54 protein-coding genes and 1 pseudogene (2 of these 55 running past the window's edge) are annotated in these 54948 nt (G+C 71.9%); 24 read left to right on the top strand and 31 right to left on the bottom strand.

Annotation, left to right across the window (positions count from 1 at the left end; all coding sequences use genetic code 11):
- Both ACIQZO_RS08465 and ACIQZO_RS08460 read right to left on the bottom strand, forming a co-directional pair.
- Window positions 1-998 carry the 5' portion of an Ig-like domain-containing protein gene (locus ACIQZO_RS08465; protein ID WP_403621973.1) on the bottom strand. Its footprint begins 274 nt before the window's first position, so only the first 998 of its 1272 coding nucleotides appear in the window; its start codon is at window positions 996-998; its stop codon lies off the left edge, out of view.
- Window positions 999-1131: 133 nt separating this feature from the next.
- Window positions 1132-1473: a hypothetical protein gene (locus ACIQZO_RS08460; RefSeq protein WP_403621970.1), complete on the bottom strand. Its 342-nt coding sequence runs from the start codon at window positions 1471-1473 to the stop codon at window positions 1132-1134.
- A gap of 107 nt (window positions 1474-1580) precedes the next feature.
- Between ACIQZO_RS08460 and ACIQZO_RS08455 the strand changes: the two genes are divergently transcribed.
- Window positions 1581-1934 carry a hypothetical protein gene (locus ACIQZO_RS08455; RefSeq protein WP_403621967.1) on the top strand — a complete coding sequence of 118 codons (354 nt, stop codon included), beginning with the start codon at window positions 1581-1583 and terminating at the stop codon, window positions 1932-1934.
- 73 nt (window positions 1935-2007) lie between these two features.
- On the opposite strand, the gene hutH is transcribed toward ACIQZO_RS08455, so the two are convergent.
- The 5 genes from hutH to ACIQZO_RS08430 form a co-directional block, all read right to left on the bottom strand.
- On the bottom strand, window positions 2008-3549 hold the full coding sequence (gene hutH, locus ACIQZO_RS08450; RefSeq protein ID WP_403622158.1) for a histidine ammonia-lyase: 1542 nt from the start codon (window positions 3547-3549) through the stop codon (window positions 2008-2010).
- Window positions 3550-3656: 107 nt separating this feature from the next.
- Entirely contained in the window at window positions 3657-4772 is a 1116-nt protein-coding gene (locus ACIQZO_RS08445; RefSeq protein WP_403621964.1) for a diguanylate cyclase domain-containing protein, read from the bottom strand.
- A gap of 151 nt (window positions 4773-4923) precedes the next feature.
- Window positions 4924-5745, bottom strand: coding sequence for an enoyl-CoA hydratase/isomerase family protein (locus ACIQZO_RS08440; RefSeq protein WP_403621961.1), 822 nt, complete (start codon window positions 5743-5745; stop codon window positions 4924-4926).
- A 24-nt stretch (window positions 5746-5769) separates the two neighbouring features.
- A complete protein-coding gene (locus ACIQZO_RS08435; RefSeq protein ID WP_403621959.1) occupies window positions 5770-6939 on the bottom strand; it encodes an adenylate/guanylate cyclase domain-containing protein in 1170 nt (389 codons plus the stop codon).
- 217 nt (window positions 6940-7156) lie between these two features.
- Window positions 7157-8023, bottom strand: a complete 867-nt coding sequence (locus ACIQZO_RS08430) for a biotin--[acetyl-CoA-carboxylase] ligase (protein ID WP_403621956.1) — start codon at window positions 8021-8023, stop codon at window positions 7157-7159.
- Window positions 8024-8154: 131 nt separating this feature from the next.
- On the opposite strand from ACIQZO_RS08430, the gene ACIQZO_RS08425 reads away from it, so the two are divergent.
- The 4 genes from ACIQZO_RS08425 to ACIQZO_RS08410 all read left to right on the top strand — a co-directional run bounded on the left by ACIQZO_RS08425 (window position 8155) and on the right by ACIQZO_RS08410 (window position 10879).
- Window positions 8155-9750, top strand: a complete 1596-nt coding sequence (locus ACIQZO_RS08425; RefSeq protein ID WP_403621953.1) for an acyl-CoA carboxylase subunit beta — start codon at window positions 8155-8157, stop codon at window positions 9748-9750.
- A 21-nt stretch (window positions 9751-9771) separates the two neighbouring features.
- Window positions 9772-9978: an acyl-CoA carboxylase epsilon subunit gene (locus ACIQZO_RS08420; RefSeq protein ID WP_403622155.1), complete on the top strand. Its 207-nt coding sequence runs from the start codon at window positions 9772-9774 to the stop codon at window positions 9976-9978.
- Between the two features lie 80 nt (window positions 9979-10058).
- Window positions 10059-10193 (top strand): morphogenic membrane protein MmpB, encoded by a 135-nt coding sequence (mmpB, locus tag ACIQZO_RS08415; protein ID WP_327415968.1) that lies wholly within the window; start codon window positions 10059-10061, stop codon window positions 10191-10193.
- A gap of 56 nt (window positions 10194-10249) precedes the next feature.
- Complete coding sequence (locus ACIQZO_RS08410) at window positions 10250-10879, top strand: Maf family protein (protein ID WP_403621951.1); 630 nt, start codon at window positions 10250-10252, stop codon at window positions 10877-10879.
- Here the strand turns inward: ACIQZO_RS08410 and ACIQZO_RS08405 are convergent.
- Both ACIQZO_RS08405 and ACIQZO_RS08400 read right to left on the bottom strand, forming a co-directional pair.
- The gene (locus ACIQZO_RS08405) at window positions 10860-11339 is read right to left on the bottom strand and encodes a hypothetical protein (protein ID WP_403621948.1); all 480 of its coding nucleotides are present in this window, start codon (window positions 11337-11339) and stop codon (window positions 10860-10862) included. The genes ACIQZO_RS08410 and ACIQZO_RS08405 overlap by 20 nt on opposite strands.
- A gap of 49 nt (window positions 11340-11388) precedes the next feature.
- Window positions 11389-12720 carry an MFS transporter gene (locus ACIQZO_RS08400; RefSeq protein WP_403621945.1) on the bottom strand — a complete coding sequence of 444 codons (1332 nt, stop codon included), beginning with the start codon at window positions 12718-12720 and terminating at the stop codon, window positions 11389-11391.
- A gap of 694 nt (window positions 12721-13414) precedes the next feature.
- On the opposite strand from ACIQZO_RS08400, the gene ACIQZO_RS08395 reads away from it, so the two are divergent.
- Window positions 13415-15178: an acetyl/propionyl/methylcrotonyl-CoA carboxylase subunit alpha gene (locus tag ACIQZO_RS08395; RefSeq protein WP_403621943.1), complete on the top strand. Its 1764-nt coding sequence runs from the start codon at window positions 13415-13417 to the stop codon at window positions 15176-15178.
- A gap of 127 nt (window positions 15179-15305) precedes the next feature.
- On the opposite strand, the gene ACIQZO_RS08390 is transcribed toward ACIQZO_RS08395, so the two are convergent.
- Both ACIQZO_RS08390 and ACIQZO_RS08385 read right to left on the bottom strand, forming a co-directional pair.
- Window positions 15306-16256: a DeoR/GlpR family DNA-binding transcription regulator gene (locus ACIQZO_RS08390; protein WP_403621941.1), complete on the bottom strand. Its 951-nt coding sequence runs from the start codon at window positions 16254-16256 to the stop codon at window positions 15306-15308.
- A 175-nt stretch (window positions 16257-16431) separates the two neighbouring features.
- Entirely contained in the window at window positions 16432-17871 is a 1440-nt protein-coding gene (locus ACIQZO_RS08385) for an NAD(P)H-quinone dehydrogenase (RefSeq protein WP_403621939.1), read from the bottom strand.
- Between the two features lie 173 nt (window positions 17872-18044).
- Between ACIQZO_RS08385 and ACIQZO_RS08380 the strand changes: the two genes are divergently transcribed.
- From ACIQZO_RS08380 to ACIQZO_RS08370, 3 genes are all read left to right on the top strand, one after another.
- Window positions 18045-18482, top strand: coding sequence for a gamma-glutamylcyclotransferase (locus ACIQZO_RS08380; RefSeq protein ID WP_030387598.1), 438 nt, complete (start codon window positions 18045-18047; stop codon window positions 18480-18482).
- 226 nt (window positions 18483-18708) lie between these two features.
- Window positions 18709-19515, top strand: coding sequence for a purine-nucleoside phosphorylase (locus ACIQZO_RS08375; protein WP_403621937.1), 807 nt, complete (start codon window positions 18709-18711; stop codon window positions 19513-19515).
- A 28-nt stretch (window positions 19516-19543) separates the two neighbouring features.
- Window positions 19544-21202, top strand: a complete 1659-nt coding sequence (locus tag ACIQZO_RS08370) for a phospho-sugar mutase (protein ID WP_403621934.1) — start codon at window positions 19544-19546, stop codon at window positions 21200-21202.
- Window positions 21203-21439: 237 nt separating this feature from the next.
- Here ACIQZO_RS08370 and ACIQZO_RS08365 read toward each other — a convergent pair whose 3' ends face one another.
- Genes ACIQZO_RS08365 through afsQ1 form a run of 3 tightly spaced genes read right to left on the bottom strand, consistent with a single transcriptional unit; the run spans window position 21440 to window position 24223 of the window.
- On the bottom strand, window positions 21440-22078 hold the full coding sequence (locus tag ACIQZO_RS08365; protein ID WP_403621932.1) for a hypothetical protein: 639 nt from the start codon (window positions 22076-22078) through the stop codon (window positions 21440-21442).
- The gene (locus tag ACIQZO_RS08360; protein WP_403622152.1) at window positions 22062-23492 is read right to left on the bottom strand and encodes an ATP-binding protein; all 1431 of its coding nucleotides are present in this window, start codon (window positions 23490-23492) and stop codon (window positions 22062-22064) included. Before ACIQZO_RS08360 ends, ACIQZO_RS08365 begins: the two co-directional genes overlap by 17 nt.
- A gap of 53 nt (window positions 23493-23545) precedes the next feature.
- The gene (afsQ1, locus tag ACIQZO_RS08355) at window positions 23546-24223 is read right to left on the bottom strand and encodes a two-component system response regulator AfsQ1 (RefSeq protein ID WP_063754818.1); all 678 of its coding nucleotides are present in this window, start codon (window positions 24221-24223) and stop codon (window positions 23546-23548) included.
- A gap of 189 nt (window positions 24224-24412) precedes the next feature.
- On the opposite strand from afsQ1, the gene ACIQZO_RS08350 reads away from it, so the two are divergent.
- Entirely contained in the window at window positions 24413-25111 is a 699-nt protein-coding gene (locus tag ACIQZO_RS08350) for a SigE family RNA polymerase sigma factor (RefSeq protein ID WP_403621927.1), read from the top strand.
- Window positions 25112-25265: 154 nt separating this feature from the next.
- On the opposite strand, the gene ACIQZO_RS08345 is transcribed toward ACIQZO_RS08350, so the two are convergent.
- The 4 genes from ACIQZO_RS08345 to ACIQZO_RS08330 are packed head-to-tail and all read right to left on the bottom strand — an operon-like array spanning window position 25266 to window position 30669.
- Entirely contained in the window at window positions 25266-26336 is a 1071-nt protein-coding gene (locus ACIQZO_RS08345; RefSeq protein WP_403621924.1) for a C40 family peptidase, read from the bottom strand.
- Between the two features lie 41 nt (window positions 26337-26377).
- Window positions 26378-26860 (bottom strand): poly-gamma-glutamate biosynthesis protein PgsC/CapC, encoded by a 483-nt coding sequence (locus ACIQZO_RS08340; RefSeq protein ID WP_403621921.1) that lies wholly within the window; start codon window positions 26858-26860, stop codon window positions 26378-26380.
- Entirely contained in the window at window positions 26857-28440 is a 1584-nt protein-coding gene (gene pgsB / locus ACIQZO_RS08335; protein ID WP_403621919.1) for a poly-gamma-glutamate synthase PgsB, read from the bottom strand. The genes ACIQZO_RS08340 and pgsB overlap by 4 nt, the downstream gene beginning before the upstream one ends.
- Before the next feature lie 6 nt (window positions 28441-28446).
- Complete coding sequence (locus tag ACIQZO_RS08330) at window positions 28447-30669, bottom strand: HAMP domain-containing protein (RefSeq protein WP_403622149.1); 2223 nt, start codon at window positions 30667-30669, stop codon at window positions 28447-28449.
- 346 nt (window positions 30670-31015) lie between these two features.
- Between ACIQZO_RS08330 and ACIQZO_RS08325 the strand changes: the two genes are divergently transcribed.
- Window positions 31016-31900, top strand: coding sequence for a hypothetical protein (locus ACIQZO_RS08325; RefSeq protein ID WP_403621916.1), 885 nt, complete (start codon window positions 31016-31018; stop codon window positions 31898-31900).
- A gap of 14 nt (window positions 31901-31914) precedes the next feature.
- Here the strand turns inward: ACIQZO_RS08325 and ACIQZO_RS08320 are convergent, their stop codons facing one another.
- Complete coding sequence (locus ACIQZO_RS08320; RefSeq protein ID WP_403621913.1) at window positions 31915-32616, bottom strand: uridine kinase; 702 nt, start codon at window positions 32614-32616, stop codon at window positions 31915-31917.
- Between the two features lie 51 nt (window positions 32617-32667).
- On the opposite strand from ACIQZO_RS08320, the gene ACIQZO_RS08315 reads away from it, so the two are divergent.
- Window positions 32668-33018, top strand: a complete 351-nt coding sequence (locus tag ACIQZO_RS08315; protein WP_403621909.1) for a hypothetical protein — start codon at window positions 32668-32670, stop codon at window positions 33016-33018.
- Window positions 33019-33105: 87 nt separating this feature from the next.
- On the opposite strand, the gene ACIQZO_RS08310 is transcribed toward ACIQZO_RS08315, so the two are convergent.
- Genes ACIQZO_RS08310 through deoC form a run of 3 tightly spaced genes read right to left on the bottom strand, consistent with a single transcriptional unit; the run spans window position 33106 to window position 36402 of the window.
- Window positions 33106-34005, bottom strand: a complete 900-nt coding sequence (locus tag ACIQZO_RS08310; RefSeq protein ID WP_403621906.1) for an aldehyde dehydrogenase family protein — start codon at window positions 34003-34005, stop codon at window positions 33106-33108.
- Window positions 33998-35434, bottom strand: coding sequence for an aldehyde dehydrogenase family protein (locus ACIQZO_RS08305; RefSeq protein ID WP_403621903.1), 1437 nt, complete (start codon window positions 35432-35434; stop codon window positions 33998-34000). The genes ACIQZO_RS08310 and ACIQZO_RS08305 overlap by 8 nt, the downstream gene beginning before the upstream one ends.
- Window positions 35435-35439: 5 nt before the next feature.
- Window positions 35440-36402 carry a deoxyribose-phosphate aldolase gene (deoC, locus tag ACIQZO_RS08300; protein WP_403622146.1) on the bottom strand — a complete coding sequence of 321 codons (963 nt, stop codon included), beginning with the start codon at window positions 36400-36402 and terminating at the stop codon, window positions 35440-35442.
- Window positions 36403-36645: 243 nt separating this feature from the next.
- On the opposite strand from deoC, the gene ACIQZO_RS08295 reads away from it, so the two are divergent.
- From ACIQZO_RS08295 to ACIQZO_RS08275, 5 genes and pseudogenes are all read left to right on the top strand, one after another.
- Window positions 36646-36912 carry a hypothetical protein gene (locus ACIQZO_RS08295; RefSeq protein ID WP_403621900.1) on the top strand — a complete coding sequence of 89 codons (267 nt, stop codon included), beginning with the start codon at window positions 36646-36648 and terminating at the stop codon, window positions 36910-36912.
- A 148-nt stretch (window positions 36913-37060) separates the two neighbouring features.
- Window positions 37061-37490 (top strand): annotated as a pseudogene (locus ACIQZO_RS08290) (sortase domain-bontaining protein).
- Window positions 37491-37515: 25 nt separating this feature from the next.
- On the top strand, window positions 37516-38166 hold the full coding sequence (locus ACIQZO_RS08285; protein WP_403621897.1) for a PH domain-containing protein: 651 nt from the start codon (window positions 37516-37518) through the stop codon (window positions 38164-38166).
- A 97-nt stretch (window positions 38167-38263) separates the two neighbouring features.
- Complete coding sequence (locus tag ACIQZO_RS08280; RefSeq protein WP_403621894.1) at window positions 38264-38836, top strand: VanZ family protein; 573 nt, start codon at window positions 38264-38266, stop codon at window positions 38834-38836.
- Between the two features lie 38 nt (window positions 38837-38874).
- Window positions 38875-39078, top strand: a complete 204-nt coding sequence (locus ACIQZO_RS08275) for a PspC domain-containing protein (protein WP_403621891.1) — start codon at window positions 38875-38877, stop codon at window positions 39076-39078.
- A 70-nt stretch (window positions 39079-39148) separates the two neighbouring features.
- Here the strand turns inward: ACIQZO_RS08275 and ACIQZO_RS08270 are convergent, their stop codons facing one another.
- From ACIQZO_RS08270 to ACIQZO_RS08260, 3 genes are all read right to left on the bottom strand, one after another.
- Entirely contained in the window at window positions 39149-39940 is a 792-nt protein-coding gene (locus tag ACIQZO_RS08270; protein WP_403621889.1) for a hypothetical protein, read from the bottom strand.
- Window positions 39941-40058: 118 nt separating this feature from the next.
- Window positions 40059-40313, bottom strand: a complete 255-nt coding sequence (locus ACIQZO_RS08265) for a hypothetical protein (protein WP_403621886.1) — start codon at window positions 40311-40313, stop codon at window positions 40059-40061.
- 139 nt (window positions 40314-40452) lie between these two features.
- Window positions 40453-41601: an adenosine deaminase gene (locus ACIQZO_RS08260; RefSeq protein ID WP_403621880.1), complete on the bottom strand. Its 1149-nt coding sequence runs from the start codon at window positions 41599-41601 to the stop codon at window positions 40453-40455.
- Window positions 41602-41715: 114 nt separating this feature from the next.
- Between ACIQZO_RS08260 and ACIQZO_RS08255 the strand changes: the two genes are divergently transcribed.
- From ACIQZO_RS08255 to ACIQZO_RS08240, 4 genes are all read left to right on the top strand, one after another.
- On the top strand, window positions 41716-42456 hold the full coding sequence (locus ACIQZO_RS08255) for an alpha/beta hydrolase (protein ID WP_403621877.1): 741 nt from the start codon (window positions 41716-41718) through the stop codon (window positions 42454-42456).
- Between the two features lie 71 nt (window positions 42457-42527).
- Entirely contained in the window at window positions 42528-42899 is a 372-nt protein-coding gene (locus ACIQZO_RS08250; RefSeq protein WP_403621874.1) for a cupin domain-containing protein, read from the top strand.
- A 345-nt stretch (window positions 42900-43244) separates the two neighbouring features.
- Entirely contained in the window at window positions 43245-44270 is a 1026-nt protein-coding gene (locus tag ACIQZO_RS08245) for a LuxR C-terminal-related transcriptional regulator (protein ID WP_403621871.1), read from the top strand.
- A 237-nt stretch (window positions 44271-44507) separates the two neighbouring features.
- Entirely contained in the window at window positions 44508-46181 is a 1674-nt protein-coding gene (locus tag ACIQZO_RS08240; RefSeq protein WP_403621868.1) for a BCCT family transporter, read from the top strand.
- A 30-nt stretch (window positions 46182-46211) separates the two neighbouring features.
- Here ACIQZO_RS08240 and ACIQZO_RS08235 read toward each other — a convergent pair whose 3' ends face one another.
- Window positions 46212-47189 carry a LysR family transcriptional regulator gene (locus ACIQZO_RS08235; RefSeq protein WP_403622143.1) on the bottom strand — a complete coding sequence of 326 codons (978 nt, stop codon included), beginning with the start codon at window positions 47187-47189 and terminating at the stop codon, window positions 46212-46214.
- Window positions 47190-47251: 62 nt separating this feature from the next.
- Between ACIQZO_RS08235 and ACIQZO_RS08230 the strand changes: the two genes are divergently transcribed.
- Together ACIQZO_RS08230 and ACIQZO_RS08225 are read left to right on the top strand one after the other, a co-directional pair.
- Entirely contained in the window at window positions 47252-48535 is a 1284-nt protein-coding gene (locus tag ACIQZO_RS08230; RefSeq protein ID WP_403621865.1) for an MFS transporter, read from the top strand.
- A 90-nt stretch (window positions 48536-48625) separates the two neighbouring features.
- On the top strand, window positions 48626-49348 hold the full coding sequence (locus tag ACIQZO_RS08225) for a L,D-transpeptidase family protein (RefSeq protein WP_403621862.1): 723 nt from the start codon (window positions 48626-48628) through the stop codon (window positions 49346-49348).
- Here the strand turns inward: ACIQZO_RS08225 and ACIQZO_RS08220 are convergent.
- Entirely contained in the window at window positions 49345-50742 is a 1398-nt protein-coding gene (locus tag ACIQZO_RS08220) for an MFS transporter (RefSeq protein ID WP_403621859.1), read from the bottom strand. The genes ACIQZO_RS08225 and ACIQZO_RS08220 overlap by 4 nt on opposite strands.
- 151 nt (window positions 50743-50893) lie before the next feature.
- On the opposite strand from ACIQZO_RS08220, the gene ACIQZO_RS08215 reads away from it, so the two are divergent.
- Window positions 50894-51895, top strand: a complete 1002-nt coding sequence (locus ACIQZO_RS08215) for a sigma-70 family RNA polymerase sigma factor (RefSeq protein ID WP_403621856.1) — start codon at window positions 50894-50896, stop codon at window positions 51893-51895.
- On the opposite strand, the gene ACIQZO_RS08210 is transcribed toward ACIQZO_RS08215, so the two are convergent.
- The 4 genes from ACIQZO_RS08210 to ACIQZO_RS08195 all read right to left on the bottom strand — a co-directional run.
- The gene (locus ACIQZO_RS08210) at window positions 51791-52126 is read right to left on the bottom strand and encodes an STAS domain-containing protein (RefSeq protein ID WP_403621853.1); all 336 of its coding nucleotides are present in this window, start codon (window positions 52124-52126) and stop codon (window positions 51791-51793) included. The genes ACIQZO_RS08215 and ACIQZO_RS08210 overlap by 105 nt on opposite strands.
- Before the next feature lie 232 nt (window positions 52127-52358).
- Window positions 52359-53636 (bottom strand): thymidine phosphorylase, encoded by a 1278-nt coding sequence (locus tag ACIQZO_RS08205; RefSeq protein WP_403621850.1) that lies wholly within the window; start codon window positions 53634-53636, stop codon window positions 52359-52361.
- Window positions 53637-53740: 104 nt separating this feature from the next.
- The gene (locus tag ACIQZO_RS08200; RefSeq protein WP_403621847.1) at window positions 53741-54139 is read right to left on the bottom strand and encodes a cytidine deaminase; all 399 of its coding nucleotides are present in this window, start codon (window positions 54137-54139) and stop codon (window positions 53741-53743) included.
- Window positions 54136-54948: the 3' portion of an ABC transporter permease gene (locus ACIQZO_RS08195; RefSeq protein ID WP_403621844.1), read on the bottom strand. It continues 450 nt past the right edge of the window; the window shows 813 of its 1263 coding nt (coding positions 451-1263); its start codon lies beyond the right edge, outside the window — the gene reads right to left on this strand; it ends in the stop codon at window positions 54136-54138. The genes ACIQZO_RS08200 and ACIQZO_RS08195 overlap by 4 nt, the downstream gene beginning before the upstream one ends.

The raw sequence follows: 54948 nt of genomic DNA, 5'->3' as shown, positions 1-54948 counted from the left end.
ATGGCGTGCGGGACATCCTTGATGTCGTACTCGCCCTTGCCCTCGCTGTTCTTGAAGCCCACGGTCGAGCCGTCCATCCGGGTCTCCTTGAACTTCTCGGAGATCACCATCTCGCCGTTGTAGGTCGGGTTCTCCGGGGAGCCGGCCGAGATCGGGATGGTCTTGATGACCGCGCCGTCACGCGTGACCGTCATCTTCTTGGTCTTCGCGTCGACCGTGGAGACCTGGCTGCGGCCGACCTTGAAGGTGACGGTCTTGTTCTGGACGCCCTGGACGCCGGGAGCGCCCTGGACGCCCTCCAGCGCCAGCTTCATCGTGACGGTGGAGTTCGCCTTCCAGTACTCCTCCGGGCGGAAGTCCAGGCGCTGTGCGCTGAACCAGTGGCCGACGACTTCCTGGCCGCTGCTGGAGGTGACCGTGATCCCCGCCTGGACGGCCTTCTGGTCCTTGATCGCCTTGTTGAAGGTGATCGAGACCGGCATGCCCACGCCGACCGTCTGGCCCTCGTCCGGTATGAACGAGCCGACGAAGCTGTTCTCCGGGGAGACGGTGGTGAAGGAGGCGTTCTCGTGCGCCTCCTTGCCGTCCGCGTCCTTGGCGGTCGCCGCCAGGGCGTACTTCATGGAGCGCTTCAGCGCGGCGTCGGGCTTCCAGCTCTTGCCGTCGGCGGCGATCTTGCCGGGTACGGCCGTGCCCTCGCTGGTCTTGAGCTCGACCAGGGTCAGCGTGCCGTCGGCCACGGCGACGTTGGCCGCGTCGTTGAGGCCGACGTTGGTGGCGCCGTCCTTCGGCGCGATGGTTATTTTGGCCTTGGAAGCGTCCTTGGCCGCCGCCGCGTCGACGTCCGCCTGGGCACTGGCGGAATCGCCCTTGCCCTTCGGCTTGTCGTCGTCGCCGCCACCGCACGCCGAGAGCACCAGTACCCCACCGAGAACGGCGGATATGGCCACCAGGGACCTTCTCCGCCGCTTACTGTCCGTCCTCACACGCCACTCCATCGTTGCCGGATACCCCGGACGCTGCCGTCCCGGGATTGGCCCGGCAGGGGGACGAACCCCCTGCCTGGTCCTGACAACGCGTTAACGGCGCCGGCCGGTTCCACATTCCATTCGGATGTGGGCCACCACACGGTCAGGCGTTGTCGGTTTCTTCGTCGAAGTCCCCATCTTCCTCGTCCATGTCCCACTCCATCGACTCGGGGTCGTATTCGACGGGCTCGCTGCTCCAGGAGGCCTGCGCGAGCTCCACCCCGGGGATATCCGCGACCAGGTCAGTGGGGTCGATGAGGTAGGCGAGGGCTTCCGACTCATCCTCCCGGACCGCGGACTCGGCGTGGCCGCGCTCCTCGTCCGGCATGAACTCGTCGGCCTTGATGTGGGCCAGCGCGGCTCCGGTGAGTGCCTGGACGTCCGGCACCTCCAGTACCAAATCAACCCGAAGCCGTACGTATCGTGATGTCTCAGAAGAGTTCATACGACGGAGAGTAAGCCCGGGGAAGCCCCGGCTTTCCCACGACCCGCCCCTTTCCGTAGCATCACCGCACACGGCCAATTCGCTGCTGCCACAAGGGGGATCGCACCGTGTCCGCACGCCGACCGCTGCTCACCGCTCTCGGAGCGACCACCCTCCTCGGCGCCCTGTGGTTCGTCCCCTCGGCGGGCGCCACTTCCCCGGGTGCCGAAGAGACCCGTTCCACCGCGCCCACCGGCGCGAACACCCCGGGAACGACCGCCGACGCCTCCGATTCCACCGATTCCGCCGACGTCCGCGGGACGGTCACCGGGACGTCCGCCCGGCCCGCCGCGCAGCCCCAGTCGCTGCTCGCCGACACCGGGTCCATCGACACCACCCCCTACCTGCTGGGCGGCACCCTCTTCCTCGGGGTCGGGGCCGCCGCCGTGGCCTTCTCCGTCCGCCGCTCGCACTCCCCGTAGTCCCGCACGTACGGAGGGCCGCCCCGGGCTCGGATCCCGGGGCGGCCCTCCGTACGGCGTGCGCGGCCCGCCGTCAGGCGAGCGGACCCGTCACCGGCTCCACCGCGGCGACGAGGCCGCCGCTGCGGACGAACGCGTCGGCCGCGGCCAGGTCGGGGGCGAGGAAACGATCCGGCCCGGGACCCTGCACGCCGGCCGCACGGGCGGCCGCGATCGCGGCCTGGCTGGCCGGGGCCGGCGTCAGCCCGTGGCGCAGCTCGATGGCGCGGGTGGCCGCGTACATCTCGATCGCGATGATCCGCGTCAGGTTGTCGACGGCGGTACGGAGCTTGCGCGCGGCCGACCAGCCCATCGAGACGTGGTCCTCCTGCATGGCGGAGGAGGGGATCGAGTCGGCCGAGGCGGGCACCGCGAGCCGCTTCATCTCGCTGACCAGGGCGGCCTGCGTGTACTGGGCGATCATCAGACCGGAGTCCACGCCGGCGTCGTCCGCGAGGAAGGGCGGCAGGCCGTGCGAGCGGTTCTTGTCGAGCAGCCGGTCGGTGCGGCGCTCGGCGATGGAGCCGAGGTCGGCGGCCGCGATGGCGAGGAAGTCCAGCACGTAGGCGACCGGGGCCCCGTGGAAGTTGCCGTTGGACTCCACGCGCCCGTCGGGCAGCACCACCGGATTGTCGACGGCGGCGGCCAGCTCGCGGGAGGCGACCAGGGCGGCGTGCGCCATGGTGTCGCGGCCGGCGCCGGCGACCTGCGGGGCGCAGCGCACGGAGTACGCGTCCTGCACGCGCGGGGCGGTCTCCTCCTGGTAGTGGCGGACGAGCCCGGAGCCCTCCAGGACGGCGGCCATGTTCGCGGCGGAGGCACCCTGACCGGGGTGCGGGCGGATGGCGTGCAGCTCGGGCTGGAGCACCTTCTCCGTACCGAGCAGCGCCTCCAGGGTCAGCGCGGCGGTGATGTCGGCGGAGGTGTAGAGCCTGCCGAGGTCGGCGAGGGCCATCACCAGCATGCCGAGCATGCCGTCGGTGCCGTTGAGGAGGGCCAGGCCCTCCTTCTCCCGGAGCACGACGGGCTCGATGCCGGCCTCGGCGAGCAGCTCGCCGGCGGGGCGGACGGTGCCGTCCGGGCCCTCGGCGTCGCCCTCACCCATGAGCGCGAGCGCGCAGTGGGACAGCGGCGCGAGGTCGCCGGAGCAGCCGAGGGAGCCGTACTCGTGGACGACGGGGGTGATCCCGGCGTTGAGCACGTCAGCCATGGTCTGCGCGACGGAGGGGCGCACGCCGGTGTGCCCGGAGGCGACGGTCTTCAGGCGCAGGAACATCAGCGCGCGGACGACCTCGCGCTCGACGCGCGGGCCCATGCCGGCGGCGTGCGAGCGGACGATGTTGCGCTGGAGCTGGGCACGCAGCTCGGGGCTGATGTGCCGGGAGGCGAGGGCGCCGAACCCGGTGGACACCCCGTAGACGGGCTCGGGCTTGGCGGCGAGGGCGTCGACGATCTCGCGGGCCCGGGCGAGAGCTTCGAGTGCCTCGGCGGAGAGCTCGATGCGTGCGTTGCCGCGGGCTACGGCGATGACGTCCTCGGCGGTGGTCCCGGACGTCCCCACCACGACAGTGTGCATATCCATATTCAGCACCCTACGGATTGAATCGCTTCATGTCACTAGCTTGCACTGTCACGATCGCGGCGCGGGTGGGCCCCTTACGGTCCGACGCCCCGGGCGGCCGGTCACGGCCGGCCCCGGAAACGGCGCCGCTCCCCGGGAGCCTCCTGCGCGGCGGCGTCCGCGAGCCGGACCACCGCGGTGTCCCGGCCCGCCACCACCGGCTTCGGCGAACGCGCCGCCTTGGCCTTGTACTGGGCGGCGTCCGCGAGCCGGAACAGCCGCCGGGAGGACTTCACGAGCCCGATCGGGTCCCCGGTGGAGGCCACCCCGCAGGCCACCCCCTCGCCCAGCTCCAGCTCGCCGGCCCGGTTGCACACCTCCTCGGTGACGCGCACGATCTCGTCCGCCGTGGGGCCGACCCCGACCAGGCAGAACTCGTCGCCGCCGAGGCGGGCCACCAGCGACCCGGGCAGCATGGCCCCGCACAGGCTCAGTACCGACCCGAAGCGCTCCAGCAGCCGGTCGCCCATGGCGTGGCCGAGGGTGTCGTTGACCTTCTTCAGGCCGTTCAGGTCGCAGACGACCAGGCTGACGACCACCCCGGTCCGCCGGTGCTCCTCCAGGGCCTCGTCGAGCCGCATGTCGACGGCCCGCCGGTTCGCGAGCCCGGTCAGCGGGTCGGTGAAGGCGAGCCGCCGGGCCTCCTCCAGCCGCTCGTTCTGCGCGAGACCGGCCGCGACCACGGCGGCGAGCACGGTGGCGAACTCGGCGTCGTCCTCGTCGAAGTCGGGCAGCCCCTCGTCCCGGGCGACGTACAGCTCGCCCCAGGCCCGCCCGCTGAGCACCACGGGCGCCACCACGCAGGTCCCGCGGCCGCGGCGGCGCAGGGCCGCCCCGCGGCGTCCCGGCCGGTCGCCGACGGCGCTGTCGACCCAGGCGTGCGGGCCGCCGCCGCCCACCCAGCGCTCGTGCAGGAACTCGGTGATCTCGGGGAAGTCGTGCACGGGGTACGACTCGTCCTCGGGGAACTCCTCCTCGCCGGCCCGCCGCTCGCCCTCGTTCACGAGCACCCGCAGGCGCCCCCGCTCGCGCTCCCAGGCGGAGATCGCGGCGAACGAGCCGTCGAGCGCCAGGCGCGCCCCCCGCGCGGCCGCCCGCACACTGTCCCGCGGCGCGCACGCCGCGGCCATCGCCTGAGCGAGTCCCACCACGGCTCGTAGCCGCCCGTCAACTCCCATCACCCCAGGCTAGGGACTTTTGTCTGATTTGGAGACAATTGGCGCGGCTTTCGACGGCGCCAAGATCACCAACACCAAGATCGCCAAGGTCGCCGGGGGCAGCCGTTGGCGACCCCGCCCGGACAGCGTCCGGGCGGGGCCCCCGGGGTTGCTACTCCCCCGGCCAGTTCGGCCGGCGCTTCTCGTTGAACGCCGCGACGCCCTCCGCCCGGTCGCCCGAGAAGGCCACCGTCCGCCAGGCCGCGTCCTCGATCTCCAGACCGGCCGCCAGATCCATCCCGTGCCCCAGCCGCAGCGCCCGCTTGGCCGCCCGCAGACCCACCGGGGAGTTCGCCGCCATCCGGGACGCCAGCGCCAGCGCCTCGGCCGTGTCCTGGCCGGCCGGGACCACGGAGTCCACCATCCCCAGGGACAGCGCCTCGGCCGCCTCCACCCGGCGCGCCGTGAAGATCAGCTCGGCGGCCCGGGCCGCACCCACCCGGCGCGGCAGCAGCTGCGTACCCCCGCCGCCGGGGATCACGCCCACCGACACCTCGGGCAGGCCCACCACCGCGGTCTCGTCGGCGACGATCACGTCGCAGGCCAGCGCCAGCTCGAAGCCGCCGCCCAGCGCGAACCCGTGCACGGCCGCGACCGTCGGCATGGGCAGCTCCAGCACGCCCCCGTACGCCCCCCGCGTGGTCGGGCGCTGCCGCACCAGCTCGGCGTCGGAGAGCGAGTTCCGCTCCTTGAGGTCCGCCCCGACGCAGAAGGCCCGCTGCGCCGTGGAGGAGAGCACGACCACGCGCACGGACCGGTCGGCGGCCAGCGCGGCGCAGGCGGCGCCGATGTCGCGGGCCATCGCGGTCGACACCGCGTTCATCGCCTTGGGGCGGTCCAGGACCAGCTCCGCGACCCCGCCCTCGTGGCGGCGTACCGCCACGAACTCCGACTCGAACGCGGACACGGCCTCGGACACGGCCTCGGACGCCATAGGAACCCTCCAGGTTAACGAACGTTACCCGGGGATCTTAGGCTTCCGCCGCGTCAGCGACCAGGGCTCCACAACACCGAGCCCGCGCACCGGCCGCTGCCACATAGGCTGCAGGGCGAACCGGTAGGACGCCCCCTCGTCGGGCGCCGTCTCGGCCTCCTTCTCCGACACCGGAGCGGCTCCGGTCCGGGAGAGTTCCTCGGCCATCGCACCGTCCACCAGGACCGCGTCCTTGGGGGCTATCGACGTCAGCCGGCTGGCCAGGTTCACCGTGGTCCCGAAGACATCGCCCATCCGGGTCGTCACCGTGCCGAAGGCGATCCCGACCCGCAGCTCGGGCATCTGCACGTCGAGCTCCATGGTCTCGATCAGTCGCAGCGCGATCTCCGCGGCCGTCGCCGCGTCGTCGGCGCAGTACAGCACCTCGTCGCCCAGGGTCTTGATCAGCCGGCCGCCGTGCGCGGCCACCAGGTCCGCCGCGGTCGTCTCGAAGGACTCGACCAGCTCGCCGAGCTCCTCCTCCTCCAGCCGCCGCGTCAGGCGTGTGAAGCCCACCAGGTCGGCGAAGCCCACCGCGAGCCGCCGGTCGACCATCTCGTCGTCGTCGGCCACCTGCACCACGCGCCCGGTCGCGGCCGCCAGCTGGCGCCGCCACACGTAGACGAGGAACTCCTCCAGCTCGGGCAGCAGCAGCTCCACCAGCGGGTACGTGACCTCGGTACGGGTCATCCCCGGCTCCGGCGGCTCCGTCAGCCCCTCCAGGAACGAGTCGATCTGCCATTCCGCCAACCGGGCCGTGGTCTGCCCGGTGGACCGCGCCACCTGCACGGCCATCGGCTCGGACAGCAGCCCGGCCTCCACCAGGCCGGCGAGCCGGCGCAGGGCCAGTACGTCGGCCTCGGTCAGCGCCCGGGCCTGCCCGATGTCGGCGAAGCCCATGGCCCGCCAGAAGCGCGAGGCCAGCTCCATGGACACGCCCGCGCTCCGGGCCGCCTGGAACGGGGTGTACCGGCGCTCGGCACCGAGGATCAGCTGCTCCAGCCGGATGGCGAGCGGATCCGCGGTCGGCTGGGCCGTGTGATCGACCTCGTGGTGCGGTGTGTGCTGGTCGCGGCCGATCGGGGTACCCGGGCCGGACGCGGAGCCTCCGCCGGGGGCCGAGGACGCGCTGGACGTAGGGTCGTCGACGGTCAAGGGCCGCCTCCTGTCCATTCCGTGCGCACTGCCCTGCGAACCGGTTGATCACCACGAGCACCGGGATCGCCTAAACCATACGGCAGGTGTGCCGTAGCTCACTCCCCCTCCCCGCTTCCGGCCGCCCGCGACCGGGGGCGGGGTCCGGGGCGCGGCCTCGCAGCCGCGCCTCGCCGGGCAGCCGCGCCCGGCTCCCGTACCCGCGCCAGTACCCGCGTCAGTGCACGGAACGCAGGTGGATGACGTCGCCCGCGCCCACCGCCTCGTGCTGTCCCTCGACCGTGCGGATCACCAGGCGGCCGTCGGTGTCCACCGCTTCGGCCGTTCCGGTGAGGGTGCGCCCGCCGGGCAGCTCCGCGCGGACGTGCCGGCCGAGGGTCGCACAGCCCGCCGCGTAGGTCTCCTGGAGGCCGCTGGCCGCCGGGTCGCCGCCGGCCGCGCGCCAGTTCCCGTACCACTCCTCCAGGGACCGCAGGACGGCCCGCAGCAGCGGGTCGCGGTCGGTGACGGAGGCCTTGGCCAGCGCCAGCGATCCCGCGGTCGGGACCGGCAGCTCGTCCTCGGTCAGGGTGACGTTCAGCCCGATGCCGATGACCACGCCGTCCGCGACGCGCTCGGCGAGGATCCCGCCGGCCTTGCGCTCCTCGCCCTCGACGCTGACCAGCAGGTCGTTGGGCCACTTCAGGGCGGTGTCCACGCCGGCCGCCCGGGACAGCCCGGTCGCGGTGGCCACGCCGGCCAGCAGGGTCAGCCACCCCCACTGCTCCTGCGGCACCGCGCCGCCCGGCTTGAACAGGACGGAGAAGAACAGCCCCGACCGGGCGGGCGCGACCCAGCTCCGGTCGAGCCGCCCGCGCCCGGCACTCTGCTCCTCGGCGACGAACACGGCTCCCTCGGGCAGCTGCGCCGCCCGCGTGGCAAGGTCGGTATTGGTGGACCCGGTACTGGCGACGACCTCCAGAGAGGTCCACAGACCGTCCCCGGTGACGAGCGCCCTCGTGAGGGCGGCGGCATTGAGCGGCGGCCGGTCCAGGCTCGACCAACGACCGGAGGAAGCTCCTGCTGAGGCATCTGATGGCGTCATGCAACCCAATGTAGGTGTGTCAAACGCCGCACTGCCGAGCGCCATGCCCGCCGATACGCTACGCACCAGTAGCCAGCAGTAGTCAATCAATTGACCAGGCAGTTGACACCACGCAGGGAGCCGCGACCCCGATGTCACATCCGTCAGAGCCGATCGACATGCACACCACCGCGGGCAAGATCGCGGATCTGCAGCGCCGCATCGACGAAGCCACCCACGCCGGGTCCGCGCGTGCCGTGGAGAAGCAGCACGCCAAGGGCAAGCTGACGGCGCGTGAGCGGGTTGCCCTACTGCTGGACGAGGGATCCTTCGTCGAGCTCGACGAGTTCGCCCGGCACCGGTCCACCAACTTCGGACTGGAGAAGACCCGGCCGTACGGTGACGGCGTCGTCACCGGCTACGGCACGGTGGACGGCCGCCCGGTGGCCGTGTTCTCGCAGGACTTCACCGTCTTCGGCGGGGCCCTCGGCGAGGTCTACGGCCAGAAGATCATGAAGGTCATGGACTTCGCGCTGAAGACCGGCTGCCCGCTCGTCGGCATCAACGACTCCGGTGGCGCCCGTATCCAGGAGGGCGTCAGCGCCCTGGGCATGTACGGGGAGATCTTCCGCCGCAACGTCCACGCGTCGGGCGTGATCCCGCAGATCAGCCTGGTCGTCGGGCCCTGTGCGGGCGGCGCCGTGTACTCCCCGGCGATCACCGACTTCACGGTCATGGTCGACCAGACCTCGCACATGTTCATCACCGGCCCGGACGTCATCAAGACGGTCACCGGCGAGGACGTCGGCTTCGAGGAGCTGGGCGGGGCGCGCACGCACAACAGCACGTCCGGCGTCGCGCACCACATGGCGGGCGACGAGAAGGACGCCATCGAGTACGTGAAGTCGCTGCTCGCGTACCTGCCGTCGAACAACCTCTCCGAGCCGCCGTCCTTCCCGGAGGACGCGGACACCGAGGTCTGCGACCTCGACCGCGAGCTCGACGTGCTGATCCCGGACAGCGCGAACCAGCCGTACGACATGCACACCGTGATCGAGCACGTGCTCGACGACGGGGAGTTCCTGGAGACCCAGTCGCTCTTCGCGCCGAACATCCTGACCGGTTTCGGCCGGGTCGAGGGCCACCCGGTGGGTGTCGTCGCCAACCAGCCGATGCAGTTCGCCGGCTGCCTGGACATCGACGCCTCCGAGAAGGCGGCGCGGTTCGTGCGGACCTGCGACGCCTTCAACGTCCCGGTGCTGACCTTCGTGGACGTCCCGGGCTTCCTGCCGGGCACCGACCAGGAGTACAACGGAATCATCCGACGCGGCGCGAAGCTGATCTACGCGTACGCCGAGGCCACCGTTCCGCTGATCACCGTCATCACCCGCAAGGCGTTCGGCGGCGCGTACGACGTCATGGGCTCCAAGCACCTCGGCGCCGACCTGAATCTGGCCTGGCCGACCGCGCAGATCGCCGTCATGGGCGCGCAGGGCGCGGTGAACATCCTGCACCGCCGCACCCTCGAGGAGGCGAGGGAGGCCGGCAACGCCGAGGAGACCCGGGCCCGGCTCATCACCGAGTACGAGGACGCGCTGCTCAACCCCTACACGGCGGCCGAGCGCGGGTACATCGACGCGGTGACCATGCCGTCCGAGACCCGGGCCCATGTGGTGAAGGGGCTCCGGCAGCTGCGCACCAAACGGGAGTCCCTGCCGCCGAAGAAGCACGGCAACATCCCCCTCTAGCCCCTCCAGGAGGACTCTGTGGTGATCAAGGTCGTCAAGGGCAACCCGACCCCGGAGGAGCTGGCCGCCGCCCTGGCGGTGGTCCAGGCGCGCGCGGCGATGCTGGCCATGGCGCCGTCGGACGCCCCGCCGCTCGCGGACGAGTGGTCGACGCCGGCCCGTGTGGCCCGGCGGCGGGTGCCGCATCCGGGGCCGCGGGCCTGGGGTCGTACGTACTGGCCCGCGTAGCCGAAATGGTGTGAATGGGCGGTGGCGCCTGAGTACGGGTACTCAGGCGCCACACCCCTGTCCGGGGACAGGATCGGGGCATGCTCTGGTCCGACCCGAAGAACGAGCCGCCCAAGGACATGCGCGACGCGCAGGCGATGATCCGGCGGCTGGGCGTGGTGCTCGCCCTCGCCATGCTCGTGGTGGTGTACGTCCTGGGCGTGGGCCACTTCTAGGGGCTTCGGCCGCCCTGTGGGCTGCCCCGCGGGCCACCCCGCGGGCCGCGCCTACGATGGCGACCATGACTGCCACACCTGAGCCCGCGACCGGGCGCAAGCTCGTCCTCGCCTCCGCCTCTCCCGCCCGGCTGAACCTGCTTCGGCAGGCCGGGCTCGCCCCGCACGTGATCGTCAGCGGTTTCGACGAGGACACCCTGAACCACGACGAGCCGGCCGCCCTGGCGCTGGCCCTGGCCGAGGCGAAGGCGGCCGTCGTGGCGGGCCTGGACGAGGCCGCCGGCGCGCTGGTGATCGGCTGCGACTCGGTGCTGGAGCTGGACGGCGAGGCGCTGGGCAAGCCGGTGGACGCCGACGAGGCCACCGCGCGCTGGAAGTCGATGCGCGGGCGGGCCGGCGTCCTGCGCACCGGGCACTGTGTGATCGACACGGCCGACGGCCGCCAGGTCTCGGCCACGGCGTCCACGACGGTGCGCTTCGGCGAGCCGACGGACGCGGAGGTGGCCGCGTACGTGGCGAGCGGGGAACCCCTGCACGTGGCGGGGGCGTTCACCCTGGACGGGCTGTCGGCGCCGTTCATCGACGGCATCGACGGCGATCACGGCAACGTCATCGGGCTCTCGCTGCCGCTGCTGCGCTCCCTGCTGGGCGAACTGGACGTGTCCATCACGGACTTGTGGGCTTGAGCTCCCCCATGGGCGGCGCGGGCGGCAGCGGCGGGGTGTCCTCGCCGGGGTCGCTCCCGCCGCCGGACGGCCGGGCCGCGTAGAGCGTCAGGGTCAGCACGAGGAGACACAGGATCAGCATCATCGTCGCGAAGGCGGCCCAGCCGACCAGGGCGACGGAGAGCACGCCGAGCACCCCGTGCGTGACGGCGCCGCTGATGAGCACGATGCGGCCGAAGCGGTTCGGGGGGCGGTCGGTGAGGGCGGCGACGGCGACGAGCACGGCGCACAGGACGAGGAAGGCGCCCATGCCCGCCCCCATCGCGTAGGTCGCCTTGGACATGACGTCCGGATCGCTGCCCGCGATGGACATCGACTGGTTCGCCGTGGTCCGGCCCAGCACGATGTGGACGAGCACGAGCAGCGCCGCTTCCACGACGAGCACGATCGCGGCCACTGCGGCCACGAGTCTTCGCAGCACGAGCCCCCACCCCCCACGTGTCACAAGCCTGTTCGACGCCTGGAGGCTACTAACGAGTAGCCCGGCGGGCAAGACATCCGCACACCCGGGTTACCGAAGGCGGGCCCGGGGTCCCGCCCCGCGGCGCCACTAGGACTTCGCCTTCTTCTCCCGCGGCCAGAGGGTGTACGACCAGGACCAGAGGGTGTCGATCACCCAGACGGTCAGCCAGATCCGGCCGAACCAGACCAGCGGTCCGCGTCGGTCGTCGGGCACGCCTCCGTCCGTGATCTGCCATACGAGCCAGCTGGAGTCCAGGGCCCCGAGCACCAGTTGCCCGAGCGCGAACGCGACCGTGTGGATGTACCAGTCCCGCCGCTCCTTGCGGGCGTGGGCCCGGGGCCCGGGGACGGCCTGCGCCGGCGGCCGGGCCGCTTCCGGCTCGCTCGTATCCCTGCCGTGCCTGCCCTCTCCCACGTGTACGGTCACCGGCCCGGCCTCGGCCCCGAGCCCGGCCGGGGCCGAGGGCGAGGGCGGCGGCGAACAGCGCACTCGCGGCGAACGAGGCGACCATGGTCGGCGTACGGCCGAGCCGGTCGGTGAGGCGGTGCGCGTGCTCCGGCAGCAGGACGAACACCGCGAACCCGGGGGCGAAGACCAGCGCGATCTCGTGCGGGGACAGCTCCAGGTCCCCCTGGAGCCGGAGCAGCAGGAGCATCCACAGCCCGGCCTCGGCGGCGGCCGTCACCGCGGACACCACCATCAGCGGCAGCAGCCGGCGCTCCGCCGCCCCCCGCCGGTCCCCCCGGCTCGTTCCGGCGCGGGTCGCCCCTTCGTCGCGGGGTCCGCGCAGCAGCGAGGCGGCGGCCACCGCACAGGCGGCGCTGCCCAGCCAGAACAGCAGCGGGTAGCCGCCGCGTTCCAGCAGGGAGAAGGCCACCAGGTACCCGATGAGGGCCCCTTGGCCCTCCGCCGACAGCAACGCGCCGTAGGCGGAGGTGCTGTCGCTGTCCCGCGCCCGCTGCCCGGTCCAGGCCCGCAGCGCGACCCAGAAAAGGGCCCCGCCCGCGCCGCCCAGGCCCGCCGCGACGAAGGCCGTCACAAGGGAGTCGGCGAGCGCGTACCCCGCGAACGACAGCGCGTACAGCCCGGCACCGGCCGCGGCCACCCGCCGCCGGTCGAAGCGGTCGGCCAGCTCCCCGGCCAGCGGGCGCACGATCAGCGAGAGCGCCGCCCCGAAGGCGACGAGGGCGCCGACCGCGGCGGCCCCGGCGTGCAGCGTGGACCCCGCCCACAGCGGGAGCAGGAAATCGAGTACTTCCGCCGGGGCGCTCGCGAACAGGGCGGCCGACAGCACCCGGCGCCCGGCCGGGTCCTTCGGCACCTTCGTGCCCGCCCTCACGCTCCGAGCCCCGTCTCCGGCGTGTTCACCCCGGCGGGCACGGGCACCGGCCCGGGGGATAAGTGGGCCACGGCCATGGCATCGTCCTCGTCTCGCGGTCGTTGATCGATCCTCCAGCGGGAGGACGCCGTTCGGAGCGCCGGGGTTGTCACCTCGCCGGTATCCGGGCCGCCACCGGGAGCGCCGGGAAGGGCCGGTCCATCGCCGATCCCCCGCCGGTGTCCCTCGCCGGTGTCCTGCGGCGGTGTCCTGCGGCGATGCCGCGTGGCCCGCCGTCGCCGGCCCCGATGTTCGACCATCCGCAGTACACCCCCGGCGCGCTGCCGTCCCCGCGGGCCACCGTGGACCACATCGCTGTGGGTACGGTGTTGCCCCGGTCCGCCCTGTGGGACAACGGGGCTACCAATCAGTAAACAAGGGGACAACTCCTCTCACGACCGCAAAGAAACCGTGGACCGTTCGTAGGGACTCGACAAAGAATCACCCGGGGCCGCTGACCGGAGGAACAGAGACCTTGGATACATGACGGGGTTACTGTGCAGTCGGGGATCCCCCTGACCTGGGGCGCCACAAGGGTTCTCCGGCGGATCGAACCTCGCATCACACTCTGTGTGGGCAAGGTCACCACCGGGGAAGGGTCGAAAGGCCGTGTGGGCTGTCCCTAAACTCAGCTTGTTTCAAGGAGGGAGCCATCGTGCGCAAGGTGCTCATCGCCAACCGTGGCGAAATCGCTGTCCGCGTTGCTCGGGCCTGCCGGGACGCCGGGATCGCGAGCGTAGCCGTCTACGCCGATCCGGACCGGGACGCTCTGCACGTCCGCGCGGCCGACGAAGCTTTCGCGTTGGGCGGTGACACCCCGGCCACCAGCTACCTGGACTTCTCCAAGGTCCTCCAGGCCGCAGCCGACTCCGGTGCGGACGCCATCCACCCCGGATACGGCTTCCTCTCCGAGAACGCCGACTTCGCCCAGGCCGTGATCGACGCCGGTCTCACCTGGATCGGCCCGCCGCCGCAGGCCATCCGCGACCTCGGCGACAAGGTGGCCGCCCGTCACATCGCCCAGCGCGCCGGTGCCCCGCTGGTCGCCGGTACGCCGGACCCGGTCTCCGGGGCCGATGAGGTCGTCACGTTCGCCAAGGAGCACGGCCTGCCGATCGCGATCAAGGCCGCCTTCGGCGGTGGCGGTCGCGGCCTGAAGGTCGCCCGCACCCTCGAAGAGGTGCCGGAGCTCTACGACTCCGCCGTCCGCGAGGCCGTCGCCGCCTTCGGCCGCGGTGAGTGCTTCGTCGAGCGCTACCTCGACAAGCCGCGCCACGTCGAGACCCAGTGCCTGGCCGACTCGCACGGCAACGTCGTCGTCGTGTCGACCCGTGACTGCTCCCTGCAGCGCCGCCACCAGAAGCTCGTGGAGGAGGCCCCGGCGCCCTTCCTGAGCGAGGCTCAGAACGCGGAGCTGTACGCCGCCTCCAAGGCCATCCTGAAGGAAGCCGGCTACGTCGGCGCCGGCACGGTCGAGTTCCTGGTCTCCGCCGACGGCCTGATCTCCTTCCTGGAGGTCAACACCCGCCTCCAGGTCGAGCACCCGGTCACCGAAGAGGTCGCCGGCATCGACCTGGTCCGCGAGATGTTCCGCATCGCCGACGGCGAGGAGCTCGGCTACGGCGACCCGGTCCTGCGCGGTCACTCCATCGAGTTCCGCATCAACGGCGAGGACCCGGGCCGCGGCTTCCTCCCGGCCCCGGGCACGGTCACCAAGTTCAACGCCCCCTCCGGCCCCGGTGTCCGCCTCGACGCGGGCGTCGAGTCCGGCTCCGTGATCGGCCCGGCCTGGGACTCGCTCCTGGCCAAGCTGATCATCACCGGCGCCACCCGCGAGCAGGCCCTCCAGCGCGCGGCGCGCGCCCTGGCCGAGTTCGAGGTCGAGGGCATGGCCACCGCCATCCCCTTCCACCGTGCGGTCGTCGTCGACCCGGCGTTCGCCCCCACGGACGGCAGCCCGTTCACCGTCTTCACCCGGTGGATCGAGACCGAGTTCGTCAACGAGATCCCGGCGTTCACGGCTCCGGCCGTGGACGACATCGAGGACGAGCCGGGCCGCGAGACGGTGGTCGTCGAGGTCGGCGGCAAGCGCCTCGAGGTCTCGCTCCCGTCCTCCCTGGGCATGACCCTGGCCCGTACGGCCGCCGCGGGCGGCGCGAAGCCGAAGCGCCGCGCGGCCAAGAAGTCCGGCCCGGCCGCCTCCGGCGACACCCTGGCCTCCCCGATGCAGGGCACGATCGTCAAGGTCGCGGTCGAGGAGGGCCAGCAGGTCAACGAGGGCGACCTGATCGTCGTCCTCGAAGCCATGAAGATGGAGCAGCCGCTCAACGCGCACCGCTCGGGCACGATCGTCGGCCTCACGGCCGAGGTCGGCGCGTCGGTCACGTCGGGCGCGACGATCTGCGAGATCAAGGACTGACGTCCGAGAACGCCTCAAACGCCGGCGGGGCTGGAAAATCCAGCCCCGCCGGCGTTTGAGGCGAGGGGGTCCGGGGGCCGGGGGCCGGGGGTCCGGGGCAGCGCCCCGGCAGACAGCCCGCGGGTACCTAACGGCGGCGCATGTCGGCCACGCGGGCCCGCTCCGCCTGGGGCTCCAGCATCCCGCCGGCCGCACTGCGCAACTGCGCCGTCGGCCCACCCCGCCTCTGCACCGGCAGCGGCGACTCGCGGCGCGGCCGCCGCCCCTGCATCCCGTCCGCACCGCCGGGGGCCACCGCCCCGCCCGCCACGGTGATCTGCACGCCCTGGTCCGCCAGTGCCTGCAGCTCCGTACCCGCCCGGTCGTCGTGCGGCGGCGGCTCGTCCGTCACCAGCCGCGTCATCACATCGGTGGGCACGGTCTGGAACATCGTGTCGGTACCGAGCTTCGTGTGGTCGGCCAGCACCACCACCTCCGCCGCCGCCTGCACCAGCGCCCGGTCCACGCTGGCGGACAGCATGTTGGACGTGGACAGCCCGCGCTCGGCGGTCAGACCGCTGCCCGACAGGAAGGCCCGGGACACCCGCAGTCCCTGGAGGGACTGCTCGGCTCCGCTTCCCACGAGGGCGTAGTTGGACCCGCGCAGGGTGCCGCCGGTCATGACCACCTCCACCCGGTTCGCGTGGGCCAGGGCCTGGGCGACGAGCAGCGAGTTGGTGACGACGGTCAGTCCGGGCACCCGGGCGAGCCGGCGGGCCAGCTCCTGGGTCGTGGTGCCCGCGCCGACGACGACGGCCTCGCCCTCTTGCACGAGGGAGGCCGCGACATCGGCAATGGCGGTCTTCTCCGCCGTCGCGAGATGGGACTTTTGCGGAAAGCCGGACTCCCGCGTGAAACCGCCCGGCAAGACCGCACCGCCGTGTCGGCGGTCGAGGAGTCCTTCTGCCTCCAGTGCCCGCACGTCCCGCCGTACGGTCACTTCGGAGGTCTGGACGACGCGGGCGAGCTCCCGGAGCGATACCGCTCCGTTGGCCCGCACCATTTCGAGGATCAATTGGCGACGTTCTGCAGCGAACACGAAACTGACAGTAACCCCAACGTCCGTCTGCTTTCAGCTCTTTGCGCCGGAATACCGAAGTTGTCCATAAGGTGGGGCGACTGGTGGTATACGCGGCCCGAGAGTTGCGTGAACATCTCGCCACGAAACGGCGCTCCGCCCCAAACCCCTTACGGTATGGGGCGGTTAGGCCGGATCAGGCCTCTCCGGCGCTCTTGCGCGTGTGGAGCTGACGCGCCACCTCTGCGATCGATCCCGACAGCGAGGGGTACACGGTGAACGCGTTTGCGATCTGCTCGACCGTCAGATTGTTGTCGACCGCGATCGAGATGGGGTGGATCAGCTCGCTCGCCCGCGGGGAAACGACCACACCACCGACGACGATGCCGGTGCCCGGGCGGCAGAACAGCTTCACGAAGCCGTCCCGGATGCCCTGCATCTTGGCGCGCGGGTTGCGCAGCAGCGGGAGCTTCACCACACGGGCGTCGATCTTGCCGGCGTCCACGTCCGCCTGGGTGTAGCCGACGGTGGCGATCTCCGGGTCGGTGAAGACGTTCGAGGAGACCGTCTTCAGGTTCAGCGGGGCCACCGCGTCACCGAGGAAGTGGTACATCGCGATGCGCCCCTGCATCGCAGCGACCGACGCGAGCGCGAAGACGCCCGTGACGTCACCGGCGGCGTACACGCCGGGCGCGGAGGTGCGCGAGACCTTGTCGGTCCAGATGTGCCCGGAGTCCTTGAGCCGGACCCCGGACTCCTCCAGGTTCATGTTCTTGGTGTTCGGGATCGCGCCGACCGCCATCAGGCAGTGCGTACCGGTCAGCACGCGGCCGTCGGAGAGGGTGACCTCGACCCGGTCGCCCACCCGCTTGGCGGATTCGGCCCGGGAGCGCCCGACGACGTTCATGCCGCGGCGCCGGAAGACGTCCTCCAGTACGGCGGCCGCGTCCGGGTCCTCGCCGGGCAGCACGCGGTCGCGGGAGGACACGAGGGTGACCCGGGACCCGAGGGCCTGGTACGCGCCGGCGAACTCGGCGCCGGTCACACCGGAGCCGACCACGATGAGCTCCTCGGGGAGCTCGTCGAGGTCGTAGACCTGGGTCCAGTTCAGGATCCGCTCGCCGTCGGGCATGGCGTCGGGGATCTCGCGGGGGTGGCCGCCGGTCGCGATCAGCACGGCGTCGGCGGTCAGGATGGTCTCGGTGCCGTCGGCGGCGGTGACGATGACGTCGCGCGTGCCGTCGATGCCCTGCGGGCCGCCGAGCTTGGCGCGGCCGCGCACCACGCGGGCGCCGGCCCGGGTGACGGAGGCCGTGATGTCGTGCGACTGGGCGAGCGCGAGGCGCTTGACGCGCCGGTTCACCTTGCCGAGGTCCACGCCGACGACGCGCGCGGCCTGCTCGATGTGCGGGGTGTCGTCCGCGACGACGATGCCGAGCTCCTCGTACGAGGAGTCGAAGGTCGTCATCACCTCGGCGGTCGCGATCAGAGTCTTGGAGGGTACGCAGTCGGTGAGGACCGAGGCCCCGCCCAGACCGTCGCAGTCGACGACGGTCACCTCCGCGCCGAGCTGGGCCCCCACCAGGGCTGCCTCATACCCGCCGGGTCCGCCGCCGATGATCACGATCCGGGTCACGAAAAGTCCGCCTCACGTCTACCCGGTCGGCTGCCGCCCCGGCCGGTGTTCCGGGGGGTCTCCCCGGGGGATGCATTCCGTGCTCCATTGTCCCGCACGCTTCACGGTGCTTCGCGCCCGGTCCCTCCATCCGGGCACGCGTGCACCGGCACCCCTCCCGTACCCTCGACCTCATGTCGCTCTACGCCGCGTACGCCGGCAACCTCGACCCGCGGCTGATGACGCGCCGCGCTCCCCATTCGCCGCTGCGCGGCACGGGCTGGATCAACGACTGGCGGCTGACCTTCGGCGGCGAGCAGATGGGCTGGGAGGGCGCTCTCGCCACGATCGTCGAAGCCCCGCGCCACCAGGTCTTCGTCGCGCTGTACGACATCGCGCCGCTGGACGAGGAGTCAATGGACCGCTGGGAGGGTGTCGGACTCGACATCTACCGCCGGATGCGGGTGCGCGTGCACACGCTGGACGGCGAGGAGGCGGCCTGGGTGTACGTCCTGAACGGCTACGAGGGCGGCCTGCCCTCGGCGCGCTACCTCGGCGAGATCGCCGACGCCGCCGAATCCGCAGGCGCTCCCCACGACTACGTCATGGAAATCCGCAAACGCCCCTGCTGACCCCTTGCGGAGCCCCGCAAGATCAGCCTCGCCGGCGTTTGAGGCGCGGGGTCCGGGGCGGAGCCCCGATCTTTCGACCCCGCCGACGCCCCGGCGCAAGGGCCGCGCGGCCACAACCGTCGCCACGCCCCCGGGGACGATTCGGCGGAAACGACAAGGCAACGATCCGAACACCGTGAGCTGTGCCATCTACGCGCGTAGGCCGGAAGCGGCTACGCTCGTCCGCGTGAACGCATCTGTTACCGACCCCTTCGCCGCCGCCGACGCCGCAGCCGCCCGCCTGCGCGAGCTGACCGGCGCGGACTCCCACGATGTCGCCCTCGTGATGGGCTCCGGCTGGGCCCCCGCCGCAGAGGCGCTCGGCGCCCCCGAGGCCGAGTTCCTCGTCACCGAGCTGCCCGGCTTCCCGCCCGCCGCCGTCGAGGGCCACGGCGGCAAGATCCGCTCGTACAAGATCGGCGAGAAGCGCGCCCTGGTCTTCCTCGGCCGGACCCACTACTACGAGGGCCGCGGCGTCGCCGCCGTCGCCCACGGCGTGCGCACCGCCGTCGCCGCCGGCTGCAAGACCGTCGTGCTGACCAACGGCTGCGGCGGTCTGCGCGAGGGCATGAAGCCCGGCCAGCCCGTCCTGATCAGCGACCACCTCAACCTGACGGCCACCTCGCCGATCGTCGGCGCGAACTTCGTCGACCTCACCGACCTGTACTCGCCGCGCCTGCGCGCGATGTGCAAGGAGATCGACGCGACCCTCGAAGAGGGCGTCTACGTGCAGTTCCCCGGCCCGCACTACGAGACCCCGGCCGAGATCAACATGATCCGCGTCATGGGCGCCGACCTGGTCGGCATGTCCACCGTGCTGGAGGCCATCGCCGCCCGTGAGGCCGGCGCCGAGGTGCTCGGCATCTCGCTGGTCACCAACCTGGCGGCGGGCCTCTCCGGCGAGCCGCTGAACCACGAAGAGGTCCTCCAGGCCGGCCGCGACTCGGCTGCCCGCATGGGCACGCTGCTGACGCAGGTCCTCGCCCGCATCTGATCGACGTACGAGAGGTAAGGCGGAAGCAGTGCAGGAACAGGCACAGGCACAGGACGACCTGATCACCCGGGCGCAGGCCTGGCTGGCCGAGGACCCGGACCCGGAGACCGCGGCGGAGCTGGCCGCGCTCATCGCGTCGGGTGACACCGCGGAGCTCGCGGACCGGTTCTCGGGCACCCTGCAGTTCGGCACCGCCGGACTGCGCGGTGAGATCGGCGCCGGTCCGATGCGGATGAACCGCGGTGTGGTCATCCGGGCCGCGGCGGGTCTCGCGGCCTACCTGAAGGCCCAGGGCCACGACGGCGGCCTGGTCGTCGTCGGCTACGACGCCCGCTACAAGTCGGCGGACTTCGCCCGCGACACCGCGTCCGTCATGATCGGTGCCGGGCTGCGTGCGGCCGTCCTGCCCCGCCCCCTGCCGACGCCCGTCCTCGCGTACGCGATAAGGCACCTCGGCGCTGTCGCCGGCGTCGAGGTGACCGCGAGCCACAACCCTCCCCGCGACAACGGCTACAAGGTCTACCTCGGCGACGGCTCGCAGATCGTCTCCCCGGCCGACAGCGAGATCGCCGCGCAGATCGCGGCGGTCGAGAAGCTGGCCGACGTACCGCGCCCCGAGGCCGGCTGGCAGGAACTCGGTGACGAGGTCCTGGAGGCCTACCTGGCGCGCACGGACGCCGTCCTGACCCCCGGTTCCCCCCGGGGCGTACGGACCGTCTACACGGCCATGCACGGCGTCGGCAAGGACGTCGTCATGGCGGCGTTCGCCCGGCACGGCTTCCCGGAGCCGGTGCTCGTCGCCGAGCAGGCCGAGCCGGACCCGGCCTTCCCGACCGTGGCGTTCCCGAACCCGGAGGAGCCGGGCGCGATGGACCTGGCCTTCGCGAAGGCCGCCGAGGTCCGGCCCGACATCGTGATCGCCAACGACCCGGACGCGGACCGCTGCGCCGTGGCCGTCCCCACCGGGGACGGCTGGCGGATGCTGCGCGGCGACGAGGTCGGCGCGCTGCTGGCGGCCCACCTGGTCCACAAGGGCGCACGCGGCGTCTTCGCGGAGTCCATCGTCTCCTCCAGCCTCCTGGGCCGGATCGCGGAGGCGGCGGGCGTCGGGTACGAGGAGACCCTGACCGGCTTCAAGTGGATCGCCCGTGTCGAGGGCCTGCGCTACGGCTACGAGGAGGCGCTCGGCTACTGCGTGGACCCCGAGGGCGTCCGCGACAAGGACGGCGTGACCGCTGCCCTGCTGGTGGCCGAGCTGGCCTCGGTGCTCAAGGAGCAGGGCCGCACCCTGACCGACCTGCTGGACGATCTGGCGATGGCCCACGGCCTGCACGCCACCGACCAGCTGTCCGTGCGCGTCTCGGACCTGTCGATCATCGCGGACGCGATGGCGGCGCTGCGCGCGCAGCCGCCGGTGTCCCTGGCGGGCCTGCGGGTGGTCTCGGCGGAGGACCTGGCCAAGGGCACGGAGACCCTCCCGCCCACGGACGGCCTGCGCTACTACCTGGACGGCACGTACAAGGCCCGGGTCATCGCCCGCCCGTCGGGCACCGAGCCCAAGCTGAAGTGCTACCTGGAGGTCGTGGTCCCGGTGGCCGAGGCCTCCGACCTGGCCCCGGCCCGCGTCCGCGGCCAGGAGGTCCTGGACGCGATCAAGAAGGACCTCTCCGCGGCCATGGGCATCTGACCTTGGTCCGCGGCGCTCGCGCGCCTCGGCCCCGGGGGGCCTCTCCGCCACGCCGCGGAGCGGCTCGTGTTCACAGCGCGCCGCTGCGCCGGACTCCGTCCGTCGGGCGCGCGGCCGGGGCTTCGGCCCCTGCCCGGCCCGGTCCCGCCCCGTCCGGCGGGACCGGGCTTTCGCACATCCAGCCCGCCGGCGTTTGAGGCGCAGGGGTCCGGGGGCAGCGCCCCCGGCAGCGGCGCGTCAGGACGGGGCCGGCGTGGGGCGGGCGATCTCGCCCAGCGTCGGCACCGACTCCGGCCGCGAGCGCACCGCGTCCGTGCACTCCCAGGCCCGCGGCGGATCCGCGTCCGGCCCGCCCAGGACCACCGGGCCCGGGGTCGCCTTCAGGGCCTCGCTGCCCGCCAGCGTGCACACGATCTGCGAGAGCGCCACCGGCGGCAGGTCCTCCGGCTTGCGGCTGAGCCGCACGGTGCCCTCCGGGTCCCCGGGCCTCGGGGCTCCCGCGGAGAGCCCCACCGGGACCTCGCTCGTGAAGCCGGCGTCCCGCTCTTCCGTGCTCGGCGTCCGCTCCAGCGCTTCCAGCAGCGCCTGAGCGACCATCGCCAGCGGATCCCGTACCGGCTTCTTCTCGGGTACCGGAACCACTCGCTCGACGCCCACCAGCTGCGATCCGCAGACCAGCTCCACCGTGGCCCGGAAGCCCTGCACCCCGCTCGGCTGCGGCTGCGTGTCGCACGACACGCGCGACGGCGCCGCGCCCACGTCCACCGGTACGGTCGTCGCCCGGATCCCGCAGGCCGACGTCGCGAGCAGCGCGGCCGCGACGAAGGGGACCAGCACCGCCGGTACCACCGGCAGGGCCCTACGCATCCTCGTCATCCGCGAGCACCTTTCCCACGTCGACCGGCAGCCGCAGCGTGAACAGCGCCCCGCCGCCCGCCACATTGGCGGCGGTGATGTCGCCACCGTGGATGTGCGCGTTCTCCATGGCGATCGACAGGCCGAGCCCGCTGCCGTCCGACTTGGGCCGCGACGCGCTCGCCTTGTAGAACCGGTCGAAGACGTGCGGCAGGACCTCCTCGGGAATGCCCGGACCGTTGTCCTGCACCGCGATCACCAGCCACTCCCCCTCCACGGTCACCGACACCCGCACCGGCGAGCCGCCGTGCTTGAGCGCGTTGCCGATCAGGTTGGCGAGGATGACGTCCAGGCGGCGCGGGTCGAGCCGGGCCACGATGCCCCGCTCGGCGTCGAGTTCGACCGCGTCGAGCCAGGCCCGGGCGTCGATGCAGGACGTGACCTGGTCGGCGACGTTCACATCGTCCAGCACGAGCCTGGCCGTACCCGCGTCGAAGCGGGTGACCTCCATCAGGTTCTCCACCAGGTTGTTCAGGCGGCGCGTCTCGCTGACGACCAGCGCCACGGCCGGTGCGATCATCGGATCGAGGTCGTCGACCTCCTCCTCCAGCACCTCCGCCACCGCCGTCAGCGCGGTCAGCGGCGTCCGCAGCTCGTGCGACATGTCCGCGACGAAGCGCCGGCTCGCCTCCTCCCGCGCGCTCATGTCGGCGACCTTCTTCTCCAGCGCCTCGGCCGTCTTGTTGAAGGTGTGCGACAGGTCGGCGAGTTCGTCCGTGCCCGACACGTCGAGGCGGTGGTCCAGCTCGCCCTCGCCGAGCCGCCGCGCCGCGTCCCCGAGCCGCTGCACGGGCTTGAGCACGGTACGGGCCGCGGCCTGCGCCAGCAGCGCGGAGCCGAGCAGCGCGAGACCGGTGGCGATGGTCAGCGACCAGCCGAGCGCGTTGAGGTCGTCCCGCTCCTGCGCGAGCGATTTGTACATGTAGCCGGTGGGCCCGCCGCCCACGATCCGCGTCCCGCCGACCAGGTACGGATTGCCGTTCGGCTTCGTCCGCTGCCAGTACACGTGGTACTCGGAATCGTTCGCGGCGGTCGTCTTCTGCCGGTCGTTCACCGCGTTCTGCAGGGACTTCGGTACGTTGGCCAGCCCGAAGGAGTCGGGCCCGGCCGCGCCGAAGATCTGCCGGTTGTCCTTGCCCACCTGCACCAGCAGCACGCTGTACCCGGGGCTGCTGCCCGCCATCAGCTCGGCGGTGCGCTGCAGTTCCTCCGCGGTGGGGTCGGCGGGGAGCGCGGCGGCCCGGTTCTGCATCTCCTGCCGGAAGTCGCCGAGGGCGGCGTCCTGGACGCGGGTGAGGACCGCCTCGCGGTTGAGCCAGTACGCGATGCCCGAGGCCGATACCGCTGCCGTCAGCGCGACCAGGCAGAACACCATGAGGAGCCGCAGCCGCAGGCTGGTCCAGCGCCGGCCCGCGAGCAACGCGCGGATCACTGCGGGGAGTCCAGGCGGTAGCCGACGCCCCGGACGGTCCGGATCAGGGTGGGCGAGGACGGCACGTCCTCGACCTTGGCGCGCAGCCGCTGCACACAGGCGTCGACGAGCCGCGAGTCACCGAGGTAGTCGTGCTCCCAGACCAGCCGCAGCAGCTGCTGGCGCGACAGGGCCTGCCCCGGCCGGCGGCTCAGTTCGAGCAGCAGCCGCAGCTCGGTCGGGGTGAGCTGGAGGTCCTCGCCGTTCTTCGTCACCGTCATGGCGGCCCGGTCGATGACCAGTGAGCCGAAGCTCGCCGAATCGCTCGACTCGCGCTCGCCGCGGCGCAGTACGGCCCGGATGCGGGCGTCCAGGACCCGGCCCTGGACGGGCTTGACGACATAGTCGTCGGCCCCTGACTCCAGGCCCACGACCACGTCGATGTCATCGCTGCGCGCGGTGAGCAGGATGATCGGCAGCTGGTCGGTGCGGCGGATCCTCCGGCACACCTCGAAACCGTCGATCCCGGGCAGCATCACGTCCAGCACGATCAGATCCGGCCGCTGCTCGCGCAGCAGCTTCAGGCCGTCCTCGCCCGTCGCCGCGGTGGCCACACGGTGGCCCTGGCGTGACAGGGAGAGTTCGAGGGCCGTGCGGATGGCGTCGTCGTCCTCGATCAGCAACAGGAAAGGCACGGGCTCATTCTGTCCCATCGGCAGTCGGGAGTTCGACCGCCTGGCGACGTGATCCTGTCGGGGTCCTGTCAGAAGTCGCTGTGACAGGGCTGTGACAGTCGACGGACACCCCGGTTAAGTCGGCCGGGCAATCTTCTATTCAACGCACAACGGACCGAAGCAGAGACACTCCACGACGGGGGGCGCGAGATGAACACGCTGCACAGCACCACGACCAGCGCGGTTGTCACGCGGCTGCACGATGTGAACCGCCGGGCGGGTGTCCGTACGGTGGCGGTCGCCCGTCCCCGGCCGGCCCACGTCGTAGCCATTGACGCAAACCAGTACCGGGCGGTTCCCGCCGCCGAGCAGACGCCCTCCTCCACCTCGGAGGCGGAGTTCACGGCGTACGTCCAGGAGCGGCGGGCCGCGCTCTACGCGACGGCCTTCCACCTCACCGGCGACCGGTACGAGGCCGAGGACCTGCTGCAGAGCGCGCTGTTCTCCACGTACCGCGCCTGGGACCGGATCAGCGACAAGGCGGCCGTCGGCGGCTACCTGCGCCGCACGATGACGAACCTGCACATCAGCGCGTGGCGCCGGCGGAAGCTGAACGAGTACCCGACCGAGGAGCTGCCGGAGACGGCCTCCGACACGGACGCGATGCGCGGTACGGAGCTGCGCGCGGTCCTGTGGCAGGCACTGACCCGCATCCCGGAGCCGCAGCGCACCATGCTGGTGCTCCGCTACTACGAGGGCCGCACGGACCCGGAGATCGCGGAGATCCTCGGCATCAGCGTCGGCACGGTGAAGTCGAGCATCTGGCGCTCGCTGCGCCGCCTGCGCGAGGACGAGGCGCTGAGCTTCGGCCGTGACGAGGCGGAGTCCTTCGGGGAGCTCGTCGCGTAACGGCGCACGCAAAAGCCATCGGGCCAGGGGGCCCGTCCTACGGGGGTGGGACGGGGGTCGCGGGGGGGAAAGGGCGGGATCATGCGGACGGGGGTCCGAATGATCCCGCCTTTTCGCATGTCCGGTGCGCCCGCGGGCCGCGCGGACGGTCGGGTCACAGGCGCTTGGCGCTGCGCAGGGCGGCGGCGTAGTAGCCGTTGCCGTCGAGGCGGGAGGCGCCGCCCTTGTCACCGATGGTGGGGCCGTTGGCCTCTTCACGGCTCGAAATGAAGATCTTGTGCCCGTCGGTGTCGTTGCCGAGGTACATGCCGGTGTGGTCCAGACGGTCGCCGGTGCGCCCGTCGAGCTTGAAGAACACCAGGTCGCCCGGCTGGAGGACGTCGACGGAGGCCGGCCGGTCCTGCGGGCCGACGCCCTTGAGGGCCAGGATGTCCACGCCGGCCTTCGAGCGGGCCATTCCGTTGGCGGTGCGCGGCAGTCCGTTGCCGCCGGTGTCGGAGGCCATCAGAGGGAAGCGGCCGCGGTAGCCGAAGACCGTTCGAATGAAACCGGAGCAGTCCAGGGCCCGGTACTTGGCCTTCTCCGGCCGTTCCGTGGTGCCGTTGCGGAAGGTGTACGGGATGCCGAGGTAGTCGTAGAAGTCCGACTGCTCCAAACGGAGGTCGTTGCCCACGGAACCGTTCGGGTTGAGCGGCCCGAAGGCCGCGTCGCCCGCGTACTGGACGCCGGCCGCGTCCTTCTTGACCGGTGCCTGGTCCCCGTACTGGAAGGCGATGGCGAAGAGGTCGTCCTCCTCGCTCCCGTAGTACTTCTTGAACCAGTCCCGGAACCACTGCTCGCGCTCCGCACCGCTGCGCCAGCTCTCCGGCAGCAGGCGGACCCAGTTGTCGGTGACGACGCGGGTCCGGGTGGTGGCCGGCTCGGTGAAGGTACGGCTCTTGCCGGTGAGCGACGCGGTGCGCGCGCCGTCCGTGAAGGTGGCGAGGACGGCGCCGTCCGCGCCGCGCAGGACCGAGCGCTCCGGGTTCTTCAGCCGCTCCCACTTCTGGGCGCCCTCCTGGCCCCCGCCCTGGTGCGCCTGGTCGGTGACGCGCAGCACCGCGGGGGCCTTGGCCTGCTCCTCCTTGCGCAGCTCGTAGGTGAAGTACGCGCTGCCGGCGAGCAGGAGCGCCACGACGGCGGCGTGCAGGACGGAGTGGGTGCGGCGGGCGGGCTTGGCGGTCATCGGTGCGCTCCGGGCGGTGCGGGTGGTCGGGCCGGCGTCGGTCAGGCGTGCGGCAGGAAGCCGAGCAGGATGCCCGAGGTCAGGACGACGTACGTCATGAGGGTCGCGGAGCCGGTGGCGAGCAGCGTGGCGCCCTTGGGCTGGCGGACGAGCTGGTAGGCGATCAGTCCGGGGACGATGAAGCCGAGGGTCTGGTTCGCGTACAGCAGGGGGAACTTCATCTGGAGCACGATCACCACCGTGGCCTGGAGGAGGACTCCGATGAGGACGACGGCCGCGAACAGGCGCTTGCCGTAGAGGATGACGAACTTCTGGGTGACGAGGGTGAGCGCGTAGGTCAGGGCGGTGATGCCGACGACGAGCGCGGCGCGCTGCAGGTCCTCGATGAGGGTGAGTGCGAGCCAGCCGGGGGTGATCATGCCGCCGGGCGAGAGGTTCGTCGTCAGGTAGCAGAGGAGGGAGAACAGCAGGCCCAGCGCGATGCCGATCGCGGCGATCTCGGGGGTGAGGACTGCGGGGATCAACGGGGGTCTCCTGGGCTCTGCCACTGCGGGTTCGGGTGGGGCTCGTACGGGTGGGGCGGCCAGGGCTGCTGCTCCTGCGGCGGCTGCTGCTGCTGCTGATAGGAGCCCTGGTGCCACGGCCCGTCCGGCTGCCGCGGGTGCGGGCCCTGCCCCTGGTACGGCGGGCGGCCCTGGGGGGCGGGCTGTGCGTACTGCTGCGGCGGGTGGACGTACTGCCGCGGCACGGGGGGCTGCGCGAACCGGGCCTCCTGGGCGGCGCTGAGGTCGGCGTACGGGTCGAGGTGCGGCACGTACAGCGGCTGCGCGGGGGCGGACTGCCGGGGTACGGCGGGCTCGCGGTCCGGGGCCACCCCGTAGGCCTCCGTCCGGCCGGGCACGTCGGGCTCGTCGGGCTCGTCCTCGAAGCCGGGGAGTTCCGCCAGGTGTTCCAGGAGGATCTCGCCCTGGCCGTGGATGTTGCCGATGGCGACCAGCGAGGAGCTCTCGCCCAGGTGGCCGAGCAGCTCGTTCATGAACTCCCCGCCGTCGCGCTGGTCGCCGCCGAGGTCCACGGCACGCCCGCGCCACTCGGCCGGGATCGCGTCGATGGCGCTCTTGGCCGGGTGCCCGATCACGAAGACCTTGTCGGGCATCAGGTCCGGGACGATCGCGCCCATCTGGCCGTTGCGCTCGACGCGGTCGGGGCGGCAGTTGATCACGAGGTTGAGGGGGCGGTCGACGGCGCCGAGGTCGAGGAGCTGGTTGATGTTCATCAGCGTCGACTCGGGGTCGTTCGCGGCGAAGACGTTGGCGAAGCGGACCCGCTTGCCGCCGGGGGCCACGTACCGCTCGACGGAGAGCACGCCGGGGTCCGGCGGGGCGTCGTACATCCCCTGGAGGGCGGTCTCGCGGTCGATGCCGAGGAGGTCGGCGACGGTGAGCGCGATGGCGACGTTCTCCTTGAAGGTGAACCAGCTGAAGCCGCGCAGCTCGTCGTCGCTGACCGTGTCGGGGTCGGCGTAGACCAGCGTGCAGTTCCGCGCGTCGGCCTCCTCCTGGAGCACGTGAAAGCGCTCCTTCTCGGCGGTGACACAGATTCCGCCGTGCGGCATCGAGCGCGACAGGGACCGTGCGATGTCGTCGAGGGTGGGTCCCATCTCGGCGACGTGGTCCTCGCGGACGTTGCACAGCACGCCGATGGTCGACTGGATCAGCTTCGACTGGTTGATCTCCTGGAGTGCGGGCATGACCGCCATGCACTCCATGACCAGTGCGTGCGGCCGGTAGGCGGCGGCGCGCCGGACGATGCCGATCTGTTCGACGACGTTGGCGATGCCGAACTTCCGGTAGACGGGTTCCTCGGTGGCGTCCGGGTGGATGAAGCGGGCCGCGGTGCCGGTGGTTTTGGCGACGGTCAGCAGCCCGCCGCCGCGCAGGGCTCCCGCGCACAGCCGGGTGATGGAGCTCTTGCCGCGGATGCCGTTGACGAGCACCCGGTTCGGTATGTGCGCGAGGTTGGCGTAGTGCCGGCGCTGCTCGACGACGCCCGCGACGAGCATGGCCAGGCAGCTGAAGAGCAGCACGCAGTAGAGGAAGAGCACGGTGGATCAGTTCCTTCCGGCCGGGGTGGCAGGGCCGGGCGTCCGGCCGGTGGCGCCGCCGGCGGCGTCCCGCTTTCGCTGCTCCAGCAGCTGATGGCGGATGACTTCGAGGCTGCGGGTGACGGCGCCGACCTCGTCGTGGTGGGTCGGGTAGACGACGGTGCGGCGGTCGCCGTCGGCCAGGGCCTCCGCACGGCGAGCGAGGTCGCGCAGCGGGCGCACCACGATGATGTGCATCCAGCCGAGGCAGGCCGCGGCGCCCGTGAGGCCGAGCAGTCCGGCCAGGACGGTGCGGTTCTGCGCGGTGTACGCGGAGATCTCCAGGCCCTTGGCCGGCTGCCGGGTGACGACGGTCCAGTCCAGGGGCTGGGCCACGCCGCCACCGGTCATCGGCGCCGCGGCGGCGATGGAGACGCCGCCGTCGCGCAGCAGGGCGCTCTTGGCGCGCGGGCTCTTGTCCGCCTTCTCGTTCGCGGCGCTCACCAGGGCGTCCAGCCCGGCGTCCGACAGCGATGCGAAGGCCAGGTAGCCGTTGTTGCCGCCGATCACCCGGTGCCCGGCGTCGACGACGCGGACCTCGCCCAGGCCGGGCCGCTTGAGCATGGCGTTGAGGAAGTCGATGCGCAGCTCACCCACCACGGCGGCGCCGGCCAGGCCGGGCGCCTCGGCGTACTCGGTGATGACCGGCCGGTTGCCGCTGTCGACGAGGGTCACCGGCTGCTTCGAGGGGCCCTTGCCGGCGGAGTGGTGGGGCTTGCCGCCGGTGCGGGCGAGGACGGTGCCGTCGGCGTTCAGGACGTAGAGGGATTCGTAGCGTCCGTGCTGGTTCCGGGTGCGCTCCAGCAGCTTGGTCAGCTCGTCGGGGGTGGTCCTGTCGCTGATGACGGAGGCCACGGAGGTGAGGTCGGCGTGTCCCTCGTTGAGGGCGCGGCGTACCCGGTCGGCCAGGGTGTCGGTGCGTTCGCGCTGGTCGTCGACGATCGCCCTGGGCACGGCGACGGAGGCCCCCGCGCGGTTGAGCGTCAGCAGCAGCGGCCCCGACCACACCAGAAGCAGGATCCCGCACACCGCGAGGAGGGCGCGGGTCCCGATCCGGGCGCGGCGGCCGCCGCGCGTGCCCCCGGTTTCCGCCGCGGGTGCGCCGAGGAGCTGCCGGCGCAGCCGGTCGAGGGCGGCGCCGATGCGGGCGGCCTCGCCGTACTTGGGCACGGTGACCGGGCGGTTCAGGTCGCCGCGGCCGATCCGGCGGCTTTCCAGGAACAGCTGGAGCAGCGGGCGCTGGACGGTGGTCACGAGCAGGGCCACGGCCAGTGCGCCGAGCACCAGCAGGGCCGCGGACGCGGCGATCCAGAAGAAGGAGTCGACGGCGGCGGAGCGCTCCTCGGCGACGCCGACGAACGAGACGACGGTGAGGCCGAGGGCGGTCGCGTCGGTGCCCACGCCGGGCTGCGAACCGGTGAGCTTCGCGTAGCCGGCCACGGAGCGGTGGCCGTCCCTGGCGTCCCCGAGCAGGCTGCCGCTGATGCCGGCGAAGCCGCCGGAGCCGGGCTCCTTGGCCTGGAGGGGGTGCCGTTCGGCCTTCTGGGCGACTGTCTCCGCGAACTTCGCGAGCTGCTTCTTCTCCTGCCCGGAACCTCCGACGCCGTCGCTGCCGAGGACCTGGCCGGAGGAGTCGAGGACGGCGATGGAGCGGGACCTGCCCAGGCTGATGCCCGGGACCTTCAGACTGCTGGAGGCGACCAGGAGCTGCTGGGGGCGGTTGGGCCAGGACAGCAGGGCGAGGGTGAGCAGGCGGGTCTCGCCGTTCTCCAGCCGGACCATGCGGGGGGCGAGGCCGGACTTCCCGTCGAGCGCGGTCAGGTCGAGGGCGGTCAGCGGGAGGTTCTCGCCGCGCTGCGCTTCCAGTCGGCCGGACTTGATCTCGATCACGGCCGTGCCGCGCCACTTCTGGTAGACGCTGCCGAGCTTGTCGAGCACGGAGTCGGGCGAGACCGGTTCGCCGGAGCCGAACAGGGAGGCGGTCCTGCCGATGTCCGTGATGCTCTCGTCCAGGGAGGCGCGCAGGGCGATGGCGCCGTCCTCCGCGAAGTACTGCTGGGAGGTGAGAACAGCCGGGGGTACGGTCTCCCTGCCCACGTGGCCGAGTTGGAACGCGGTGAGGGCGGCGAGGGCCAGCAGCAGGGCGGACAGGGCCGCGATGGGCGGGCGGATGCCGCCCAGCAGCGACATGTCAGCCCGACGGCGGGTCCGGTGCCGCCGCTTCGGTCGCGACGCGGCCAACGCGGGCTCCTCTTTGTTCTGTCCCAGAGCCGGTGCGGCCTAGGAATTGTGACGATCTGGGCTTACGGTGCGCGGGGAGTGCCGCGAGGGCTTCGGCGCCTCCGGTCAGCGCGGACCGGTCCGCCGGCGGGTCCCGGTCACGAGGGCGGGCCGGAACGAAGAGCGGAGGGACGGAAAGCGGAGTACACGACTCCGATATTTTCGTATGCCTATGAGCGCTGCACCGACCAGGCGGATAACGATCGCGGTTCTGTGCGGCACCTTCATTGCCCTTTGTGCCGTTTTGACGCTTTGGGTGGCGAGCTCGGGAAGCGCACCGCCGGCCCGCCCGGCCGGCCCCGCTCCACAGCGCTCCGCCGGCACCGACCTGGCACAGCGGATCGCCCGCTTCACCGCCGGCTTCGGCGAAGGCGGCGGGTACCGCACCCCCACCGACCAGGAACGACTGGCGTTCACCAAGGCGTTCGCCCACCTGCTCGACGGGGATCCGGAAGCGGCGCGGACCGGCCTGACCGAGATCGACTTCACCCTCCGCACCGTCACGGACGCCGCCACCGGACGCCGGTACGCCGAGGTGGCGGACGGGGTGAGTGAATCGGGCCACACCAGCCGCGGCTGGGGCCGGGTGTACGTCGACCTGGAAGGGCCCGCACGCTGGTCGGTCCAGATCCCCCACCCCGTCGCCGACGCCCGCACCGAACTCCTGGGGGCACGGGTGCTGCGCGGTGCGCCGGGCGGGGTGCTCGTGCTCGCGGGGGCCCGTCGCGATGCGGGCGAGGACGGGGCGGCGGACGTGGCGCACCGCGACGACTCGGTCTTCCACGGGGTGGTGGAGGAGCTGGCCCGGAGGAACCTGCCCGGGATCCAGCTGCACGGGTTCGCCGACGAGTCGTTCCGCGGGCGCGACGCGGTGGTCTCCACGGGAGCCGGTGACAGCGCCGTCGCGGACGCCGAACAGCTGACCGCCGCGCTGCGGCGCGACGGCCTGGAGGTCTGTACGGCGTACTCCGCGCGCTGCAGGCTCGCCGGCCGGGAGAACGAACAGGGCCGGACCGCCGCCGACCGGCAGTCCCGCTTCCTTCACGTCGAGCTGAACAAGACGCTCCGCGGCGACGACCACGGCCTCGACCGGGCCGCGGCCGCGATCACCACCCTGACGGAGCGCTGGTCCCGGCGGTGAGGGGGCGGTTCGGCCTACGCGGGGGTCGTCGCGCGGTGGCGGCCCGCCGCGGCTGCGGCCAGGCGGCCCAGGGCCTCGTCGCCGGCGCAGGGGTGCGCGCCCAGCGCCACGTGCCGGGCCACGATGCCCCGTTCGGCGCGCATCAGCCGCAGGCCCCTGCGCACCAGGAACGGCACGGACTTGCGGCCCTCCCGCAGGTCGCGGGCGAGGCGGCGGCGGAAGGTCGTCGAGGGGCGCCCCCGCAGGCAGATGGCGTCCGCGAGCAGGCCGAGGCCCTGGCAGCGGGCGGCTATGTCGGCGGCGAAGATGCCCTCCGCGATGAACAGCGGGGTACGGGCGATGTCCAGGATCTCGGCGCCCGTGCGGGAGCTCGTCGCGATGTCGTACACCGGGACATCGGTCCGCCCCGCCGCGCACAGCTCGGCGACCGCGGCGACCGCCGCGTCCGCGTCCCAGGACAGCGGGGAGTCCCAGTCGATGTCGGAGCTGCCGTCGACGAGCGGGAGGGACGGGTCGTCGGCCTCCTTGTAGAAGTCGTCGAGGCGCAGCACGGGCAGCCCTGAGCGGGCGGCCAGGGAGGATTTTCCGGAGCCCGACGGACCGGTCAGCAGAACGACTCGGGTCGGCGAAGGAGAGGAAGAGCTCACGGGACACCAGTCTGAACCATTCCCCCGGGTAGGGGATCCACCCGGTGGCCGGTTGGTGTCCAGGAACACACCTCAACTACGCTGCGTGCGCACGCGACTACGACCACAGGCGGGATCTCCATGGCACGTCACGCAGCCCCTTCCCCATCGAACCGGCTCCGCAGCGCCGGTCTGACCGTCTCGCTGGCCGGTGCGGCCCTGGCGATGGCCGCGGGCGGCGCCCAGGCCGGCGAGCTCGACGTACCGGCGGCCGTGGCCGGGGTCACCGACCCGATCGCCAACCTGAAGGTGAACCCGCTCGCGCACACGGGCGTGGACCCGCTGGACAACGGGGTCGCCACGAAGGTGGCCGACTTCCCGTCCGTCGGGACCGGCATGGTCACCGGCATCCTGACCCAGGGTCCCTCGGTCGGCGAACTGCCGACCGCCGCGGCCTCCTCGCTGCTCGGGCCGGTGCTCCCGAAGCAGTAGACACACCGTTCGGCGGGTACGGGAAGACCCCGGCAGCGCGGGGGACGCTGCCGGGGCCGGTCTCGTGCGGGGGCCGGTCCAGAAGGACTAGTAGGACGAGCCGCCCGCGCCCAGCGACCCGGTCGGGTGCCAGACGGTCTTGGTCTCCAGGAACGCCGTCATGCGCGACGTGCCCGGGTCGGCGCTCCAGTCGTCCACAGGCTGTGGACGCAGAACGCGCTTGAGATTGTCGGCCGCCGCGATCTCCAGCTCCTTGGCCAGCGCCGCGTCGGCGCCGGCCAGGTCGATCGCGTTGACGTCCTGGTGGGACGCCAGGTGCGGGCCCATCTCGCCGGCCCTGCCGGACAGGATGTTGACCACGCCGCCGGGCAGGTCGGAGGTGGCGAGCACCTCGCCCAGGGAGAGCGCCGGCAGCGGGGACTTCTCGCTGGCGATGACGACGACGGTGTTGCCCGTCGCGATCACCGGGGCGATCACCGAGACCAGGCCCAGGAAGGACGAGTCCTGCGGGGCGAGGACCGTGACCACACCGGTCGGCTCCGGGGTGGAGAGATTGAAGAACGGGCCCGCGACCGGGTTGGCCCCGCCCACGATCTGGCCGATCTTGTCGGTCCAGCCCGCGTACCAGACCCAGCGGTCGATGGCCGCGTCGACGACCGCGGCGGCCTTCGACTTGGACAGGCCCTCGGCCTCGCCGACCTCGCGGACGAACTGCTCCCGGCGGCCCTCCAGCATCTCGGCGATGCGGTAGAGGATCTGCCCGCGGTTGTACGCGGTCGCGCCGGACCAGCCGCCGAAGGCCTTGCGGGCCGCGACGACGGCGTCACGCGCGTCCTTGCGGGAGGACAGCGGGGCGTTCGCCAGCCACTTGCCCTTGGAGTCCTTCACTTCGTACACCCGGCCGCTCTCGGAGCGGGGGAACTTGCCCCCGACGTACAGCTTGTAGGTCTTGAAGACGTTCAGGCGGGTCGCAGAAGACTCAGACATCGAGGTAGCCCTCCAGGCCGTGGCGGCCGCCCTCGCGGCCGAAGCCCGACTCCTTGTAGCCGCCGAAGGGCGAGGTCGGGTCGAACTTGTTGAAGGTGTTGGCCCAGACGACACCGGCGCGGAGCTGGTTCGCGACCGCGAGGATGCGCGAGCCCTTCTCCGTCCAGATGCCGGCGGAGAGGCCGTACTGGCTGTTGTTGGCCTTGGCGACGGCCTCGTCGGGCGTACGGAAGGTCAGCACGGACAGCACCGGGCCGAAGATCTCGTCGCGGGCGACGGTGTGCGCCTGGGTGACGTTCGTGAAGAGCGTCGGGGCGAACCAGTAGCCGGAGGACGGCAGCTCGCACGCCGGGGACCAGCGTTCGGCGCCCTCGGCCTCGCCGGTCTCCGCGAGCGCGGTGATCCGGGCGAGCTGCTCGGCGGAGTTGATCGCGCCGATGTCGGTGTTCTTGTCGAGCGGGTCGCCCAGGCGCAGCGTCGAGAGCCGGCGCTTGAGGGAGTCCAGCAGCTCGTCGTGGATCGACTCCTGGACCAGCAGACGGGAGCCCGCGCAGCAGACCTGGCCCTGGTTGAAGAAGATGCCGCTGACGATGCCCTCGACGGCCTGGTCGATGGGGGCGTCGTCGAAGACGATGTTGGCGCCCTTGCCGCCCAGCTCCAGAGTGACCTTCTTGTCCGTACCGGCGATCTGGCGGGCGATGGCCTTGCCGACCGCGGTCGAGCCGGTGAAGGCGACCTTGTTGACGTCCGGGTGAGCGACCAGCTCGGCGCCCGCGTCCCCGTAACCGGGGATGATGTTGACGACGCCCTTGGGCAGACCCGCCTGGCGGCAGATGTCCGCGAAGAACAGGGCGGAGAGCGGGGTGGTCTCGGCGGGCTTCAGGACGACCGTGTTGCCGGCGGCGAGCGCCGGGGCGATCTTCCACGCGAGCATCAGCAGCGGGAAGTTCCACGGGATGACCTGGCCGGCCACGCCCAGCGGGCGCGGGTTCGCGCCGTAGCCCGCGTGGTCGAGCTTGTCGGCCCAGCCGGCGTAGTAGAAGAAGTGCGCGGCGACCAGCGGGAGGTCCGCGTCGCGGGTCTCCCTGATCGGCTTGCCGTTGTCCAGGGTCTCCAGGACGGCGAGCTCGCGGCTGCGCTCCTGGATGATCCGGGCGATGCGGAAGAGGTACTTGGCACGCTCGGAGCCGGGCAGCGCGGACCACTTCTCGAAGGCGCGGCGGGCGGCCTTCACGGCACGGTCCACGTCGGCGGCGCCCGCCTGGGCGACCTCGGCGAGGACCTCCTCGCTGCTCGGCGAGACGGTCTTGAAGACCTTGCCGTCGGCGGCGTCGGTGAACTCGCCGTCGATGAAGAGCCCGTAGGAGGGGGCGATGTCGACGACCGAGCGGGACTCGGGAGCCGGTGCGTACTCGAATACAGATGCCATGGTGATCAGTCCACCGTCACGTAGTCGGGACCGGAGTAACGGCCGGTGCTCAGCTTCTGGCGCTGCATCAACAGGTCGTTGAGCAGGCTGGAGGCGCCGAAGCGGAACCAGTGGTTGCTCAGCCAGTCCTCGCCCACGGTCTCGTTGACCAGGACCAGGAACTTGATCGCGTCCTTGGTGGTGCGGATGCCGCCGGCCGGCTTCACGCCGATCTGGATTCCAGTCTGCGCGCGGAAGTCGCGGACGGCCTCGAGCATGAGCAGGGTGTTCGCCGGAGTCGCGTTGACCCCGACCTTGCCGGTCGACGTCTTGATGAAGTCGGCGCCCGCCAGCATGCCGATCCAGGAGGCGCGGCGGATGTTGTCGTAGGTCGACAGCTCGCCGGTCTCGAAGATGACCTTCAGGCGCGCGGCGCTGCCGTCCTCGCGGACACAGGCCTCCTTGATGGTCCTGATCAGCTCGTACGTCTCCAGGTAGCGGCCGGCGAGGAAGGCGCCACGGTCGATGACCATGTCGATCTCGTCGGCGCCGGCGGCGACGGCGTCACGGGTGTCCGCGAGCTTCACGGGCAGGGCGGCACGGCCGGCCGGGAAGGCGGTGGCGACCGAGGCGATCTTGACGTCGGCCCCGTTCAGCGCGGCCTTCGCGGTGGCCACCATGTCGGGATAGACACAGACGGCGGCCGTCGTCGGGGTCGTGCGGTCGGTCGGATCGGGATGGACGGCCTTGGCGGAGAGCGCCCGGACCTTGCCCGGGGTGTCCGCGCCTTCCAGCGTCGTCAGGTCGATCATCGAGATGGCCAGGTCGATGGCGTACGCCTTGGCCGTCGTCTTGATCGAACGGGTGCCGAGGGAGGCCGCGCGGGCCTCCAGGCCAACAGCGTCGACGCCGGGCAGCCCGTGCAGGAAGCGGCGCAGCGCACTGTCGGACGTCGTCACGTCAGCGAATGCGGTGAGGGTGGTGGGCATGGTCACCAGATGAGCATATCTACGCGCGTAGCGACCTGTCACCCCCGCCCCCGATTCCGCTATGGGATCGACACCTCCACTCTCCGTTACCGGCCCATGACAGGAGCCGGATCGTCCGCGCGCACGGGCTCCGTAACTCTGTCCTCAGCAGCCCGCCAGACACTCACCCGGCGCTTACGGACAGAGAAAACCGCGGCATACAACTCTCCTCCACTCTCCGAGACCACGCTTCAAGGAGTCGTTGTGCGTACCGCCCTCCGTACCTCCATCGCCACCGCGTTCCTCGCCGGCGCCCTCCTCGCCCCGGTCGCGGGCACGGCGTACGCCGCCACCACCGCCTCGCCGGCCGCGGCCTCGTCCGTCCCGGGCAACGACCGGGAAGCGGGCACGCGGATCGACATCGCCCCCGGCTTCGCCGCGATGGTGCGCCACACCGCGGGCGGTCCGGAGGTCGAGATCCTGTCGCCCGGCTCGGGAGAGCCGAACACCTTCCCGACGCGCTCCCGCTGAAGCGTCCGCCGTCCCTGCCCTCGTCCCTCCGTCCGGCGGGCCACCGGTCCGGTGGCCCGCCGGAAGTCGTCCCCGGAGCACCCTCACGACCCACCGCGTACGCCTCCCGCTCGCCGCACTCCTCTGCGCCGCCCTCACCGGCTGCGGCGTGGGCTCCGGCGCACCCACCGGCGCGCCCGGGACCACCGCGCCGCCGTCCGCCGCACCCGCCGCCGACCCGGCGCCGACCGCGGCCGCCGCCCCGATGCCCGCCTCCGCGCCCGTACGCGTACGGATCCCCGCGGCCGGTGTGGACGCCTCCCCCGTGCTGGGGCTGGGGCTCGCCGCCGACGGCACCGTCGAAGTGCCCTCGGTGGCCGACGCCGACAAGGTCGGCTCTCACCGTCTCCCGGGCGGACGGCACCACAGCCGTCTTCCGGGTCCGCGAGCTGGAGCAGGTCGGCAAGAAGGAGTTCCCGACCGCCAAGGTGTACGGGAACACCACCCGCCCGGAGCTGCGCGTCATCACCTGCGGCGGCGAGATCACCGACGGCCACCGGCCCGACAACATCATCCTGTACGCCGATCTCGTGGGCTGAGACGGCGTGGGGCAGAATCGACCCCATGAGCAGCCAGCAGCAGCCGACCGACGAGCCGGTCTACGCAGACCGGGTCTACCGATCCTCCATGGGCGTCGTCTCGGGGGTACTGCTGCTCGCACTGACCGCCTGGCTCTGCGGCGACGCCGTGGTCCGGGGCTCGGGCAACGCCCCGTGGATCGCGCTGGCGGTGGCGCTGTGCGCCGTACCGCTGATCGTCGCCTTCACGATCCGCCCGGCCGTCTTCGCCAATGACGACCGGATGCGCGTGCGCAACCCGTTCCGGATCATCGAGCTGCCCTGGGCGGCCGTGGACGCGGTGCGCGCCGGGTACTCGGCCGAGGTGCTGGCCGAGGGATCGAAGTACCAGCTCTGGTCGGTGCCGGTCTCGCTGCGGGAGCGGAAGAAGGCCAACCGGCAGCAGATCCGCCGCAGCGTCCAGGACCGCCGCGACCCCGGCGCCTCGGCCGACCCCGGCGAGCGCGCCCGCACCGCCCCGTCCGAACCGATGCGGGCCGGTGCCGACCGGATCGTCGACGAGCTCCAGGGGATGGCCGAGAACGGTGCCACGCGGCCCGGCGCCCAGGGCAGTGTGCGCGTGCGCTGGTCGTACGAGATCATCGCGCCCGCCCTGGCCGGCGCGCTGATCCTGATCGTCCTCATCGCCGTCCGCTGACCGGCGGCGGCGCCCGTTGCGACCCGTTTCGCGTGCTCCCCGCCACACCCCTCTCCGGTCCGGAACCGGCGCTACCGGGTGATGCGTCCTCGCAGGTGTGCAGCGTCATGAGGCAGGCGAAACCGCCGCCACCGCGATCCATCTCCGTCTCCGCCTGCTGGCCGGGGTCCTGCTCGCCGCCCATTTCGTGGTCGTCGGCTGGCTGACCCTGAGACCGCTGGATGTGCCCTGGGCGGCGGCGGCCAATCTCACTCCGCTGGAGGGGATCTCGGCCGACCTCGCCCTCGGGCCCCTGGAGGCCGCCCGGCGGATCGGTGAGGGACTCGCCCTGCTGGCCCCGCTCGGGGTGCTGCTGCCGCTGATCAGCGGACGGCTCGCGCCGTCGGCCCTGTCCGCGTGGTCCTCGCTGACCCGGACGGCCGCCGCGGGCGCCCTGGCCTCGGTGTGCATCGAGATGCTCCAGACCGCCGTTCCGGGCCAGGTCGTCGACGTGGACTCGGTGCTGCTGAACACCCTCGGTGTGGTGCTCGCGCACGTGGCCGTCGTACCGGCACTGCGGTCCCGGCTGAGGCGCTCACACACTGCTTATCAGGGGGATACCCCGAAGATTCCCAGGGTCGGGCTCGGCCCCTGGACCGACGTTCTGTCGGCGGTCCAGCGGGAGTATTGAGACATCGCAAGAAAGCGATCCCGACGAAGGAGAACCCCATGAGCGCCCTGGTCCGCCCCCGTGACGGCCGCTGGATCGGCGGAGTCTGCGCCGGACTGGCGCGGCGTTTCGGAATTTCCGCGAACGCGATGCGCGCCATATTCGTGGTCTCGTGCCTGCTGCCCGGCCCGCAGTTCCTGGTCTACATCGCGCTGTGGGTGCTGCTGCCGAACGAGAAGTCCAGCTCCGCCGCCGCCTGGTAGACCGGCGGCCGCCCGTCCGGCCGGCCACTCACCCGGCCGGCCGCCCGCGTCCGCTCGACCCGCCGTTCCCTCAGCCGGCCTTCTGGACCTTCTGGACCTTCTCCAGCTGCTTGTCGGCCACTTCCTGCGGCACCTGCGCCTTCTGCTGGGCCGCCGCCACATTGAGGGCCATCAGCCGCACGACGGTGTCGCCCTCGCGTACGACGACCAGGTGGACCTGCGCCGAGACGCCCTCGGCGGCCGCGGTCATGGTCCAGCTGACGCTCTCGTCGCCGCCCGTGCGGTAGTCGGCGGCCTTCACGTCGCGGTAGCTGCCGGTCTGCTTCTCGACCTTGGCGGAGAAGCCCGCACCGCAGGCGGCGACGGCGGACTTGAGCCTGGCGATCAGCGCCTTGGCGTCACTCGCGGAGTAGGAGCTGACGGAGGCGGACACGGCGAGCCCGACCTGCTTCTGGGAGCCGATGCCGCGGCTGACGGTCTCGCGCGCGGACGGGTCCGGCTTGTCGCCCATGATGTCGGCCAGCGGCTGGCAGGCCTTCCTGTCGGCCTGCGGCTGGCCGTCCGGGGCATTGGGGTTCTTGCCCTGGGCGGAGACCTGGTAGCCGGTCAGGTCGCCCTGTGCCAGCGCGGACCGCTCCAGAGCGCTGCCAGGGGCCTTCGGCGCGGACGATCCGGTCGCCGCGGCGGACGGCGCCGGGGCTCCGGGCGCACCGGGGCTGCTGCCCGCGGAGCCCTTCGGATCGGGGGCCTTGCCCGTCGCGGGGGTGTCGGTGCTGCTGCACCCCACGGCGGCGAACAGCAGGGCGGGGACCAGCGCGACCATCGTCGCTCGTGCCTTCATGCGCATGACCGAGAACCTCATACCCAAAGCGTCGGCGGGCAGTTGGTGGCGATCGTGGCACACGGTGCGGCGGGACACATACCCGATCGAAGGGGCATCCACCCACCGCACACGTGTACGCATCGCGGCGGGGCCGGTCTCAGCTGCCGAGGCCGTTCAGGCTGTTGGTGAGCGGGGTCAGCACGCCGGTGACCTGAGAGGTGGGGTCGCTCGGCTGGCCCTCCGGGCTCACGTGCTGCTGGCTGGTGGCGCCCTGGAGCATGCCCGTGGCGGAGCCCAGGGCGTCGGTCAGGCCGACCGCCGGAACGGCGGCGGAAGCGGTACCCGCGGCGACGGCGGCGAAGGCGGCACCGAGAACGACGGTACCGAGGGTCTTGGCAGCTGACTGCTTCATGAAAAGTTGTCCTTGCGACGGGGAAATGAGCGGCTCTGCAAACTAGTCACTTCAAACCCCCGCCCGCAAACATCCTTAAATACGAGAAAGCGCCCGGGAATTCCCCTTCCCGGGCGCGTCCCTTACGTCACGCCATGACCTAGGCCGAGACAGAACCACTGGTAGAGGCGGTCTGCCGGAACAGCCACTCCGACTTCAGCTCCGCGTAACCGGGCTTGATCACTTCATTGATCATGGCCAGTCGTTCATCGAAAGGAATGAACGCGGACTTCATCGCATTGACGGTGAACCACTGCATGTCGTCGAGGGTGTAGCCGAAGGTGTCGACCAGGTGCTCGAACTCGCGGCTCATGCTGGTGCCGCTCATCAGGCGGTTGTCCGTGTTGACCGTGAGCCTGAAGTGCAGCTTGCGCAGCAGACCGATCGGGTGCTCCGCGTACGAGGCGGCCGCGGCGGTCTGCAGGTTCGAGGTCGGGCACATCTCCAGGGGGATGCGCTTGTCCCGGACGTACGAGGCCAGGCGGCCCAGGGTCACGGAACCGTCCTCGGCGACCTCGATGTCGTCGATGATCTTCACGCCGTGACCGAGGCGGTCGGCGCCGCACCACTGCAGGGCCTGCCAGATCGACGGCAGGCCGAAGGCCTCGCCGGCGTGGATGGTGAAGTGGTTGTTCTCGCGCTTGAGGTACTCGAAGGCGTCGAGGTGGCGGGTGGGAGGGAACCCGGCCTCGGCGCCGGCGATGTCGAAGCCGACCACGCCGTTGTCGCGGTAGCGGTTCGCCAGTTCGGCGATCTCCAGCGCGCGGGCGGCGTGGCGCATCGCGGTCAGCAGGGCGCCGACGCGGATGCGGTGGCCGTTGGCCTTCGCGCGGCGCTCGCCCTCGCGGAAGCCGTCGTTCACGACCTCGACGACCTCTTCGAGGCTCAGGCCGGCTTCCAGGTGCTGCTCGGGCGCGTAGCGGATCTCGGCGTACACGACGCCGTCCTCGGCCAGGTCCTCGGCGCACTCGGCGGCGACCCGGAAGAGGGCGGCCTTCGTCTGCATGACCGCGCAGGTGTGCGCGAAGGTCTCCAGGTAGCGCGGGAGGGAGCCGGAGTCGGCGGCTTCGCGGAACCAGATGCCGAGCTTGTCGGCATCGGTCTCGGGGAGGTTCTCGTAGCCGACCTCGCGGGCCAGCTCGATGATGGTCCCGGGGCGCAGTCCACCGTCGAGGTGATCGTGCAGCAGCACCTTCGGGGAACGACGGATCTGATCCGCGGTCGGCAGGTTGGGGGTCTCGCTCGTCATCTTGGCACTCTAACTCCTACGCGCGTAGAGCGGCATGCCGACGGCAGGCGTCGATATGTAACAGAGACCGCGCGGACGGATGGCGTACACCCGAAGGTCTGAGACTGTTCCGCCATGGCATTGCATGCGCCGCCGGCGCGCGGGGCCCGCCTGGGGCGGGCGGCCGGCGCGAGAACCGGCTCGAGTTCGACGGAAAATGCGGTCAACGGGGTGGTGCTCCTGCTGCCGGGGGCGTCCAGACTCTCCCCCGGTCCCATGCGTCCGCTCGCGCGGGCGCTGGCCCGGGCCGGCGGGGCGGAGGGGCTGGTCACGCACCCCGTGATCCACGGCGGGGGATCCGCCCGGGAGGAGCAGGCACGGTGGGCGGCGGACGAGGTGGTGCGGCGGTACGGGGACGTACCGGTGTGCCTGGCCGGCTACGACGCCGGGGGCCTGGCCGCGCTGCGGGCGGCGGGCCACGGGGCCGTCAACTCGGTTGTGGCGATCGCCCCTTGCTCGGTGCCGGAGACCGGAGCGGACTCCGGCTCCCCTGAACCGGTGAAACAGCTGTCGGGACGGCAGGTGCTGATCGTGCACGGCACCGACGACGCGCGCAACGACCCGGAGACCTCCTTCCGGCTGGCGGTGCGCGCGAAGAAGACCAACCGGTCGACGTGCCGCTTCGAGGTGCACTCGGACGGGCACGGATTGCGCGAGCACCAGTCGGAAGTGGTGGCGCTGGCGGTGGACTTCGTCCTGGGCGCGGTGTTCTCGGGCCGGTACTCGCGGCCGGTGACGGACGCCCTGGCCGCGCCGCCGCCGCTGGGTCTGCGAATGCCGCTGGCCTCGGGCTTCGGGAGATCGCCGAGGAGGTGAGCCGCGAGCCCGGCGCGCGTACCGTGAGGAGTGGACTCGGGGTGTCCTGCCGCTATCGGAGGCGACCGGCCATGGGTGGATTGGTCCACAGGAACTTCGACGAGCCCGATGAGACGCGCCCCTTCGAGGCCGGGACGGGCAGGCTGGACCTGTTCAACGCCGAGGGCGGGGCGGTGGGACGCGCGGTCTTCGAGCCGGGCTGGCGCTGGACGCTGCACATCAAGCCGCTGGCGGGCACGGACAGCTGCCAATCCGCGCACACCGGGTACGTCGTGAGCGGCCGGATGAAGCTGGTCATGGACGACGGGGAGAGCGCGGACCTCGGTCCGGGCGAGTTCGTCCGGATCCCGCCCGGTCACGACGCCTGGGTCCTGGGCGACGAGCCGTGCGTCGTGCTCGACTGGACCGGCTACAGCGACTACGCGAAGCCGGACGCCGGCTGACCCGGCCGACCGGGCCGACGCGGCTGACGCGGCCCGGCTGACGGCGGCCCGGCCTCCCGCTCTTTCGGGGATCGCGCCGGTCCTTCGGTACCCGCCGCTCCGCCCCCTCACGGTCGGATGGCGCCGTCGGACCGGGCGCGACCACCGCGGCCGGCCGCGGGCACAGCAGGACACGGCCCCCGTCCTCGCCTGGGTGTCGCTGTGCACACCGCGCTTCCCCCTCGCGCCGCGCTGCCCACTGTGCCCCTTCGGAATATGCCGATGATGTCCCTCGATGCGTCGTCTTGCCGCCTTGCGGAAACACGAGGGGTTTATAAATCCGCATAACTAGGGACGCATACGCATATGCCTGCCGAGGAATCCGGGGCGGCCGGGGCCGCCCGGGTCGCCGGAGAACTGAGCCCCGCCGCCCGGCGCCTGTACGCGTACGCCGTCGAGCGGCACGCCTTCGACGCGTGCGAGGCCACCGGCGCCCTGGGCGTGCGCGCGGCCGCCGCCATCACCGAGCTGGCCGCGGCGCACCTGCTCCAGCGGGCCCCGGGCGACGACCCGGACCGCTGGAGCGCGGTGGCCCCGCGGGCGGCGGCGGCCCGGGCCCTGGCCCCGCTGGCCCTGCTCGTACGGGAGACCCACGACGAGATGGACCGGCTGCGGGGGCGGCTGGAGGCGCTGATGCCCGCGTACGAGGCGGGCACCGTGCACCGGGACCTGAGCGGGTCGGGCCGACTGGAGCTGGTCACGGACCTCGGCGCGGTACGGGGGCTGATCACGGAACTGGTCGCGGCGTGCGAGCGGGAGCTGCTGACCTCGCAGCCCGGCGGGGGCCGCCCGCTGGAGACGCTGGAGGAGTCGATCGGGCGGGACGAGTCGCTGCTGACGCGCGGGGTCTCGATGCGGACGATCTACCAGCACACGGCACGCTACTCCCGGCCCACGGCGGCCTACGTCGAGCGGGTGACGGCGCTGGGGGCGCGGGTGCGGACCCTGGGCGACGGGCTGATGCGGATGCTGATCTTCGACGACCACACGGGGCTGATGGCGGTGCCGGACCGCAGCGGGGCGGCGCTGGTGGTGCGGGAGCCGAGCGTCGTGCACTTCATGACGGCGGCCTTCGAGCGGTCCTGGGTCGGCGCCGAGCCCTTCCCCGCCTCGGTGAGCCCGGAGGCGGCCCGGTCGATCTCGGACGAGCTGCGGCAGACGATCGTCCGGCTGCTGTCGGAGGGGCTGGAGGACAAGGTGATCGCGCGCCGCCTGGGCATGTCGGAGCGGACGTGTCAGCGGCACATCGCCGAGATCATGCGCGCGGTGGGCGCCAAGTCCCGCTTCCAGGCGGGCCACTTGCTGGCGACCTCACCGCCGCCGCCCGACTGACCCGCCGGGCCGCATCCAGCCTCGCCGCGGGCGCCCTGCGGCCCGCGGGGCAACTCCGGCCTCGCCGGCGCGGCTGGGCGTCGGCTCGGTGAGCCCGGAAGATGGGCGGGACTCCCGCGGGGCGGGATAGCGATCCGGTGGCGGCCTGCCGCTTTCATGGGCGATATGGGGTTAAATCCCTTAGTGCATGACGGTCTGTCATGACATGCCCTTCCAGTCCTGGTGAAAGGGGCTCCGTTGCCGGCCGATCAACGTTCCCGTACGGACAAGGTGGTCTTCGGGGTCACCGCGGGCCTGACCCTCGCCTTCGTGCTGTGGGGCGCCGTGGCAACGGACTCACTGGAGAGCGTGTCGAGCAGCCTGCTCGAAGGGCTCATCCACAACTGCGGCTGGGCCTTCATGCTCGCCGCCAGCGGCTTCGTCGTCTTCGCCCTCTGGCTGGCGATCAGCCGCTACGGCCGGATCCGCCTCGGCCGTGAGGACGAGGTCCCGGAGTTCCGTACCGTCTCCTGGGTCGCCATGATGTTCAGCGCCGGCATGGGCATCGGGCTCATGTTCTATGGCGTGAGCGAGCCCCTGGCGCACTACGGGACTCCTCCGCCCGGCACGCACCCGGTCGATTCCGCCGAGCGGATGCAGACCGCGATGGCCACGACCCTGTTCCACTGGACGCTCCACCCGTGGGCGATCTACGCGGTCGTCGGGCTCGCCATCGCCTACAGCACGTTCCGCCGCAACCGCCGCCAGACGATCAGTGCCGTGTTCGAGCCGCTGATCGGCGCCCGGCACGCCCACGGCGGGGTCGGCCGGGTCATCGACATCGTGGCGATCTTCGCCACCCTCTTCGGCTCCGCGGCCTCACTCGGCCTCGGGGCCCTCCAGATCGGCAGCGGGTTCCGTCAGCTGGGGTGGATGGACACGGTCAGCACCACGCTCCTCGTGGGCGTCATCGCCGTCCTGACCGTCGCCTTCGTGGCCTCCGCGGTCTCGGGCGTGGAGCGGGGCATCCAGTGGCTGTCGAACATCAACATGGTGCTCGCCCTCGTGCTCGTCCTCTTCGTGTTCATCGCCGGGCCGACCATCATCGTGCTCGACCTCCTGCCCACGTCCCTGGGTGCCTACCTCGGCGACCTCCCCCAGCTCATCGGCCGTACCGAGGCCACCGGCGCCGGCGAGGTCGCCGACTGGCTGGGCAGCTGGACGGTCTTCTACTGGGCCTGGTGGATCTCCTGGACCCCCTTCGTCGGCATGTTCATCGCCCGGATCAGCCGCGGCCGCACCATCCGGCAGTTCATCGGCGGCGTCATCCTCGTACCGAGCACGGTCAGCCTGCTGTGGTTCTGCGTCTTCGGCGGCACGGCCATGAAGCTCCAGGAGCGCGGCGACCTCCCCAAGGCGAGCACCCCCGAGGGACAGCTCTTCGGGCTGCTCCAGCAGTTCCCCGCCGCCACCGCCATGAGCCTGCTGGTCATGGTCCTCGTCGCGATCTTCTTCGTCTCCGGCGCGGACGCCGCCTCCATCGTGATGGCCACGCTCTCGCAGAAGGGCATCCTCGAACCGTCCCGGCTGGTGGTCGTCTTCTGGGGAGTGCTGACCGGCGCCGTCGCGGCCATCATGCTGCTCATCGGCAACGGCGAGGGCGACGCGCTCGCCGGACTGCAGAACCTGACGATCCTCGTGGCGGCCCCGTTCACCCTGGTCATGATCGGGATGTGCGTGGCACTCATGCGCGACCTGCGCCAGGACCCGCTCATCATCCAGGGGGAACAGGGCGAGGAGGCCGTGGCGGTGGCCGTGGCCGCGGGCCACGAGGAGTACGGCGGCGACTTCGAGATCCGCATCGGCCCCTCCGGCAACCCGGAACCGGACCCGGATCTGGACCGGGACCGGGACCGGGAGCCGACGAAGTAGCCCTCCGCCCCCTTGCCACCCGACGGCCGGTCACCCGGCGGGCGGGTCCAGTTCGGGGATGAGTCGGCCGCGGCGGGAGAGGAGGAAGCGCTTGAACTCCGCCACCGGTGGGGTGTCGGGGTGGCCGTCGAGCCAGGCGAGGCCGATCTCGCGGACGGCGCGCGGGGCGGTCACCGTCAGTTCGACCACGCCGGGGCGGGCCACGGCCGGGGGCGGCAGGAGGGCCACGCCGAGACCGGCGGCGACCAGGCCGCGCAGGGTTTCCGCCTCCTCGCCCTCGAAGGCGATCCTCGGAGTGAACCCGGCCTCCGCGCACAGGTCGTCGGTGATGCGGCGCATGCCGTAGCCGGGCTCAAGGGTGACGAAGGTTTCCTCGGCGGCCTCGGCGAGGCGGATGCGCTTGCGGGTGGCGAGCCGGTGGTCGTCCGGGACCACCAGCCGCAGCCGTTGTTCGTCCAGGCGCCGGGCGACCAGGTCGGGGGCGTCCGGCAGCGGGGAGGTCAGGCACAGGTCGAGTTCGCCGGCCCGGAGCTTCTCCAGCATGGCCTCGCCGTAGTTCTGGACGAGGGAGAACCGGATCCGCGGGTGGTCGGCGCGGAAGGCGCGGATGAGGCCGGGTACGGTCTCGGAGCCCAGGGTGTGCAGGAACCCGAAGGCCACCTTGCCGGCCGTCGGATCGGCGTCCTGCTGTACGGATTCGGCGGCGCGGCCGATCTCCGTCAGGGCCTGCTCGGCCGAAGCCAGGAAGGTACGGCCGGCCGTGGTGAGGGCGACCGTACGGCCCTTGCGGGCGAACAGCGTGACGCCGAGGTCCTGTTCGAGCCGGACCATGGCCCGGGACAGGGTGGACTGGGGGACGCCCAGCTCGTGGGCGGCGCGGGTGACGTGCTCGTGGCGGGCGACCGCGACGAAATAGGCCAGCCGCGGGGCCAGCAAAGTTGTCACGGCCATGTCTTCTACGTAACGGTTCATCGACATCCACGCCCCTGAACTGGGTTGATGCAGCAGTGGATCGATTATCGCAATTCTGTGCATTGGACGCATGAAAAAGTCGGGCCTACCGTCGAAGCATGCCTCCCGTTCATACCGGGGCACCCGTCATCCCGGGTGCCTCCACCTCGTCGTCCCCCGCACCGCAGCCCCTCTCCCCCGGCCGCCCCGGCTACCGCCGGATGAGCCTCGCGCTCTTCGCCGCCGGACTCGCGACCTTCGCCCTCCTCTACTCCACCCAGGCGCTGTTGCCCGCGATCTCCGCCGGCCTCGGGGTGAGCGCGGGGCAGGCCAGCTGGACGGTGTCCGCGGCCACCGGCGCACTCGCGCTGTTCGTCCTCCCGCTGAGCGCGCTGTCCGAGCGGTTCGGCCGCACCCGGATGATGACCTGCTCGATGGTGATCGCCGTCGGTGTGGGCCTGCTGGTGCCGTTCGCGCCCAACGTGGAGTGGCTGGTGGCGCTGCGCGCCGTGCAGGGTGCGGCGATCGCCGGGGTCCCGGCCTCGGCGATGGCGTACCTGGCGGAAGAGGTCAGGCCCAAGGCCCTGGTGGCCGCGATCGGGCTGTTCGTGGCGGGGAACTCCATCGGCGGGATGAGCGGCCGGCTCGTCACCGGCTGGGCCGCGCAGCTGTGGGGCTGGCGGGCGGGCCTGCTGGCCGTCGCCCTGATGTCGCTGGCGTGCGCGGTGGCCTTCCTGGTGCTGCTGCCCCGGGCGCGGTTCTTCCGACCCGCTTCGCTGAACCCGCGCGCGGTGGGGCGTACCGTCGCCGGTCATCTGCGCGATCCGCTGCTGCTGCGGCTGTACGGGATCGGCGCGCTGTTCATGACGGTCTTCGGCGCGGTCTACACCGTGATCGGCTACCGGCTGGTGGACGAGCCCTTCTCGCTCGGGCAGGGCGTGATCGGGTCGATCTTCCTGATCTACCTGGTCGGTACGGTCTCCTCCGCCGCCGCCGGCAAGCTGGTGGCCCGCACGGGTCGGCGCGGCGCGCTGTACCTGGCGGTGACCACCACGGCCCTGGGGCTGCTGCTGTCGTTGTCCGACTCGCTGCCGGCGATCGTGCTCGGGCTGGTGCTGATCACCGCGGGCTTCTTCGCGGGGCACGCGGTGGCCTCCGCCGCGGTGAGCCGGACGGCGAAGACGGGCCGGGCGCAGGCCTCCGCGCTCTACCAGTCGGCGTACTACCTCGGCTCCAGCGCGGGCGGCACCCTGGGCGCCCTCGCCTACCACTCGGCGGGCTGGGCGGCCACGGTCGGCATCGCGCTGCTGGCGGTGCTCGGCGTCGTGTCGATCACCCTGTACGGGTCGCACGCGGCGCGCGCGGAGCGGCGCATGCCGGCGTCGGCCGTGGGCGCGCGCTGACGAAATCTACGCTCCCTGTACGAGCAACCTCTGCTTGTTTTCCGGGCATTCGATACGGAGAACGATGATGTGCGAGCAGGGGAGGACCGGATGGGTACGAGGACCGGGGCACGGATCGGAGCACGGATCGGAGCACGGGCGGCGGTGCTGGGCGGCGCGGCCGCACTGGCACTGCCGCTGGTGGTCGCGGGCGGCGGTGCGGCGCAGGCCGCCGCCTCCTGCAACCTCACGACGGGACCCCATCAGCGGCAGGTCGAGCAGTTCCTCGGCCGGCCGGTGGACGGGAAGCAGTCGGCGGCCGACTGCACGGCGATCCGGTCCTTCCAGGCGAGCCACGGGATCACCCCGACCCAGGGCTACGCGGGACCGCTGACCTGGCAGACGATGAATACGATGCTGGCCCAGCGGGCGGCCGGCAGCACTCCGAACAGGGCGGGCGACTGTCCGGTGAACCGCGGGCGGATCGCCTGCGTGGACCTGACGCGGCAGTTGAGCTGGATCCAGGACGGCGCCACCCTGGCGTACGGGCCCGCCCCGGTCCGCACCGGCAAAGCCGGCACGGAGACCCGGACCGGCCCGAAGAAGATCTACCTGCGCAGCATCGACCACTGGTCGACGCTCTACAACGTCTCGATGCCGTACGCGCAGTTCTTCGACGGCGGCATCGCCTTCCACTCCACCACCAAGAGCATGTGGAACCCGCCCGGTTCGGGCGGCTGCGTGAACATGCGGTCCGCCGACGCCAAGGCGTACTGGAACCTGCTCGGGAAGGGTGAGGACGTCTACGTGTACGGCCGCAAGCCCGGTACCTAGGGCGCGGTGGCTGCGGGCGCGGCGGGCGCGGGTGCGGGCCCGGTGACGCCCATGCGGTCCAACCGCCGGAGGCTGGCACGGCGTTGGACGAGGGACAGCCCCGCCACCCCCGCCCCGAGGGCCAGCCAGCCCGCCGGGCCGGCCGCCATCACCGCGCCGGTGAGCAGCAGCGGACCCGCGGACTTCTGGACGGACTGGGCCATGCCGGCCACCCCGAGGTAGGAGGCGCGCGCCTGCCGCGGAGCGAGGGAGACGGCCAGTTCCCAGGAGCTCACCGAACGCATCAGCTCGGCCGCGGTGGCCAGCACGGCCGCGGCGAGCAGGGCCGCCGATGCGGCCCGGGCGCCGCCGCTCGGTGCGGTGGCGAGGAAGGCGCAGCAGGCGAGCGTCATCAGGCCGTACAGGGCGACCGCACCCGCTGCCCGGCGGGCGTCGGGGACCCGCGCGGTCACCCGCAGCTGGAGGGCGACGACGAGCACGGTGTTGATGACCAGGAAGGCCGGGATCAGGGCGTGCGGGGCGGCGGTGTGGCCGACCAGCCACAGTGGCAGGCCCACGCCGAGGATCGAGTCGTCCAGGTTCATCGGGATGTCGAGCAGGACGAATCGCAGGTAGCCGCGGTCGCGCCAGGGGCCCGGCGCGACCGTCGCGGCGGCCGTCCCCGGTTCCACTTCCCCGGACCGTGCGGCGGCGGACACCCGCCCGTGGCCGCTCGGCTCCCGGGTGCGCCACACCAGGGCGGCGGCCGCGAGGAACGACAGCGCGTTGGCGAGGATCAGCACGTGGTAGGCGCCCCGGGTGCCGATGGCGAGTCCGATGGCGGCGAGGCCCGCGCCGAGGGCGTAGCCGGCGTTCGCCGAGCTGCGCGACAGCGCCTGGTAGGTGGCGCGCCGCTCGCCCGCGACCCGGGTGGCGAAGAGCATCTCCAGCGTCTTGGCCGCCCGGTCTCCCAGGTGGGTGACGGCGAACAGGAGCAGCAGGGCGCGAAAGTCGGTGACCACCAGCAGGACGCACAGGGCCCCGAGGCGGATCAGGTGGCAGCCGATCAGCAGGGTGCGCACCCGGAAGCGGTCGGCGAGGTGGCCCGCCAGGGGCGATCCGGCGATGCCCGCCACCCCGGCCGCGCCGAGCAGCAGGCCGAGCTGTCCGGCGTCGAGTCCGACGACGAAGGTGAAGTACAGGACGGAGGACGCGGCCCACACGCCGGTGCCCGCGCGGTCCAGCGCCTGGGTGAGCAGCATGATCCGCGCGTCACGGCCGCCGGGCGGCCGGCGCAGTTGCGCCAGCAGTCCCGGTTCCCCCCGTCGTGCCTTCCGGATCTCCCCGCCGCGCCGCATCCCAGTCCCCGTTTCGACCGCGTCCACCCGCCCATGTATCTCGACGTCGAGATACATGGAGAAGCCTGCCGCACATCAATCTTGACGTCAAGAAACTTGACGACGACATAAATGGCCCTGCAGACGCTCCCAGGGCGCTTCCGGCTGCCGTTGTCAGACCCCTCCGGTAGGTTCCGAAGTAGCGGAACCACCAGGGGGACGGACGGACATGAGCGATCTCGCGACCACCGAAATGGACCTCGACACGGCCATGGACCGGTACCGGGTCGAGCTCACCGGCTACTGCTACCGGATGCTCGGCTCCTCCTTCGACGCCGAGGACGCGGTGCAGGACACGTACGTCCGCGCCTGGCGCAGCTACGAAAAATTCGAGGGGCGCTCCTCGCTGCGGTCGTGGCTCTACCGGATCGCCACCAACGTCTGCCTCGACCTGCTGAACGCCGGGAACAAGCGGGCCCGCCCGATGGACCTCACCGCCCCGCAGCACCAGGCCTCCGCCGTGCTCAATGAGCGCCCCGAGGTGACCTGGCTGGAGCCCGTCCCGGACGGCCGGGTACTGCCGCAGACCGCCGACCCGGCGGAGATGGCGCTGGCGAAGGAGTCCGTCCGACTGGCCTTCGTCGCGGCGCTCCAGCACCTGCCCGCAAAGCAGCGTGCGGTGCTCATCCTGCGCGAGGTGCTGGCCTGGAAGGCCGACGAGGTGGCCCGGCTCCTGGAGACCACGACGGCCTCGGTGAACAGCGCCCTCCAGCGTGCGCGGGCCACCCTGGCCGGGCAGTCGCTGCGCGACAGCGACCCGGCGGATCCGCTGGACGCCGACCAGGCGAAGCTGCTGGAGCGGTACCTGTCCGCCTTCGAGGCCTACGACATCTCGCGGCTCACCTCCCTCCTGCACGAGGACGCGGTGCTGTCGATGCCGCCGTTCGACCTGTGGCTGCGGGGCCACGAGGACATCGCGGCCTGGCACCTGAACCAGGGCATCGGCTGCAAGGGCTCCCGGCTGATCCCGACGACGGCGAACGGCATGCCGGCCTTCGGCCAGTACCGGCCGCGCGAGGACGGGCGGCCGGGCCACACCCCGTGGGCGCTCCAGGTCCTGGAGATCTCAGACGGTAAGATCGTCGGGCTCAACGCCTTCCTGGACACCGCCCGGTGGTTCCCGCTGTTCGGCCTCCCCGAGCAGCTCGACGAGACCTACGAGGCCCAGTAGGGCCCGGAGCGCCGGCGCGGCCCCCGTCACCCGCAGGCGCCGCCCCCCGGCGGTCAGCCGCAGCCGGGCCAGCACCTCGACGGCGCCCAGCCCCGGCGCGATGACGGCCCGCGCGTCGCACTCCACCGCGCGCGCCCCGTTCTCGTACAGCCGGGCCAGGCACGCGCACAGCCGCGCCGCGTCGTGGACGGTCGGCGCGGGTCCGGGCAGCACGAGTCGTTGGATCTCCACGAGAGGGTGACTCTGCCGTCCGCCGGAAGTCATCGGCGGGCGCGCACAATGGCGCGATGCCCCGCCGCACGCGCCCGCGTACGGGGACCCGGTGCCCTGCGCCCGCGCGGCCTCGCGCCGTCCGGTGCGGGGTCATGGTGTGCTCCTCAATCGGTTCGTCACCGATCCCAGCACGACGAACGGGACCGGTGGGCGTCCACCGGTCCCGTTCACCCGAAAGGGAAGCCGCAGGTCAGGCGATGCGGTCCAGGACGATCGGCGTGGCGGAGAAGGCCGTGCCCGCCGGGGCGATGTCGTACGTGCCCGCCAGGGAGGCGAGGGCGTAGTCGAACTTCTCCGGGGTGTCCGTGTGCAGGGTCATCAGCGGCTGGCCCGCCGTGACCGTGTCACCCGGCTTCGCGTGGAGCTCGACGCCCGCGCCCGCCTGCACCGGGTCCTCCTTGCGCGCGCGCCCGGCGCCCAGGCGCCATGCGGCGACGCCGACCCCGTACGCGTCCAGGCGGGTCAGGACGCCCGACTCCGGAGCGGTGACCACGTGCTGCTCACGGGCCACCGGAAGGGTCGCGTCCGGGTCGCCGCCCTGGGCCGCGATCATCCGGCGCCAGTGGTCCATCGCGGAGCCGTCGGCCAGGGCCTTCGCCGGGTCGGCGTCCTTGATGCCCGCGGCGTCCAGCATCTCCTTGGCCAGCGCGATGGTCAGCTCGACCACGTCGGCGGGGCCGCCGCCGGCCAGCACCTCCACCGACTCGCGGACCTCCAGCGCGTTTCCGGCGGTCAGGCCCAGCGGCGTCGACATGTCGGTGAGGAGCGCGACGGTCTTGACGCCCGAGTCGGTGCCGAGGCCGACCATGGTGCGCGCCAGCTCGCGGGCGTCCTCGATGTTCTTCATGAAGGCGCCGCTGCCGACCTTGACGTCCAGGACGAGCGAGCCCGTGCCCTCGGCGATCTTCTTCGACATGATCGAGGAGGCGATCAGCGGGATGGCCTCGACCGTGCCGGTGACGTCGCGCAGGGCGTACAGCTTCTTGTCGGCCGGGGCCAGGCCGTCGCCCGCCGCGCAGATGACCGCGCCGGTGGTGTCCAGGACGTGCAGCATCTCCTCGTTGGAGAGCAGCGCACGCCAGCCGGGGATGGACTCCAGCTTGTCGAGGGTGCCACCGGTGTGGCCGAGACCGCGGCCGGACAGCTGCGGCACGGCCGCGCCGCACGCGGCGACGAGCGGGGCGAGCGGGAGGGTGATCTTGTCGCCGACGCCGCCCGTGGAGTGCTTGTCCGCGGTCGGGCGGGAGAGGGAGTCGAAGTTCATGCGCTCACCGGAGGCGATCATCGCCGCGGTCCAGCGGGCGATCTCGGTCCGGTTCATGCCGTTGAGCAGGATGGCCATCGCCAGCGCCGACATCTGCTCGTCGGCCACGGCACCACGGGTGTACGCGTCGATGACCCAGTCGATCTGCTCGGGGCTCAGCTCACCGCGGTCCCGCTTGGTCCGGATGACGGAGATGACGTCCATGAGGTGCTTCCTTCTACGCGCATAGAGAGGGGGAGGAGAGGGGTTCGGGCAACGGAAGAGCGACGGCCCTCCGCCCCGGCAGGGGCGAAGGGCCGTCGGCACGGCTATCTCAGGTGGTCGGGCCCGAAGGCCTGCGGCAGCATCGCCGCCAGCGGGAGGACCCCGTCCGGGGTCTCCACCAGCAGCTCGTCGCCGCCGAATTCGTACAGCAGCTGGCGACAGCGGCCGCACGGGACGAGGATCTCGCCCTTGCCGTCCACGCACGTGAAGTGCGTGAGGCGGCCGCCGCCGGTGGCGTGGAGGGAGGAGACCAGCCCGCACTCGGCGCACAGGCCCAGCCCGTAGCTGGCGTTCTCGACGTTGCAGCCGGTGACGACGCGGCCGTCGTCCACCAGGGCGGCGACCCCGACCGGGAAGCCCGAGTACGGGGCGTACGCCCGGGTCATCGCGTCCCGGGCGGCCGTCCGCAGGGCTTCCCAGTCCACCGCCTGGTCGGAGGTCACTTGCCCTGACCCTTGCGGTACGGCATACCGTCCGCCTTGGGCATCCGCAGGCGCTGCGCCGACAGGGCGAGCACGAGCAGCGTGGTCACGTACGGGGCGGCGTCCACGAACTGGCTGGGCACCGAGTCCGTCAGCGCGTACCAGAGGAACAGCAGCACGGCGAAGGCCGCGGAGATGCCGGCCTGGAGGTACTTCTTCTTGTAGAGCTGCCAGGCGCAGACCAGGAACAGCACGATCGCGATCAGCAGCAGCATCGCGTGGACGTTCGTGGCGCCACCGCGCAGCTTGAGGCTGTCGATGAAGCCGAACAGGCCGGCACCCAGGGCCATGCCGCCCGGCATCCAGTTACCGAAGATCATCGCGGCGAGACCGATGTAGCCGCGGCCGCCGGTCTGGCCCTCCTGGTAGATGGGGCTGGCGACGATCGACAGGAACGCGCCGCCGAGACCCGCGAGGCCACCGGAGACGATCACGGCGATGTACTTGTACTTGTAGACGTTGACGCCCAGCGACTCGGCGGCGATGGGGTTCTCACCGCAGGAGCGCAGCCGCAGACCGAAGGTGGTCCGCCACAGCACCCACCAGGTGGCCGGGATCAGCAGCAGGGCGACGACGGTCAGCAGCGACAGCTCGGTGACCAGACCACCGATGACACCGGCGACGTCCGAGACGAAGAACCAGTGCTTGCCCTGGAGGTCGGCCATCCAGTCGGACAACCCTGGGACTGTGATCTTGTAGATCGGCTCCACCTGCGGCGACTGCTTGGAGGAGCCGCCCGGCGCCTCGGCGAAGGTGAAGTTCGACAGGTA

The organism is Streptomyces sp. NPDC097617, assembly GCF_044761485.1.
GTDB lineage: Bacteria > Actinomycetota > Actinomycetes > Streptomycetales > Streptomycetaceae > Streptomyces.
This window is presented reverse-complemented; position numbering and strand designations above follow the sequence as displayed.

Bases quoted from the DNA above. Each gene is read 5' to 3' on its own strand.
- ACIQZO_RS08460 (WP_403621970.1), bottom strand. From the start codon at position 1,473: ATGAACTCTTCTGAGACATCACGATACGTACGGCTTCGGGTTGATTTG.
- hutH (WP_403622158.1), bottom strand. From the start codon at position 3,549: ATGCACACTGTCGTGGTGGGGACGTCCGGGACCACCGCCGAGGACGTC.
- ACIQZO_RS08445 (WP_403621964.1), bottom strand. From the start codon at position 4,772: ATGGGAGTTGACGGGCGGCTACGAGCCGTGGTGGGACTCGCTCAGGCG.
- ACIQZO_RS08440 (WP_403621961.1), bottom strand. From the start codon at position 5,745: ATGGCGTCCGAGGCCGTGTCCGAGGCCGTGTCCGCGTTCGAGTCGGAG.
- ACIQZO_RS08430 (WP_403621956.1), bottom strand. From the start codon at position 8,023: ATGACGCCATCAGATGCCTCAGCAGGAGCTTCCTCCGGTCGTTGGTCG.
- ACIQZO_RS08425 (WP_403621953.1), top strand. From the start codon at position 8,155: ATGTCACATCCGTCAGAGCCGATCGACATGCACACCACCGCGGGCAAG.
- mmpB (WP_327415968.1), top strand. From the start codon at position 10,059: ATGCTCTGGTCCGACCCGAAGAACGAGCCGCCCAAGGACATGCGCGAC.
- ACIQZO_RS08410 (WP_403621951.1), top strand. From the start codon at position 10,250: ATGGCGACCATGACTGCCACACCTGAGCCCGCGACCGGGCGCAAGCTC.
- ACIQZO_RS08380 (WP_030387598.1), top strand. From the start codon at position 18,045: ATGTCGCTCTACGCCGCGTACGCCGGCAACCTCGACCCGCGGCTGATG.
- ACIQZO_RS08365 (WP_403621932.1), bottom strand. From the start codon at position 22,078: ATGACGAGGATGCGTAGGGCCCTGCCGGTGGTACCGGCGGTGCTGGTC.
- ACIQZO_RS08360 (WP_403622152.1), bottom strand. From the start codon at position 23,492: ATGGTGTTCTGCCTGGTCGCGCTGACGGCAGCGGTATCGGCCTCGGGC.
- ACIQZO_RS08350 (WP_403621927.1), top strand. From the start codon at position 24,413: ATGAACACGCTGCACAGCACCACGACCAGCGCGGTTGTCACGCGGCTG.
- ACIQZO_RS08345 (WP_403621924.1), bottom strand. From the start codon at position 26,336: ATGACCGCCAAGCCCGCCCGCCGCACCCACTCCGTCCTGCACGCCGCC.
- ACIQZO_RS08330 (WP_403622149.1), bottom strand. From the start codon at position 30,669: ATGTCGCTGCTGGGCGGCATCCGCCCGCCCATCGCGGCCCTGTCCGCC.
- ACIQZO_RS08315 (WP_403621909.1), top strand. From the start codon at position 32,668: ATGGCACGTCACGCAGCCCCTTCCCCATCGAACCGGCTCCGCAGCGCC.
- ACIQZO_RS08310 (WP_403621906.1), bottom strand. From the start codon at position 34,005: ATGTCTGAGTCTTCTGCGACCCGCCTGAACGTCTTCAAGACCTACAAG.
- ACIQZO_RS08305 (WP_403621903.1), bottom strand. From the start codon at position 35,434: ATGGCATCTGTATTCGAGTACGCACCGGCTCCCGAGTCCCGCTCGGTC.
- deoC (WP_403622146.1), bottom strand. From the start codon at position 36,402: ATGCCCACCACCCTCACCGCATTCGCTGACGTGACGACGTCCGACAGT.
- ACIQZO_RS08285 (WP_403621897.1), top strand. From the start codon at position 37,516: ATGAGCAGCCAGCAGCAGCCGACCGACGAGCCGGTCTACGCAGACCGG.
- ACIQZO_RS08275 (WP_403621891.1), top strand. From the start codon at position 38,875: ATGAGCGCCCTGGTCCGCCCCCGTGACGGCCGCTGGATCGGCGGAGTC.
- ACIQZO_RS08270 (WP_403621889.1), bottom strand. From the start codon at position 39,940: ATGAGGTTCTCGGTCATGCGCATGAAGGCACGAGCGACGATGGTCGCG.
- ACIQZO_RS08265 (WP_403621886.1), bottom strand. From the start codon at position 40,313: ATGAAGCAGTCAGCTGCCAAGACCCTCGGTACCGTCGTTCTCGGTGCC.
- ACIQZO_RS08260 (WP_403621880.1), bottom strand. From the start codon at position 41,601: ATGACGAGCGAGACCCCCAACCTGCCGACCGCGGATCAGATCCGTCGT.
- ACIQZO_RS08255 (WP_403621877.1), top strand. From the start codon at position 41,716: ATGGCATTGCATGCGCCGCCGGCGCGCGGGGCCCGCCTGGGGCGGGCG.
- ACIQZO_RS08250 (WP_403621874.1), top strand. From the start codon at position 42,528: ATGGGTGGATTGGTCCACAGGAACTTCGACGAGCCCGATGAGACGCGC.
- ACIQZO_RS08245 (WP_403621871.1), top strand. From the start codon at position 43,245: ATGCCTGCCGAGGAATCCGGGGCGGCCGGGGCCGCCCGGGTCGCCGGA.
- ACIQZO_RS08230 (WP_403621865.1), top strand. From the start codon at position 47,252: ATGCCTCCCGTTCATACCGGGGCACCCGTCATCCCGGGTGCCTCCACC.
- ACIQZO_RS08225 (WP_403621862.1), top strand. From the start codon at position 48,626: ATGGGTACGAGGACCGGGGCACGGATCGGAGCACGGATCGGAGCACGG.
- ACIQZO_RS08220 (WP_403621859.1), bottom strand. From the start codon at position 50,742: ATGTATCTCGACGTCGAGATACATGGGCGGGTGGACGCGGTCGAAACG.
- ACIQZO_RS08215 (WP_403621856.1), top strand. From the start codon at position 50,894: ATGAGCGATCTCGCGACCACCGAAATGGACCTCGACACGGCCATGGAC.
- ACIQZO_RS08205 (WP_403621850.1), bottom strand. From the start codon at position 53,636: ATGGACGTCATCTCCGTCATCCGGACCAAGCGGGACCGCGGTGAGCTG.